Source organism: Terrabacter terrae, assembly GCF_039529575.1.
GTDB lineage: Bacteria > Actinomycetota > Actinomycetes > Actinomycetales > Dermatophilaceae > Terrabacter > Terrabacter terrae.
Window position 1 is genome coordinate 891304 of sequence record NZ_BAAANB010000001.1, and the last position, 50270, is coordinate 941573.

General features: G+C 70.8%; 37 protein-coding genes and 1 riboswitch (1 of these 38 running past the window's edge). Of the genes, 22 read left to right on the forward strand and 15 right to left on the reverse strand.

The genetic code is table 11. The features are described 5' to 3' along the window. Positions 1–1037: the 3' portion of a cell division protein PerM gene (locus tag ABD194_RS04065; RefSeq protein WP_343987917.1), read on the forward strand. It extends 154 nt beyond the left edge of the window; the window shows 1037 of its 1191 coding nt (coding positions 155–1191); the start codon falls outside the window, past its left edge; its stop codon occupies positions 1035–1037. 25 nt (positions 1038–1062) lie between these two features. Here ABD194_RS04065 and ABD194_RS04070 read toward each other — a convergent pair whose 3' ends face one another. Next, on the reverse strand, positions 1063–1455 hold the full coding sequence (locus ABD194_RS04070; RefSeq protein ID WP_343987921.1) for a hypothetical protein: 393 nt from the start codon (positions 1453–1455) through the stop codon (positions 1063–1065). Between the two features lie 75 nt (positions 1456–1530). Between ABD194_RS04070 and purN the strand changes: the two genes are divergently transcribed. Together purN and purH are read left to right on the forward strand one after the other, a co-directional pair. Beyond that, positions 1531–2181, forward strand: a complete 651-nt coding sequence (gene purN / locus ABD194_RS04075) for a phosphoribosylglycinamide formyltransferase (protein ID WP_343987924.1) — start codon at positions 1531–1533, stop codon at positions 2179–2181. An 8-nt stretch (positions 2182–2189) separates the two neighbouring features. Beyond that, a riboswitch (ZMP/ZTP riboswitch) is annotated at positions 2190–2266 on the forward strand. A gap of 88 nt (positions 2267–2354) precedes the next feature. Further along, positions 2355–3989 (forward strand): bifunctional phosphoribosylaminoimidazolecarboxamide formyltransferase/IMP cyclohydrolase, encoded by a 1635-nt coding sequence (gene purH / locus ABD194_RS04080; protein WP_343987927.1) that lies wholly within the window; start codon positions 2355–2357, stop codon positions 3987–3989. A 96-nt stretch (positions 3990–4085) separates the two neighbouring features. Here the strand turns inward: purH and bar are convergent, their stop codons facing one another. Both bar and ABD194_RS04090 read right to left on the reverse strand, forming a co-directional pair. Then, positions 4086–5222, reverse strand: coding sequence for a barbiturase (bar, locus tag ABD194_RS04085; RefSeq protein WP_343987930.1), 1137 nt, complete (start codon positions 5220–5222; stop codon positions 4086–4088). Positions 5223–5227: 5 nt separating this feature from the next. Continuing rightward, positions 5228–6175: a carbamate kinase gene (locus tag ABD194_RS04090; protein WP_343987934.1), complete on the reverse strand. Its 948-nt coding sequence runs from the start codon at positions 6173–6175 to the stop codon at positions 5228–5230. Between the two features lie 263 nt (positions 6176–6438). On the opposite strand from ABD194_RS04090, the gene ABD194_RS04095 reads away from it, so the two are divergent. Further along, positions 6439–6684 (forward strand): hypothetical protein, encoded by a 246-nt coding sequence (locus ABD194_RS04095; RefSeq protein WP_343987937.1) that lies wholly within the window; start codon positions 6439–6441, stop codon positions 6682–6684. 19 nt (positions 6685–6703) lie between these two features. Here the strand turns inward: ABD194_RS04095 and ABD194_RS04100 are convergent, their stop codons facing one another. Then, the gene (locus ABD194_RS04100; RefSeq protein WP_343987940.1) at positions 6704–8644 is read right to left on the reverse strand and encodes a hydantoinase B/oxoprolinase family protein; all 1941 of its coding nucleotides are present in this window, start codon (positions 8642–8644) and stop codon (positions 6704–6706) included. A 115-nt stretch (positions 8645–8759) separates the two neighbouring features. Beyond that, positions 8760–10898 (reverse strand): hydantoinase/oxoprolinase family protein, encoded by a 2139-nt coding sequence (locus ABD194_RS04105; protein ID WP_343987943.1) that lies wholly within the window; start codon positions 10896–10898, stop codon positions 8760–8762. 432 nt (positions 10899–11330) lie between these two features. Between ABD194_RS04105 and ABD194_RS04110 the strand changes: the two genes are divergently transcribed. Beyond that, positions 11331–12299 (forward strand): hypothetical protein, encoded by a 969-nt coding sequence (locus tag ABD194_RS04110; protein WP_343987946.1) that lies wholly within the window; start codon positions 11331–11333, stop codon positions 12297–12299. A 9-nt stretch (positions 12300–12308) separates the two neighbouring features. After that, entirely contained in the window at positions 12309–12842 is a 534-nt protein-coding gene (locus ABD194_RS04115; protein WP_343987950.1) for an RDD family protein, read from the forward strand. A 31-nt stretch (positions 12843–12873) separates the two neighbouring features. Here ABD194_RS04115 and ABD194_RS04120 read toward each other — a convergent pair whose 3' ends face one another. Beyond that, positions 12874–14499: a YhjD/YihY/BrkB family envelope integrity protein gene (locus tag ABD194_RS04120; RefSeq protein ID WP_343987953.1), complete on the reverse strand. Its 1626-nt coding sequence runs from the start codon at positions 14497–14499 to the stop codon at positions 12874–12876. A 240-nt stretch (positions 14500–14739) separates the two neighbouring features. On the opposite strand from ABD194_RS04120, the gene ABD194_RS04125 reads away from it, so the two are divergent. Continuing rightward, positions 14740–16185, forward strand: coding sequence for a hypothetical protein (locus tag ABD194_RS04125; protein ID WP_343987956.1), 1446 nt, complete (start codon positions 14740–14742; stop codon positions 16183–16185). 66 nt (positions 16186–16251) lie between these two features. Here ABD194_RS04125 and ABD194_RS04130 read toward each other — a convergent pair whose 3' ends face one another. From ABD194_RS04130 to ABD194_RS04150, 5 genes are all read right to left on the reverse strand, one after another. After that, entirely contained in the window at positions 16252–16908 is a 657-nt protein-coding gene (locus ABD194_RS04130) for an SRPBCC family protein (protein ID WP_343987959.1), read from the reverse strand. Next, the gene (cutA, locus tag ABD194_RS04135) at positions 16905–19334 is read right to left on the reverse strand and encodes an aerobic carbon-monoxide dehydrogenase large subunit (RefSeq protein ID WP_343987961.1); all 2430 of its coding nucleotides are present in this window, start codon (positions 19332–19334) and stop codon (positions 16905–16907) included. The genes ABD194_RS04130 and cutA overlap by 4 nt, the downstream gene beginning before the upstream one ends. Then, entirely contained in the window at positions 19331–20857 is a 1527-nt protein-coding gene (locus ABD194_RS04140) for an FAD binding domain-containing protein (RefSeq protein WP_343987964.1), read from the reverse strand. The genes cutA and ABD194_RS04140 overlap by 4 nt, the downstream gene beginning before the upstream one ends. 154 nt (positions 20858–21011) lie before the next feature. After that, the gene (locus ABD194_RS04145) at positions 21012–22505 is read right to left on the reverse strand and encodes a uracil-xanthine permease family protein (RefSeq protein WP_343987967.1); all 1494 of its coding nucleotides are present in this window, start codon (positions 22503–22505) and stop codon (positions 21012–21014) included. Positions 22506–22768: 263 nt separating this feature from the next. Beyond that, positions 22769–24499: a PucR family transcriptional regulator gene (locus ABD194_RS04150; protein ID WP_343987969.1), complete on the reverse strand. Its 1731-nt coding sequence runs from the start codon at positions 24497–24499 to the stop codon at positions 22769–22771. A gap of 78 nt (positions 24500–24577) precedes the next feature. Between ABD194_RS04150 and ABD194_RS04155 the strand changes: the two genes are divergently transcribed. The 9 genes from ABD194_RS04155 (at position 24578) to ABD194_RS04195 (ending at position 37854) form a co-directional block, all read left to right on the forward strand. Next, on the forward strand, positions 24578–25423 hold the full coding sequence (locus ABD194_RS04155; protein ID WP_343987972.1) for an oxamate carbamoyltransferase subunit AllH family protein: 846 nt from the start codon (positions 24578–24580) through the stop codon (positions 25421–25423). Continuing rightward, positions 25416–28430 carry a bifunctional FdrA/YlbE family protein gene (locus ABD194_RS04160; protein WP_343987975.1) on the forward strand — a complete coding sequence of 1005 codons (3015 nt, stop codon included), beginning with the start codon at positions 25416–25418 and terminating at the stop codon, positions 28428–28430. Before ABD194_RS04155 ends, ABD194_RS04160 begins: the two co-directional genes overlap by 8 nt. Positions 28431–28607: 177 nt before the next feature. Continuing rightward, positions 28608–30230 carry a N,N-dimethylformamidase beta subunit family domain-containing protein gene (locus tag ABD194_RS04165; protein WP_343987978.1) on the forward strand — a complete coding sequence of 541 codons (1623 nt, stop codon included), beginning with the start codon at positions 28608–28610 and terminating at the stop codon, positions 30228–30230. Between the two features lie 67 nt (positions 30231–30297). Beyond that, positions 30298–32193 carry an ABC transporter ATP-binding protein gene (locus ABD194_RS04170; RefSeq protein WP_343987981.1) on the forward strand — a complete coding sequence of 632 codons (1896 nt, stop codon included), beginning with the start codon at positions 30298–30300 and terminating at the stop codon, positions 32191–32193. Beyond that, a complete protein-coding gene (locus ABD194_RS04175) occupies positions 32193–34193 on the forward strand; it encodes an ABC transporter ATP-binding protein (protein WP_343987985.1) in 2001 nt (666 codons plus the stop codon). Before ABD194_RS04170 ends, ABD194_RS04175 begins: the two co-directional genes overlap by 1 nt. An 80-nt stretch (positions 34194–34273) precedes the next feature. After that, entirely contained in the window at positions 34274–35587 is a 1314-nt protein-coding gene (locus tag ABD194_RS04180; RefSeq protein WP_343987988.1) for an NAD(P)/FAD-dependent oxidoreductase, read from the forward strand. Between the two features lie 55 nt (positions 35588–35642). Further along, positions 35643–36407: a response regulator transcription factor gene (locus ABD194_RS04185; protein ID WP_343987991.1), complete on the forward strand. Its 765-nt coding sequence runs from the start codon at positions 35643–35645 to the stop codon at positions 36405–36407. A 238-nt stretch (positions 36408–36645) separates the two neighbouring features. Beyond that, positions 36646–37527, forward strand: a complete 882-nt coding sequence (locus tag ABD194_RS04190) for a bifunctional methylenetetrahydrofolate dehydrogenase/methenyltetrahydrofolate cyclohydrolase (protein ID WP_343987994.1) — start codon at positions 36646–36648, stop codon at positions 37525–37527. A gap of 9 nt (positions 37528–37536) precedes the next feature. Next, positions 37537–37854, forward strand: a complete 318-nt coding sequence (locus ABD194_RS04195) for a DUF3017 domain-containing protein (RefSeq protein WP_343987998.1) — start codon at positions 37537–37539, stop codon at positions 37852–37854. Positions 37855–37972: 118 nt separating this feature from the next. On the opposite strand, the gene ABD194_RS04200 is transcribed toward ABD194_RS04195, so the two are convergent. The 4 genes from ABD194_RS04200 to aqpZ form a co-directional block, all read right to left on the reverse strand. Further along, the gene (locus ABD194_RS04200; RefSeq protein WP_343988001.1) at positions 37973–38962 is read right to left on the reverse strand and encodes a malate dehydrogenase; all 990 of its coding nucleotides are present in this window, start codon (positions 38960–38962) and stop codon (positions 37973–37975) included. A 98-nt stretch (positions 38963–39060) separates the two neighbouring features. After that, the gene (locus ABD194_RS04205) at positions 39061–39897 is read right to left on the reverse strand and encodes a hypothetical protein (RefSeq protein WP_343988004.1); all 837 of its coding nucleotides are present in this window, start codon (positions 39895–39897) and stop codon (positions 39061–39063) included. Then, on the reverse strand, positions 39894–40544 hold the full coding sequence (locus ABD194_RS04210) for a SatD family protein (RefSeq protein WP_343988008.1): 651 nt from the start codon (positions 40542–40544) through the stop codon (positions 39894–39896). Before ABD194_RS04210 ends, ABD194_RS04205 begins: the two co-directional genes overlap by 4 nt. 68 nt (positions 40545–40612) lie before the next feature. Next, complete coding sequence (gene aqpZ, locus ABD194_RS04215) at positions 40613–41428, reverse strand: aquaporin Z (protein ID WP_343988012.1); 816 nt, start codon at positions 41426–41428, stop codon at positions 40613–40615. Between the two features lie 397 nt (positions 41429–41825). Here aqpZ and ABD194_RS04220 point away from each other — a divergent pair, with 397 nt between their 5' ends. The 6 genes from ABD194_RS04220 (at position 41826) to ABD194_RS21590 (ending at position 49884) form a co-directional block, all read left to right on the forward strand. Next, positions 41826–43574 (forward strand): polysaccharide biosynthesis protein, encoded by a 1749-nt coding sequence (locus tag ABD194_RS04220; protein ID WP_343988217.1) that lies wholly within the window; start codon positions 41826–41828, stop codon positions 43572–43574. Between the two features lie 215 nt (positions 43575–43789). Continuing rightward, positions 43790–44542, forward strand: coding sequence for an MraY family glycosyltransferase (locus tag ABD194_RS04225; RefSeq protein WP_343988015.1), 753 nt, complete (start codon positions 43790–43792; stop codon positions 44540–44542). Beyond that, on the forward strand, positions 44532–46607 hold the full coding sequence (locus ABD194_RS21585; RefSeq protein ID WP_425579937.1) for a glycosyltransferase: 2076 nt from the start codon (positions 44532–44534) through the stop codon (positions 46605–46607). Before ABD194_RS04225 ends, ABD194_RS21585 begins: the two co-directional genes overlap by 11 nt. 149 nt (positions 46608–46756) lie before the next feature. Then, positions 46757–47743: a glycosyltransferase gene (locus ABD194_RS04230; protein ID WP_343988220.1), complete on the forward strand. Its 987-nt coding sequence runs from the start codon at positions 46757–46759 to the stop codon at positions 47741–47743. A gap of 290 nt (positions 47744–48033) precedes the next feature. Continuing rightward, positions 48034–49020, forward strand: coding sequence for a polysaccharide biosynthesis protein (locus ABD194_RS04235; RefSeq protein WP_343988018.1), 987 nt, complete (start codon positions 48034–48036; stop codon positions 49018–49020). 63 nt (positions 49021–49083) lie between these two features. Further along, positions 49084–49884, forward strand: a complete 801-nt coding sequence (locus ABD194_RS21590; protein ID WP_425579946.1) for a glycosyltransferase — start codon at positions 49084–49086, stop codon at positions 49882–49884. The last annotated feature ends 386 nt before the right edge of the window (positions 49885–50270 follow it).

Consider the following 50270-nt stretch of genomic DNA (forward strand, 5'->3'; position numbering starts at 1 on the left):
CGCTGACGCCCCTGCTGCTGCTCGGCGTCTTCGTCTACATCACGCAGCGGTTCGCGCGCCGGCTGGCGGCGACCCAGCGGCTGCGCGTCGGCCCGGGCGACTGGAGCCGGGTCGCGCAGTGGGGCGTCGTGCCGGGCTTCCTCGTCGGCTACGCCCTCGTCTCGGCGCTCTTCGCCCTCTTCACGCTCGGCGGCCCCGCGACGCCCGGTGTCGCGGCCGTCCTAGGCTCGCTCCTCGTGCCGCTCGCCGCGCTCGGCTTCGTCCTGCTGCGTCCCGACGACGAGGAGGCGCCGGCGTTCGTGCGGACGTGGTTCCGGCGGGGACCCACCTGGCTGCCCTCCGTGTGGCGGACCGGGTGGCGCGCGGCCGGGCTGCTGCTCGCCGTGGGGCTCGTGGTCGTGGCCGTGCAGCTCGTCGTCTCGTGGTCGGCGGTCGCGGACATCCAGGGCCAGTACGGCGCCAACGTCGGGGCGCTGGTCGTGATCACGCTCGCGCAGCTCGCCCTCCTCGGCAACGCCGCCACGTGGGCCCTGTCGTTCCTGGCGGGCCCCGGCTTCCAGGTGGCCCTCGGCTCGACGATCGCGCCCGCTGGTGCACACCCGGGCCTGCTCCCGCTCGTCCCCGCGCTCGGTGCCCTGCCACAGGCCGCCGACTACCCGGGCGCCGTGTATGCCGTCCTCCTCGTGCCAGTCGCGCTCGGCGCCTGGGTCGGCCGGCGGGTCGACGCCGAGCTCGAGTTCTTCGGTGACCTGGGCGCCCGCGTCCGGGCGACCGCCGTCGCCGCGGTCATCGCGGTCGCGGTTGTCGTCGCCGTGACCGCCCTGGGCACCGGCGCGGTCGGGGTCGACCGGCTCTCCGCCGTCGGTCCCCACCTGTGGTCCTTCGCCGCTGCGCTGACCGCCGAGGTCGTGGGCGGCGCTCTCCTCTACCTGGGCGCCCGCGTCCTGCTCGAGCACCGGGGCCAGTCCGGCAGCGAGCAGTCACCCGGCAGCCAGGAGGGCCCGGACAACCCCACGGCCACGGCCGACGAGGACTGAGCCCACCGGCATACGGCCGGGTCGGTCAGCGGACGAGCAGGCCGAGCAGGCTCGAGTTCTTCAGCTGCTCGCAACCGGCGCGGGCCAGGCTCGTCTGGGCGCCGTCGAGGCACTGCTCGTAGCCGCTGACCGCGTCGTAGAAGGCGACCTGCATGGCCAGCGTCGACAACAGCACCCCGACGATGACCAGCGTGACGACCGGCCAGATCTTCTCCTTGCCGGCCCGCGGCGACAGGAAGCGCAGCAGCCGGACGGTGAGCACGACCGCCAGCAGCAGCGGGAGGAAGGCGACGAACCGCTTCGGCAGCGGGAGGTACATCGCGAGCAGCCCCAGCAGCACGAGCACCGACACGGGCAGGGTGCGCTTGGCCTTCTCGCGCCGGAACGCGATCTCCGGCTCACCTCGGGGCTGTGTCATGCGCTCCATCCTCACCCATGGGAGGCGCAGGACGGGCGGCGGGAGCCGCCGTTGCGGGCCGATACACTCCGGCGCGTGACGACCGACGCCCCCGCCAGCCCGTCCGTCCCCGACGCCGTGCCCGACGCCGTGCCGGTCGTCGTCCTCGTCTCGGGGTCCGGCACGCTGTTCCAGGCGCTCCTCGACGCGGTCGCCGACCCCGCCTACGGCGTACGCGTCGCGGCAGTCGGGGCCGACCGCCCGTGCGAGGGGCTCGATCGGGCCGAGCGAGCCGGCATACCGACCTTCGTCGTGGCCCCGCGGGAGTATGCCGACCGCGCAGCCTGGGACCTCGCGCTCGCCGAGCGGGTGGCGCAGGCCGGGCCCCGGTTCGTCGTGACGGCCGGCTTCATGCGGCTCCTCGGGGCTGCCACCCTCGGTCTGGTCCCGGTGGTCAACACGCACCCGGCCCTGCTGCCCAGCTTCCCCGGCGCCCACGGGGTGCGCGACGCCCTCGCCTACGGCGTCAAGGTGACCGGGACGACGTGCCACGTCGTCGACGCCGGCGTCGACACCGGGCCGATCATCGAGCAGCGCGTCGTCCCGGTCGAGGACGGCGACACCGAGGAGAGCCTGCACGAGCGGATCAAGGTCCAGGAGCGCCAGCTGCTCGTGGACGTCGTCCGCCGGCTGGCCCGGGAGGGCTTCGCCGTCGAGGGCCGACGAGTTCGGATCGGGCAGCGCTGACCGCTACGCTGGTCGCACACGACTGGCGCGGGTGGGTCACCACCGGGGAGTGACGTCGGGAGCATCGACCGCCTGGGTGCCTCGCGAGAACGGATGCCGTCGGGTCCCGCTGAGCAGCACGACCAGCAGGCCCGGGCGCCGCGACCGATGTCACCGAACCAGGAGTGCACGCCATGACTGCCGCCCCGTCCACCGCGCCGTCCACCGGGAGCGAGACCCGCCGCCCGATCCGGCGGGCCCTCGTCTCCGTCTACGACAAGACCGGCCTCGAGGAGCTCGCGCGCGCCCTCGACGCCGCCGGGGTCTCGATCGTCTCGACCGGGTCCACCGCGAAGACGATCGCCGCACTCGGCATCGACGTGACGCCGGTCGAGCAGCTCACGGGCTTCCCCGAGTGCCTCGAGGGCCGCGTCAAGACGTTGCACCCCAAGGTGCACGCGGGCATCCTCGCCGACACCCGCAAGGACGACCACGTCCAGCAGCTCGCCGACCTCGGCGTCGAGCCGTTCGAGCTCGTCGTCGTCAACCTCTACCCCTTCCGCGAGACCGTGGCCTCCGGTGCGACCCCTGACGAGTGCATCGAGCAGATCGACATCGGCGGCCCGTCGATGGTGCGTGCGGCCGCCAAGAACCACCCGAGCGTCGCCATCGTCACGAGCCCCACGGCATACGGCCAGGTCGTCGAGGCGCTGGGAGCGGGCGGCTTCACGCTCGAGCAGCGCAAGCGGCTGGCTGCGGAGGCCTTCGTGCACACGGCCTCCTACGACGTCGCGGTCGCGAGCTGGATGGGCAACGCCTACGCCGACACGAGCGACGGCACCGGCTTCCCGGCCTGGACGGGTGCGAGCTTCGACCGCGCGGCCGTGCTGCGCTACGGCGAGAACCCGCACCAGCAGGCGGCGCTCTACCGCCACTGGCGCCCCGGCGTGGCCTCGGCCGAGCAGCTGCACGGCAAGGAGATGTCCTACAACAACTACGTCGACACCGACGCCGCCGTCCGGGCGGCCCACGACCACGGTGACCAGCCGACCGTCGCGATCATCAAGCACGCCAACCCGTGCGGCATCGCCGTCGGCGGGACCATCGAAGAGGCGTACGAGCGGGCCCATGCGACCGACCCGGTGAGCGCGTACGGCGGCATCATCGCGGCCAACCGCACCGTGACCGCGGCGATGGCAGCGGCGGCCAAGCCGGTCTTCACCGAGGTGATCATCGCGCCCGACTACGAGCCCGAGGCCCTCGAGATCCTCACGGCCAAGAAGAACCTGCGCGTGCTGCGCCTGCCGGCCGGGATGGCCGAGGCGGCCGACCCGATCGAGACGCGTGCCGTCAGCGGCGGCCTGCTCGTGCAGACCGTCGACAGGGTCGACGCCGTCGTGCGGGGCGAGGACGGCGCGGTGACCGGTGGCGACGACGCCGCGAGCTGGCGTCTGGTCGCCGGCGACGCTGCGGACGACGCGACGCTGGCCGACCTGCAGTTCGCCTGGCGCGCGATCCGGGCCGTGAAGTCCAACGCGATCCTGCTGGCCAAGGACGGCGCCGCCGTCGGGGTCGGCATGGGGCAGGTCAACCGCGTCGACTCCTGCTACCTCGCCGTGCGGCGGGCTGGTGAGGACCGGGCTCGCGGCTCGGTCGCGGCGTCCGATGCGTTCTTCCCGTTCGCCGACGGGCTGCAGATCCTGCTCGACGCCGGCGTGCGCGCGGTCGTGGCTCCGGGCGGCTCGATCCGCGACGACGAGGTCATCGCGGCGGCCCAGGCCGCCGGCGTGACGATGTACTTCACGGGCACCCGCCACTTCTTCCACTGACGGCCTGAGGCTAGGTGCCCACTCGACGTGGCTTCACGTCGAGTGGGCACTTTCCCACGTCGAGTGGGCACTGCGCCCGTATGCGTGGTCGGCCCCTCAGCGGGTCCAGCGGTAGCCGGTGGGCTCGCCCTCACCCAGGTCGACGATCGCGGCCACGGGCCCGCCGCCGTCGGGGCCCTGGTGGGCGGCCGACACCGACACGAAGACGGCCGGGTCGCCGGTGACCGACGCCGTGACGCCGCCGACCGCGGACTTGATCTGCCGGTGCCAGTGCACGTCGGAGTCGTCGAGCATCGCGTTGCGCCGCCCGTGGACCTGCCCGTCCTGGCTGACCTCGCACTTGAGGAAGACGTTGACGAGGCGGCCCGCGATGTCCGACGGGTGGGGGCGCTCGGGCAGGTCGAGGCCGGCGTCCTTGATCGCCGCCCAGATGCCGTCGGCGTCGAGGGCGTCCTGCATGACCGAGTGGCCGATGCGGTAGCGGCCGCCCACGCCGCGGGCGTTGCCGACGACGACGACCTGCGCCTGGTCGAGCTCGACGCCGGAGCTGCACGAGGCCACTGCTGAGAAGAGCGACCGGTCGTGCATGATGTCGGCGTCGTCGGGCATCTCGATCTCGCCGAGGGCCACGGCGACGCCGAGGGCGGTCGTGCCGTTGGAGAGGTCCATCGACTCGTGGGTGTGCTCGGTCCAGACCTGGTGGCCGCGCTCCTTGGCGTCGCGGATGGTGTGGATCGTCAGCAGGGGAGTCTTGGTCTGCACGTAGTGGACGTCCGCCGGGTCGGTGATGCCGGCGCGCTCCATCGCCACCTTCACCGCGTCGGCGACCTTCTGCACCATGGCGACGTAGCCGATCTCCTCCGGCTTGATCGGCTCGCTCATCGCGAACCCGACCGTGAGCCGCGGCTCGTCGGAGGGCGCCGCCTTCTCGGCCGGGACGGTCGCGAAGATTGTCGCGTGCGGGCTGATGACGCCGTCCGTGCCGCCGGACCACACGATGGGGACCTGCTTGACCTGGTCGGCGGGGGCCCCCTTGTCGACCAGGACTTCTCGGAAGGCACGGTCGGCGATGATCCGCGTGTAGTCGTTGACGCCGCCGTTGCCCTCCGTCTTGCCGATGATGGCGATGACGCGGCTCGCCTCCATCACGCCGTCGTCGATGAGCGTGGCCAGCTCCGAGGCGTCGGCGACCGAGTGGATGGGGACCTTGCGCACCTCAATGGCTTCGGGCACGTGATTCACCTTTCTGTGCTGGGGTTCTCGATGATGGTCCCGACCTGTCCCTCGACGGCGGGTGCGAGCTGGTCGAGCGCGGTGATGATCGAGCGCTTGCCGCCCGAACGCACGAAGCGCATGGCGGCCTCGACCTTCGGGCCCATGGAGCCCGACGCGAAGTGTCCCTCGGCGGCATACGCCTCCATCTGCTCGAGCGTGACCCGGCCGATGTCGCGCGCCTCGGGAGTGCCCCAGCCCGCGACGGCGTGCGTGACGTCGGTGGCGATGGCGAGCACGTCGGCCTCGACGTCGCGGGCCAGGAGCGCCGCGGTCAGGTCCTTGTCGATGACGGCCTCGACGCCGCGGACGGTGCCGTCGGCGTCGCGCACGACGGGGATGCCGCCGCCACCGGCCGTGACGACGACGTAGCCGGCGTCGAGGAGCGTGTGCAGGGTGCGGGTCTCGAGGACCTCGACCGGCTCGGGGGAGGCGACGACCCGACGCCAGCCCTTCTCGCCGCGGTCCTCCCAGCGCTCGCCGTGGTCGATGAGCTTCTGGGCCTGCTCGCGGGGCAGGTAGCGTCCGATCGGCTTGGTCGGGTGGGTGAAGCCGGGGTCGTCGGCCGCCACGAGCGTACGCGTGACGATCGCGGCGACGGGCCGCTCGACGCCGCGTGCGGCGAGGGCCGCCTCGAGGGTGTCGAGCAGCGTGAAGCCGATCGTCCCCTGGGTCTGCGCGCCGCACCAGTCGAGCGGGACGGGCGGGACCACGTGGGCGGCGAGCTCGTTCTTGACGAGCAGGTTGCCGACCTGCGGCCCGTTGCCGTGCGTGATGACGACCTCGTGGCCGTGGGTGATGAGGTCGGCGAGGTGGCGGCTCGCCACGGCGATCGCCTCGATCTGCGCCTGGGGCGTCGCACTGCCGTCCGGGCCGGTCATGGCGTTGCCACCGAGCGCGACGAGCACCCTCACCGCGCGGCCCGCCTCGTCATGGCGCGAGCCTAGGCAGCGCCGCGGAGCGGGCGCGTTGTCACGTCCTGCCCAACGCGAGGCGGCGCATTGGCAGATGTATGCCGTCGGGCCGGGTCGGGTCGGGCCTGTGCGCGCCGCGCGGTGCCGGCCCCCGACGGGTAGGGGAGTACTGTCGGGAGGCGCTGGGCTGCACCAGCGGGTGTCCAGTCGAGGGCCCTCGAGCTGCCCTGTCGAGTGCCCGTCGAACCGAGAGGAGGCACGTCGTGGGAGTCGGAGTCCTGCTCGCCATCGTGGGAGCCATCCTGACCTTCGCCGTGCGCGCCAACACGTCGGTCATCAACCTGACCGTCGTGGGGATCATCTTCATGGTCGCCGGCGGCGCGCTCATCTGGCACGGCCGCAACGGCACCCGACGCAAGCGCGTCATCACCCGCGAGGAGCGCCCCAGCGGCGCCACGACGCCGACCAGCACCGTGCGCCAGACCATCGAGGAACGCGAGCTCGACTGAGCCGGCCACGGTCGAGGGCTCACACCCAGTCGACGTCGGCTGAGGGCTGCCCGCCCGCCAACCGTGCATAGCCGGGGCCGCGGTCGAAGAAGGGCTGCGCGTCGGGCCGTTCGCTGCGCAGCTGCTCGCGCAGGGCGTCCGAGGCCGCGACGTCGACGACCGGCTCGTCCCGGTCGCCGGTCGCCACGACGCCGTAGTCGCGGCGGGCACCCTCGAACGACACCTTGCCCCAGCGCAGGTCGCGCTCGACCTCGTCGTAGGGCCGGTCGAGGGGGTCGCCCCAGCCGCCGCCTCCGGTCGTGCGGATGCGGATCACCTGGCCGGCCCTGACCGGCTCGGCGTCGGCCAGGGCGTCGACCGTGCGCTCCTCCGGACCGCCGACGTCGACCGTCACCTCGAAGGGCCGGCCGGCCTTGCCGCCCTTGACGCCCCAGCAGGCGAGGATCGAGCGGTCGGCGATCGACATGAAGTGCGCATCCTCGAGCATCCGGATGTGCTTCTCGTAGCCGAGGCCGCCGCGGTGGCGACCGGCGCCACCGGAGTCGACGGCGAGCCCGAGGCGCTCGACGAGGAAGGGGAACCGGCTCTCGGTGAACTCGGTCGGGAGGTTGCGGCTGTCGGGCACGACGTGGATCGTGTCCTCGCCGTCGGCGTAGTAGCGCCCGCCCGAGCCGCCGCCGAGCACCTCGCGCATGAGGTAGTCGTTGCCGTCGCGGTCCTTGCCGTAGACCCCGGTGTAGCGGATCGTCTCCTGGTCGGCGGGCATCCGGCCGTCCACCGCCTTGGCGACGACGCCCGCGAGCACCCCGAGCAGGCGCAGGATGACGAAGGTGCGCGCGTTGGTCGGCGCGGGGTAGATCGGCGTGAGCAGGGTGCCCTTCTCGGGGAAGCGCATCTCGATGAGCGGGACGACACCCTCGTTGACGTCGAGCTCGGCCATCCGCTCGGGGGTGTCGGCCAGGTTGCGCAGGATCGGCGCGAGCCACTTCTTGAGGAAGTTGCCGCCGACGTAGTCTCCGCAGTGGTTGATCGGGCCCTTGGCCTGCGGGCCGGTCCCGGTGAAGTCGATGACGAGCCTGGGGCCGCCGTCCGGGTACTGCTCCGAGCGCCCGGGACCGCCGGTCGAGCTCTTGGTCAGGGTGATCCGCTGCGTGTGCAGCATGGGCTCGTCCACGCCGTCGTGCTCGGCGTAGTCCTCCCACACGTAGGTGCCGTCGGGGATCTTGCCGAGGATCTCGCGACGGTAGGTCTCGGTGGTCTGGTCGAGGATGGCGTCGAACGCCGCCTCGATCGTGTCGCGGCCGTAGCGCTCGAAGAGCTCGGCGAGCCGGCGCGCGCCCATCAGGCAGGCCGAGCACTCGGCGTCGAGGTCGGCGGCGAGGCTGTCGGGCATGCGGCTGTTGCGGGTCATGATCCGCAGGGCCGCCTGGTTGGGGACGCCTTTGTCCCACAGCCTGATCGGGGGCACCGAGAGTCCCTCCTCGAAGACGCTGCGGGCGTTGCTCGGCATGGAGCCCGGCACGGCGCCGCCGATGTCGTCGTGGTGCCCGAAGGCCTGCACGAATGCGACGACCTCACCGCCGGAGAAGACGGGCACGGTGACGCACAGGTCGGGCAGGTGGCCGATGCCGCCCTCCGACTCGTAGACGTCGTTGTGGAAGAAGACGTCGCCCTCGCCCATCTCGGCCAGCGGGAAGTCGCGCACGACTGGATGCACGAGCGCGCTGTAGGAGCGGCCGGTCAGCTTGCGCAGCTGGCGGTCGTGGATGCCGGCGCGGAAGTCGTGCGCGTCGCGGATCATGGGGGAGCGCGACGTGCGGGCGATCGCCGTCTCGACCTCCATCTCGACGCTGGCGAGGGTGCCCTGCACGATCTCGACGAGGATCGGGTCGACGCTCGTCCCCTCGGGGGTCAGCCGGTTGCCGTGCTCGTATGCCGTGGGCAGCCCCGCCGGGTTCACCGACGTCGCGTCATGGCCGGGTGCACCGCGCCCGTCCGCGGTCGTGGCCGAGGACCCGGTCGCAGCGTCGACCGGCGCGAGTCGTGTGGCTGCGGTCTGGCAGGAGAAGCACATCTCAGGCCTCCGGGGTGGTCGCGGCGGCACCCCTGCGGGTGACGACGAGGTTGCCGAGCGCGTCGACCCGCGCGGTGAAACCGGGGTGCAGGGGCACGGTCGAGCCGAACTCCTCGATGACCGCCGGTCCTTCGACGACGTCGCCGGCTCGGAGGTCGGGTCGCCACCACACGTCGGTGTCGACGTAGCCGTCGTCGGCGTCGAAGCACACGGGCCGGACCGACCGGTGCGCGCGCTCGCGCACGTCGGCCGCCCCCTCCGCGGTGGGGAGCTCCCGCAGCTCGGGCCGGGTGATCGGACCGACCCCGGTGACGCGGAGGTTCACCCACTCGACCTGCTGCGTCGGGTCACCGCGGAAGTCGTAGCCGTAGAGCGCGCGGTGCTCGTCGTGGAAGCGCGCGGCGACGCCGGCGGCGTACGCGTCGTCGACCTCGCCGTCCGGGGCGGCAACGCGCACCTCGTAGGCCTGGCCGAAGTAGCGCAGGTCCACCGTGCGCGCGTAACGGTGCGCGCTCCGCGGGAAGCCTTCTCCATCAAGGGCGCTCGCCGCCTTCGCCGTCAGGTCGTCGAAGGTCTTCTGGACCGCCGCGTGGTCCAGCCCGTCGTGCCGGGCGACCGCCGTCTGGACGTAGTCGTTCCTGACGTCGACCGTGAGCAGGCCGAACGCGGAGACGTTGCCGGGGTTCTGCGGCACGACCACCCCGGCGAGGCCGAGGATGTCGACGAGACGGCAGGCGAGCAGCGAGCCCGAGCCGCCGAAGGTCGCGAGCATGAAGTCGCGCACGTCGAGCCCGCGCTTCACGCTCACCTGCCGCAGCGCGTTCGCCTGGTTCCAGGCGGAGATCTCCAGGATCCCGGTGGCGCAGCGGTCGGCATCGAGCCCGAGGCGATGGGCAAGCCCCTCGATCCCCTTCCGAGCCGCTTCGACGTCGAGCGGGATCTCACCGCCGAGCAGGTGCGGCGGGATCCGGCCGAGGACCACGTGGGCGTCGGTGATCGTCGGGTCGGTGCCGCCCTTGGCGTAGCAGAGCGGGCCCGGGTCGGCCCCCGCCGACTGTGGGCCGACCTTGAGCGAGCCCTCCGGGGAGATCCACGCGATCGACCCGCCGCCGGCCCCGACGGTGACGACGTCGATCATCGGGATCTTGCTGGGATAGGCGCCGACGGTGCCCTCGGTCGTCAGCGTCGGCTCGCCGCCCAGGACGACCGACACGTCCGTCGAGGTGCCGCCGCCGTCGCAGGTGAGGACCTTGTCGAAGCCGGCGCGCCCGGCGATGAGGCCCGCGCCGAGGGCCCCCGCGGCCGGGCCCGAGAGGACCGTCGTGATCGGCTGGTGCACGACCTCGTCGGCCGAGAGCACGCCGCCGTTGGACTTCATGATGTGGAAGGGCAGCCTCTCGCTGCGCCCGACGAACTCGTCGAGCCGGTGGTGGATGTTCGCGACGTACCGGGACACGCTGGGCTTCACGGCGGCGTCCACCAGCGTCGTCATCGACCGCTCGTACTCGCGGTACTCGCGCAGCACCTCCGAGCTGATCGACACGACGGCGTCGGGGTGCTCGCGGCGCAGCACCTCCCGCATGGCGAGCTCGTGACGGTCGTCGGCGTAGGAGTGCAGCAGGCACACCCCGATGGTCGTGATGCCGCGTGTCCTGAACCAGCGGGCGGCGGCGACGGCGGAGGCCTCGTCGAAGGGCCGGATCTCGTTGCCCTCGAAGTCGAGCCGCCCACCGACCGTCCTGACGTGGTCGGCCGGGACGATCCGGGGCGGCTTGACCCAGAAGTAGGAGTTGCCGTAGCCGTCCGGGACGGCCTGCCGGGCGATCTCGAGGATGAACTCGTAGCCCTCCGTCGTGATGAAGCCCAGCGCCTCGACCTTGCCCTCGAGGAGCTTGTTCGTCGCGACGGTGGTGCCGTGCGAGACCGCGGAGATGTCGTCGCCGGCCGCGCCCATGAGGTCGAGGACCTTGCGGACCCCTGCCAGGAAGCCGTCGGCGGGGTTGCCCGGGGTGGACGGCGTCTTCGTCGTGACGAGCTCGCCGGAGTCCTCGTCGAGCGCGACGACGTCGGTGAAGGTCCCGCCGGTGTCGATGCCGATGCGGATGCGCCGCCGTGCCGCCGGGGCCGTGCCTGCTGTCATGACGAGGATTCAACCGGCGCGACCCCCGCAGACGCGTTGGCACATCGTGCCAACAGCCACCGGGGCTGGGACCAACCCTCGCCAGAGCGCGCCGACACCGGCCCAGCATGTCGAGAACGGCTCGTCGGCTCCGTTCCCGGAGTGCTCGTGCCATCCCGGCGCGACCCCGACGAAGGAGAGAACGGTGGCGGAGTACCTCGTCGGCGTGGACTTCCAGCCCGGCGACGCCCCGGCCCCGATGACCGAGTGGACTCCGGAAGAGGCCCCGGCCCACCTCGCCTGGTACCGGCTCGCACCTGAACGGGGCGCTGCCGGTCGGTGGTCCTTCGCGGGCGTACACGTCGTGCGACTCACTCGTGGAGGGTGACGCGCCGCGGCGGGCCGCGGTCGAGGATCGGCATGTCGTCACCGTCCGTCGTGAGGGGGTCCAGCGTGGTCATCGGCCTCCACGACGCGTCGGCCGCCGGGGGCGTGCCCGACGAGCGGTCGCACGGTCCGGCAGACGGCTGGACCGCCGCACGGCTCGCCGACGTCCTGTTCGGCCTCGCCGCCGTGGCGCTCGAGGAGTCGCGCCGCGTCACGGCGAGGGCGGGCTTCGTCACTCGCCCGCTGGCGGCCCTCGCCGCCGGTCCGGTCGCCCTCGGGGGGCGACTGGGCCGGTCGGCCCGGGTCGCCGACCTCGTTGACCGCGGGGAGCGTGAGCGACGCGGAGCCGCACAGGGGGCGTATGCCGTCGCGCAGCGTGTCGCCCCGCGCCTCGTCGACCGGGCGCTCGCCTTCGTGGACGTCACGGAGGTCGTGGCGCGGCACGTGGACCTCGACGCCCTCGCGGCGTTGCTGGACGTGGACGCCGTGGTGGCGCGGGCCGACCTGGACGCGGTGCTGGCGCGGGTGGACGTCGACGCGGTGGTGGCGCGCGTGGACATCCAGCGCATCCTCGAACGGGTCGACGTGGACGCCGTGGTGGCGCGGGCCGACCTGGAGGCGGTGCTGGCGCGGGTGGACGTCGACGAGGTCGTGGCACGCGTGGACATCCAGCGCATCCTCGACCGGGTCGACGTGAACGCCGTGGTGGCCAGGGCCGATCTCGACGCCGTGGTCGCCAGGCTCGACCTCATCGCCCTCGCGGAGGTCGTCGTCGAAGGCATCGACCTGCCCGGCATCATCCGCAGCTCGACCGGCTCCATGGCCTCCGAGGGGATCCGCGAGGTGCGCCGTCAGGGGATCGGGGCCGACGAACGCGTCGCGCACGCGGTCGACCGCCTGCTCCACCGTGCCGAGCGGGCTCCCGGGACGGCATACGAGGAGTCGGCTGGGGACGCGTACGGCGTCTCGACCGAGGAGCGGCCACCGGCCACCCACCCGTCGGGGTCGGGCCCCGGTGGCCCCGTTCCGCACTGAGGTCGAGCCTTGGCACCGCCGGCCCAGCCGCCCAGGGGGCCGATCGCGCGCATCGCGGTGCCTCGCGGGGCGCAGTCGGTCCAGGGACACCGCGCGGGCATCGTCACGCGCCTGCTGGCCGCGCTCGTCGATGCGGTGGTCGCCGTCCTCGTCGTCGCTGCCGGGTATGCCGCCGCGCTGGGTGCGGCGTTCGTGGTCGGGCCCCGCTCGTTCACCTTCCCCGACCCCGGCTTCGGCCTGCTCCTCGCGTCGTTCCTCGGCGTCCTGACCTGCTACCTGGCGCTGGCCTGGGCCACGACCGGGCGCAGCTACGGCGGGCGCCTGCTCGGGCTGCGGGTGGTCGACTCGCGTGGCCGGCGGCTGCACGTGCTGGTCGCCGTGGCCCGCGCCCTGCTCTGCGTCTTCGTGCCCGTGGTGATCTTCTGGGTGCTGGTCAGCAGGGAGAACCGCTCGGGCGCGGACGTGCTGCTCGGCTCGTCGGTCGTCTACGACTGGACGGCGGCCTCGGAGCGGGACGACGGCCCCGCTGCCCGGATCGGGTGACACAGCGCCTCGGTCCCGCCGGGGCGAAGGCTCACGCGCCGAAGTACTCGCGCAGAGCCGCATCCTGCTCCGGCGTCAGGTTCGTGTGGATCAGGGTCGGGCGGTGCGACGGGAACGCCGCGCGGACCTGCTCGACGTCCACGTCGGAGCTCACGACGAAGAGCGCCGACGTGCCCGGCGTGACCGCGTCGCGGGCCTGTTGGATGAACGAGTCGCCGATGCCGGCCTCGCGCAGCGTCCCGCCGAGCGCCCCAGCGGCGGCGCCGACGGCCAGCCCCAGCAGCGGCGCGAAGAAGATGACGCCGAGGAGCAGGCCCCAGAAGGCGCCGCCGAGCGCGGCCTTGCCGCTGGATGTGACGACCTGCGACGCCCGCGGCCGCCGGGCCCCCGCCGGCCAGATCACCACGGCCGCGTCGATCAGCTTGAGCGCGCCCTGGCGATCCAGCTCGCTCAGGGTGCGGATGGCCGCCTCGGCGCCCTCCTCGTCGTCGAAGCGCCAGAGGGTGAGGGCGGCCACCGTCTCGCTGCCCGCCGGTGCGCCGGCCGTCCCCTGACTCGTCGCCGAGGCCCGCTCGTCCCCTCCCGGACCAGCGCCGGACACGCCGCCGGCACCGCGTGCGCCACCGCCGGCTCGGCCACGGTGGCCTACCGCAGCCTCGAGCTCGCGCCAGTCGGCCCTCAGGCGTGCCGGCAGGCTCCGCACCGAGCCCGGCAGGGCGCGCGGCGAGAGCGACTCCCGGACCGCGTCCTCGCCCGCGGCGGCCGGCAGCCGAGCCACGTCCCGGTAGCGGAAGAGGATGCGGTTCAGGGTCGACGCGCCGACGAGGACCCGCGCCAGGAGGTAGCCCCAGAGGAGCAGCGTGGCAGCGCCGCCGAGGGCGCCGTAGAGCTGCGACGAGCTGCTGATGCGGTTGGCGAGGAAGAAGACGGTGACCAGGTGCAGCGCCTGCAGGCCGACCCCGATGAGCAGCGCACCGGGCAGCAGGTCCGAGGCGGCCGTGTGCACCGGGTGCGGCAGCGCGCGAAGGGCGAACCAGCCGAGCAGCGCGTAGAGGGCGATCACCAGGACGGTGGCGACGAGGCCGGCGACGAGGGCGACCGAGCGCAGCCAGTTGACGGCGAGGGTCGCCGCGGCGGCGGGAAGCAGCAGGCCGGCCACGACGGCCGCCGCTCGCGACTGCCGGCGCAGGCGTGACACGGGCAGGTGCCACGCCAGGCTGGTGCCGATCCACAGCGCCTTGGCCAGGTCGACGGACGTGGAGTACAGCCCGGCGAGGCCGATGAGGAGCAGGATCCACCGGCCCTCGTGAGCCTGGGTCGCCGCCTGCGCGATGGTCGTGGTCGCGAAGCCGCTGAGCCCGGTGCCGGCCAGCCCGCCGCGTACGTCGTCGGCGGTCGAGAAGCCAAGGAGGGCGACGACGACCAGCCCAGCCGGCAGCAGCCACAGGAACAGCCGGAAGGCGAGGGCGCCGGCGAGCAGCGCGCCTCCGGTGTCCCGGTCCTCACGGAAGGCGTCGGCGAGCAGCCGGAGCGTGACGTGCTCCTCCCGGGCCTCCAGCAGGCGTCGACCGGCCGCGGCGTGCAGGTCACGGCCCCGGCCGACGAGCTGGCTCGACCGGGAGGGCGCGCCCGTCTGACGCCCGGCATCCCGTGGCATGACCCCATGCTCGGTTCCCCCGCCGCCGGCCACGTCACGCGCCGGGAATGAGCCACCGGGGGAGGCAGCACAACCGCTCCTGCCCGTGCGCCGAGGTCGTGGCGCACGACGAGGTCCTCGCCCCGCGGGGGGGCGAGCCGGGCAGGGGCAGCCGCGAGTCGGCTCACCCCCTGAGCGTGATGACCGGCGGCAGGGCCGAGGCGATGGTGGACAGGTGCCGGAGCGCGAGGAGGCAGAGCGATGAGTACGGACGAGATGAGCACGGACGAGAAGAGGGCTGCCGAGCGGGACGGACCCGCCCCGGCACCCACCCAACCCGTCGATACCACCGCCGATCCGAGCGCCGAGACCAGTGTCGACACGAGCGTAGAGACCACCGCCGTGCCCGCAGCCACGGCGGCTGGACCCGCGGCTGCGTCGCCACCTGCCTCGACGCGGCAGGTGGCGGCGCTCCAGGCCGAGGTCGACCGGCTGCGCCGTCGCAACGCGGAGCTGGAGTCCCCGACGGCCGTGCGGGTGCGCCACGCCGCCCGGAGCACGCTCGTGGTCGTCCTCATGATCATCGGTGCGCTGTGCCTGACCCTTGCCGTGCCCGCCGTCTGGGCGCGCAACGAGGTCCTCAACACCGACCGCTACGTGGCCAACGTCCAGCCGCTGGCCAGCAACCCCGACGTGCAGGCCACCGTCGAGGCCGCCGTCAACCGGCAGATCGCGGCGAACTTCGACGTCAACGCCGCGGTCAGCCAGATCGTCCCGCCGCAGTTCGACCGGCTCAAGGCGCCGATCGCGAGTGCGGTCTCCGGACTGATCGGCACGGCGGTCCACAAGGCCGTCACGAGCGACGCCTTCGCGCAGCTCTGGACGTCGGCCAACCGGGCGGCGCACGCCTCGCTCGTCGGCATCCTCACCGGCGAGAACCAGGGCCAGGCGGTGACCGCCTCGGACAACACGCTCCGCCTCAACATCGGCCCGCTCATCGAGCAGGTCAAGACGCGGCTCGTCGCCGCCGGTCTCGGGGTCGCCGCCTCCATCCCGACGGTCAACACCTCGATCCAGATCGCGCAGCTCCAGGGCCTCGAGCGCACGCAGCAGCTGGTGCGGTGGCTCGACACCCTCGCGAGCTGGCTGCCGTGGATAGGGCTGCTGGCGTTCGCCGGCGCCGTCGCCCTGGCCCGGCGTCGCTGGCGGGCAGTGATGTGGGTGGGCCTGGCGACCGCGATCGGGCTGCTGGTGCTGCGCCTGGGCCTCGTCCTGGGGCGGGAGGTCTACCTCACCCGCATGCAGTCGACGAACATGTCGCAGCAGACGGCGTCCTACGTCTTCGACACGGTGACGCGCTACCTGGTCGACGGCATACGGCTCGTGTTCATCATCGCGCTCGTCGTCGCCGGGCTGGCGGCGCTGCTGAACCGGCGGCGCGGGCTCGCCGGCTTCGGACGCGGGGTGGCACGGGTCTCGAGCCGTGGCTGGGACTCCCTGCAGGACGGGCCGGTCGGGACCGCCGTGGGCGAGCACGCCCCCGTCGCGGCCGGCGTCGTCGTCGCCCTCGGCACGCTGGTCCTCGTCATCTGGAGCAACCCCACGGGCCTGGTCGTGCTCCTGACGGCGATCGTCGTCGCGGTGCTCCTCGCCGCGGTGTGGGGCATGGCGCAGGCTCGCACGCACGCGGGCCTCCCGGCGCACTGACCACACGCGTACGTAGGCCGCCCGGCCGGTACGAGGACGTGAACCCCCGTGCCGGCCGGTGCCCGCTCACCGCCGCCCGATGGCCCAGCCGACGACCACGCCGACCAGGGCGACGGCGCCTCCGGTCGCCACGCCGAGGGCGAACTCACGCCCGCGGAACGGCTCGGCCTGGGCTGCCCGACCGGCATACGTGGCGGGGGCGGACGGCGCTCCGATGGTTGACGGCGCCGCGGGTGCGCCGGGCCCGGTGGGCAGTGGCGCCACGGCCCGCAGCTCGGGCGGCACGCCGTGGATCTCGGCGTCGAGGGCCGCGAAGAACTGCCCGGCCATCCGCTTCGTCACGCCGGAGAGCATCCGCTGTCCCACCCCGCCGATCGGGCCACCGACCTGGGCGTCGGCGTCGTAGGTGACGCGGGTGCCGCCGTCCTCGCTCCCGTCCACACGCACGTCGACGTCCGCCTCGACCGTGCCCGGCGCGCCGGCGCCGGAAGCCTTGAGCCGCAGGCGGGTCGGTGCCTCGAGGTCCTCGAGGCGGATGGTGCCGTCGTAGGTGCCGCGCACGGCCGCGACGCCCATCGTGACCCGCATGCCGTATGCGTTGTCGCCCTTCTCGACGAGGGACTCGCACCCGGGGAGCGTGCGGGCGAGCACGGCCGGGTCGTGGATGGCCTGCCACACCTGCTCCGGCTGCGCAGCCAGGGACACGGCTCCGGTGATCTTCATGCGGTGGGCTCCTTCGACACGGGGGAGGGGCGGTGCAGGGACTCGAGCTCACCGGCAGCGTGGCGACGGCGCAGCTCCCAGAGCTCGAACGGCGAGATCGGCATCCGCCGGATCGGGAAGCCCTCGGCGTCCTCGATCGCGGACGCGATGACCGCCGACACGGGGATGCAGCCCGCCTCGCCCGCGCCCTTGATGCCGAGCGGGTTGAGCGGCGAGGGCGTCTCGAGGTGGTCCGTCTCGATCGTCGGCACCTCGGAGGCGTAGGGCAGGAGGAAGTCCATGAACGAGGCGTTGAGGAGCTGCCCCGACTCGTCGTAGGCCATCCGCTCGTAGAGCGCCCCGCCGACGCCTTGCGCGACGCCGCCGTGGACCTGGCCCTCCACGATCATCGGGTTGATCATCGTGCCGCAGTCGTGGATGACGCAGTAGCGCAGGATCCGGATCTCGGCCGTGACCGGGTCGGTCTCGACGATCGCTGCGTGCATGCCGTTGGCGAAGGTCGCCTGGGTCGGCGAGTAGAAGTCCTTGCCCTCGAGGCCCGGCTCGTCGTCGTCGGCGACCGGCGGCTTGTCCGGGTCGAACGTGCCGGCGAACTGCGTTGCCGCCTGGGTCGCCTCGTCGAAGGCGTAGCGCAGCGGGTTGGACAGGACCGACACCGTGCCGAGGCTCAGCGACGTGTTCGGGGCGCCCTTGACTCGCACGGTTCCGTCGACGATCTCGAGGTCGTCCGGGCTCACCTCGAGGGCGTCCGAGGCGATGCGCAGCGCCTTGGCGCGGACGTTGCGGGCGGCGAGGGCGATGGCGCTGCCGCTCATGACCGCCGCGCGCGACGCGAACGTGCCCACGGCATACGCCATCCTCCGGGTGTCGCCGGTGGTGACGTGGACGTCCTCGAGGGGGACCCCGAGCTCCTCGGCGACGATCTGCGCGAAGACGGTCTCGTGGCCCTGCCCCTGGGAGGTCAGGCCGGTCGAGACGTTGACCCGGCCGCTCGTCTCGACGTGGATGTGCCCGCCCTCGTAGGGGCCGACGCCCGTTCCCTCGACGTAGCAACCGATGCCGAGGCCCACCCTGCGTCCCTCAGCCTCGGCGCGGCGGCGGTGGTCGGCGAAGTCGTCCCAGCCGACGAGTGCCTTGAGCTTGGCGAGGCTGGCCGGGAAGTCGCCCGAGTCGTACTTGAGCGGGCGGCCGTCCTGGAAGAGCAGCCCGTGGTCCCACGGCATCTCGCTCGGGAGGATGAAGTTGCGCGAGCGCACCTCGGCGCGGTCGAGGCCCAGCTCGTCGGCGATGGCGTCCATCGTGCGCTCCATCGCGAAGCAGCCCTGGGGCCGGCCTGCGCCTCGATACGGCGTCACGAGAACGGTGTTCGTGTAGAGCGACCAGAACTCGCACCGGTAGGCGCCGGGCTTGTAGGGGCCGAGCAGCTGGGTGGAGGTGATGATCGGGACGATGATCCCGTAGGGGGTGTAGGCGCCGTTGTCGTGCCAGAACCGCACGTCCAGGGCGAGCAGGTGCCCGTCGTCGTCGAAGCCGACGGTGACCTGCTGGAGCTGCCCGCGCTCGTGGGCGGCGCTGGTGAAGTGCTCGCGGCGGTCCTCGGTCCACTTGACCGGCCGGCCCAGCAGCCGGGCCGCCCACGGGACGAGGACCTCCTCCGGCCACGGGTGCACGATCTTGACCCCGAAGCCGCCGCCGACGTCGGGGGCGATGCACTCGACCTTGGCGAGCGGCAGGTCGAGCTTGGCCGCGACGGCGGCGCGGACGCCGGTCGAGGTCTGCGTCGAGGAGTACATCCGCAGCTCGCCGCGCTCGGTGTCCCACCGGGCGTAGACCCCTCGGCCCTCCATGGGGGTGGAGGCACTGCGCTCGATGTCCAGGTCGAGGGTCAGGGTGTGCGGCGCCGCGGCCAGGGCGGACTCGACGTCGCCGACCTCCTGGAGCATGTGGGCCGCGACGTTGCCGGGCACGTCGTCGTGGACGAGCCGGTCGCCGTCGCGGGCAGCCTCGATGCCGACGACGACGGGCAGCTGCTCGTAGCTGACGCGGATGCGCTGGCAGGCGTCCTCGGCGACGTAGCGGTCGGTCGCCACGACCATGACGACGGGCTCGCCGACGTGGTTGACCTCGTCCTTGGCCAGGGCGTAGCCGGTGCGGCCGTGGGTCAGCGTCGGGTGCGGGATGAGCAGGGGGAGCGGCTCGCCGACGCGTCCGGGGAGGTCCTCGTGGGCGTAGATCCCGAGCACGCCCTCGATGTCGACCGCGTCGGAGGCGTCGATGTCGACGATGCGGGCGTGGGCGTGCGGGCTGCGGACGAAGGCTGCGGCGAGGGCGTCGTGCCCGAGGTCGTCGAGGTAGCGGCCGCCGCCGGTGACCAGGCGCGGGTCCTCCTTGCGCTTGATCGGCGCGCCGAACATCTGGGTGGTCATGTGCCCTCCCCGGCAGGGGTCTCGGTCGCCCGCTCGGTCCTGATCTCGGCGGCGCGGAGCACGCTCTTGACGATGTTCTGGTAGCCGGTGCAGCGGCACAGGTTGCCCGAGATCGCCTCTCGCGCCTGCTCGCTCGTCGGCTGCGGGTTGTCGTCGAGGTAGGCCGTGATGGTCGTGAGGAAGCCCGGCGTGCAGAAGCCGCACTGCAGCCCGTGGCACTCGGCGAAAGCCTGCTGCACGGGGTTCATCGACTCACCGGTCGGCGCAGGGCGCGCGTCGGGTGCGTCGCACAGGCCCTCGACGGTCGTGATCTCGTGGTCCTGCGCCGTCACCGCGAACATCAGGCAGGAGCGCATCGGCCGGCCGTCGACGAGGACGGTGCAGGCGCCGCAGACGCCGTGCTCGCAGCCGACGTGCGTGCCGGTCAGCTCGAGGTCGTGGCGCAGGAAGTCGGACAGCAGCCGTCGTGCCGGCACGGTCGCCGACCGCGGCACGCCGTTCACCACGACCGTCACCTCCCCGTCCTCCCTCTCGGTCGAGTGGGCACTTTGCTTCAGTGGTGCACCGTCACCCTGTGGACCAGTCGCACCGAAGCGGCCACTCGACGTGGGCAAGTGCCCACTCGACGAGTCGCCCCGGTCCTCGGCCGACTGGGCACTGTGCTGCACGGCGTGGGGGAGCGCCCGGCGGGTCAGCTCGGCCGCGAGCATCCGTCGGTAGTCCGCGCTCGCGTGGATGTCGTCCTCCGGGTCGACGTATGCGTGCACGGCCTCCGCGGCCGCCCTCAGTCCGCGCTCCCAGGCGTCCGAGCCGGGCTCCACCCCGGCGAGGACCGAGGTCAGGTCGAGGGCCCCGGGCACGGCGGTGACGGAGACGAACGAGGCCCGGGCGTCGGTCACGACACCGTCACTCACCGTGACGGCGACGCCGACCCCGGCGATCGCGTAGTCGCCGTGCCGCCGCGCCGACTCGGTGAACGCCGTTCCGGTCCCTGCGGGGAAGCGACCGAAGCGCACCGCCACGACCAGCTCCTCCGGCTCCAGGCACGTCTCCAACGGCCCGAGGAAGAAGTCGGCACAGGCGATCTCGCGCGAGCCGGCGGGTCCGACGACCTCGACGGTGCCGTCGGTCAGCGCCAGGACCGCCGGCATCTCACCGGCGGCGTCGGCGTGCGCGATCGAGCCCACCGTCGTGCCGCGGTTGCGGATCGCCGGATGGGCCACGTTGGTCACGGCCTGGCGCAGGAGCGGGAGGGCGGCATACGCCTCCTCGGAGCGCTGGAGGCCGGCGTGGCGCACGAGGGCCCCCACGCGTACGAACTCGCGGGTCACCTCGATGGCGTCGAGGCCGGCGACCCGGTTGAGGTCGACGAGGTGGCCCGGGGAGGCGAGGCGCATGTTGAGGAGCGGGATGAGGCTCTGCCCGCCCGCCAGGACCTTGCCGTCGTGGCCGGCCTCGGCGAGCACGGCGACGGCCTCCTCGACGGTGCGTGGTGCGTGGTGCACGAAGGGGGCGGGCTTCACCGTACTGATCCTGCCTTTCCGATCCGGTGTGCAACCAGTGAATGGTGTGCATCGCTTGGCGCCGGGCTCTTGGCAACTTCTGCCGGGAACGGCCGTGGGCCCCCGATCTGCGTCGGAGGCCCACGGGGCGCGGGTGCACGTGGCGGAGTGAGCCTCAGCCACGCCGGACGTCGGGGCCGCCGGGGCGGTCTTGATAGAGGTCGTCGACGCCGTCGGCGTCGCCGTAGTCGCCCTCTCTCTCGCCCAGCGAGATCATCGTTCCGCCGGCGGCGTCGGCCCGCCGGCGCAGGTCGTCCGGGGCGACCGCGCGGGCGAGGTGGTAGGCGCCCACGGCGACGATGGTGCCGAGCGCGATGCCGCCGAGCTCGAAGGTGTCCGAGAACTTCAGGGAGACTCCGCCGATGCCGATGACGATGCCGGCGGCCACGGGGACGAGGTTGATGGGGTTGCCGAAGTCGACCCCGTTCTCCTTCCAGATCTTCGCGCCGAGCAGGCCGATCATGCCGTAGAGCACGACGGTGATGCCGCCGAGGACGCCGCCCGGCACCGACGCCACGAGGGCGCCGAACTTCGGCGAGAGGCCGAAGATGATCGCGACGACGGCCGCGACGTAGTAGGCCGCGGTCGAGTAGACGCGGGTGGCCGCCATGACGCCGATGTTCTCGGCGTACGTCGTCGTCGGCGAGCCGCCGACCGAGGAGGCGATGACGGTGCCGATCCCGTCTGCCGCGATGGCGCGACCCATGTACGGGTCGAGGTCGGCCTTCGTCATCTCCGCGACGGCCTTGACGTGGCCGGTGTTCTCGGCGATGAGCGCGATGACGGCCGGGAGCACGAGCAGGATCGCGGCGATGGAGAAGGACGGGGCGTGGATACCCACGATCTCCTTGCCGTCGGCGCCCGTCGTCGACGTCGGCGGGAGGCCGAACCAGGCCTGCGAGGCGAGGTTGTCGAAGTTCGTGCGGAAGTGCGTGGTGACCTTGCCGGCGCCGGCGTCGAAGGAGGTGATCTGGCCGAAGACCTTGTCGAAGAGCCACGAGATGATGTAGCCGAAGATCAGCGCGAGGAAGACGGCGATGCGCGAGACGAAGCCCTTGAAGGCGACCGCGCAGACCACCACGAAGAGCATGACGAGCAGCGCGACCCACTGGTCCTGCGGCCAGTAGACGTTGGCCACGACCGGCGCGAGGTTGAAGCCGATGAGCATGACGACCGCGCCGGTCACGACCGGCGGCAGCACCTTGTGCAGCACGCCCGACCCGAGGAAGTGGATGATCACGCCGACGAGTGCGAGCACGGCGCCGGCGACGAGGATGGCGCCGGTGACCGTCGCCGACGTGCCGCCCTGTGCCCGGATGGCGATGACCGCGCCGACGAAGCTCGCCGACGTGCCGAGGTAGCTCGGCACCCTGCCGCCCACGATGAGCAGGAAGCAGATGGTCGCGATGCCGCTCATCATGATCGCGAGCTGGGCGTTGAGGCCCATGAGGAGGGGGAAGACGAACGTCGCACCGAACATGGCGACGACGTGCTGGGCGCCGAGGCCCACCGTCTTGCCCCAGGACAGGCGTTCGTCGGGTGCGACGACGTCGTCGGGGCCCAGCGTCTTGCCGTCCCCGTGCAGTTTCCAGCCCAAGCCCAAAGCCATTCCGACTCCTATGGTTGCCACACCTTGGTGATGTGGGTGACGCCCCAAGCCGGGGTTGGCCCGCAAACTACTCCCCGGCAGCCGGGCCGCGTTCGTCAAACGCTGATACACGCCGACGCCGGCCGTCCGGCACTTCCTGCCGTATGCCGTCACCTGCCTCTCGCCGGACCGCTGACTCCTCGACGTGGAAGTCCGCACCCCCTCGGCGGGTGCGATGTTCCACGAACGGCGCCACACGGCATACGTGCTCGGCGGCCCCGCGGTCAGATGCCGCGCATCTGGTGGATCTTGAGCGCGAGGGCGAGCGTGAGGCGCAGGTCGGGGTCGGTGGTGAAGGGGCCGAGCATCTTCTCGAGCTTGCCGATGCGGTAGCGCAGCGTGTTGTAGTGGAAGAAGAGCAGCCGCGCCGTCTCGGCGACGTTGAGGTTCGTGTCGAGCAGGATGCTGAGGGTCTGGCGCAGCCCGGCATACTCGGGTGACTCGTCGGTCGCCAGCTCGCGCAGCGACTCGTGGACGAAGCGGCGCAGGTCGGCGCCGTCGGGGATGAGGGCGAGCAGCCGGTAGATCCCCAGCCCGTCGACGTGGGTGAGGGCGCCGTCGCCGTGCATCTGCCGGCCGACCGTCACGGCCGAAAGCGCCTCCTCGTATGCCTGGGGCAGGGTCGCCACGGACGCGATCGTGCGCGACACCCCGGCCGAGAACGAGCGCCGTCCTCCGCCGCCGTCACCGCGCACGACCCGGACGTAGTCGCCGACGATCCTCATGACGTGGTCGGTGTCGGCGTCGACGGGGACACCGATGAGGGCGACCACCTCGCGGCTGAACCCCATGACGGGCGAGCGGGCGTCGCGAACGGCGACGGCGTGCGTCCACGCCCGGGCGAAACGCTGCTGCAGGAAGCGCACCTCGTCGGCGTCGCGCGTGGAGAGGTCGTCGTCCTCGTCGGTCTCGGCGACGACCACGACCATGGGTCGGGCGATGTCCCAGCCGAGCGAGGTGGCGTGGGCCACCGCGTCGACGGGGGTGCCGGCCCGGCCGGCCAGGGCGTCGCGGAGGAACTCGGCGCGGTACTTGCTCTCGACGGCCGAGACCGCCTGGTCCTTCGTGATCGCGAGGGCGGCCACCGTGGCGGCCCTCTCGAGCAGGCGCACGTCGTCGGCGGTGAGGTGGCGGTGGCTGCAGAAGGCGATGAGGACGCCGTGGTCGAGGTGGCCGGCGACGATGCGCACGGCCGCGCGGTCGGCGCCCGGCCCCTCCGGACGCGGCCCCATGGGCTCGGTCTCGGTCAGCAGCCGTCCGGTGCGGTCGAAGCAGCCGAGCCGCGTCGCGTGCTCGAGCTCGCTCTGGGAGCCGGCCTGCGCGATGACCCGGCCGTCCGTGGTCGTGACCATGACCGCGCCGTCGAGGAAACCGACGACCTGCCCGCAGAGGTCGTCGAGGGAGCCGCCGGCGAGGACGATCTGCACGAGTGCCCGGTCGGCGTCCTCGAGCCGGCGCAGCACCGCGGTCTGGTGCTCGAGGATCGCGCTCAGCACCTCGGTCGTGAAGGTCGCGATGTGGTCGAGCGGGATGTCGAGAACCGGCAGCCCGGTGCAGGCTGCGATTTCGACGAGCTCGCCCAGTGCAGGACCGGTGAGCCCCGAGACGACCAGCCCGGAGGCGCCGGACCGCTCCAGTGTGGTGACGACCTCGGCACCCCAGCCCGGGACGCCGCTCTGCTCGCCGAGCGCCGCGGCGTCGGCCAGGACGAGCCGGTGGGCGAGGCTGGCGCCGGCCACCGCGGCGCGCAGTGCGGACCGCAGCGGCGTCGTGCTGTCGACGCTCGTGTCCAGCCGTGGGAAGTCCGCGTGGACCTGCCCGTGGGCCGCGGCGGCCAGCCCGGCGATGAGCCGCAGGGAGATCCCGGACGCGTCGGGCTGCGTGGGTGCGACGTCCGGCGCCTCGACTGGCAACTCACTGTGCGAGGGAGCCAGATCGTTGGCAACTTTCACCATGAGCGCACCCTACCCACGGTCGGTAGCGTCGCGGCAGCGTCCGCGTCGGGCGGTGCGCGACCCGACCTGGAGCGGGAGGTGAGCGTGGGCGCGATCGCGGGCCTCGACCGGGTGCGGCTCCCTGCCGCCGTGTCTCCGCTCGTCGCCGCGGAGCTGGCCGGCCCGCCGCGGCACCGGCGCGTGCTCGCGGCGTTCCCGTCGTGCCTCTACGTCGAGCTCGGCGCGCACGAGCGGGTCCTCGGCGTGCTCACCTCCGACGCCGAGCCGCTGCCGATCGGGGTGCGCCTGGCCGTTCCGTCCTCGGACGTGCAGTGGGGTGTCGAGCCCGGCGGCCACGTGGTCGTGGGGGAGGGGCGCGTACGCCTGCCGCAGGCCGATGTCGTCGCCGTCCGGCCGCTGCCCCCGGGTCGCGTGCAGCCTGTTCGTTCGTGTATCTCCGCCGTTTCTCTGCCCGCCCCGGGCGCCCTGGGCGCTCTCGCGCGTGACCTGACCGCCGCGGCGCTCGCAGCCGAGTCGGTGGAAGCCGGCGTAAGGGGACTGGTCGGCGCCGGCCGCGGGCTCACGCCCAGTGGCGACGACGTCCTCTGCGGGGTCCTGCTGACGCTGTCGGCCGTCGAGTCGCCGGAGGCACGCCGCGCCCTGGCCGCCGTGCGGACCGTCGTCCGAAGCGCGCTGCTGCGCACGACGAGCCTGTCGGCCGCCCTCCTCGTGGCAGCCGGCGACGGGTATGCCGTCCCGGACGTCGCGCGCCTCGTCACCCTCCTCGCCGGGGCCGGGTGTGCCGCGCCCGAACGGGGGCTGGTCGAGCGTGTCCTCGCCATCGGGCACACCTCCGGCCGTGACCTGCTCGCCGGCGTGAGCGGTGCCCTGCGTGCCCTCCGCCACCACGCATCGACCACCCAGGAAGGGGTCCGCCGTGCCTGACCACGTCGAGCTGAGGACCGGTGCCTACCACGACTCCGTGACGCTCATGCAGGTCTCGCGCGCCGTCGCCGCGACGCCCGGCGTGGAGGCCGCGCAGGTGGCCATGGCGACCGAGCTGAACCTCGACGTCCTGCGCGGCATGGGCTTCGCGGTGCCGCCGTCGGCGCCCAACGACCTCGTCGTCGCCATCCGCGGCGACGAGCCGGCCATCGCCGCCGGGCAGGCCGCGCTCGAGGCCGCTCTGGCCCAGAGTCATTCTGCTGCAACGGGTTCCGGCGGCCTCGGTGCTGCTCCACCGCCGCGTACGCTCGGCCGCGCCATCCGGCTCTCCAACTCCGACCTCGCCCTGGTCTCCGTGCCGGGCGAGCACGCGGTGACGGAGGCGCTCGACGCCGTGCGCGCCGGCATCTCCGTCATGGTCTTCTCCGACAACGTCCCGCTCGAGGACGAGGTCCGCCTCAAGGACGTGGCGGCGGCCGCCGGCGTCCTCGTCATGGGTCCCGACTGCGGCACCGCGGTCATCGGGGGAGTGGGGCTCGGCTTCGCCAACGTCGTGCGTCCCGGACCGGTCGGTCTCGTCGCCGCCTCCGGGACCGGCGCCCAGCAGGTGATGTGCCTGCTCGACGCGGCGGAGCTCGGCATCAGCCACTGCCTCGGCGTCGGTGGGCGCGACCTGTCGGCAGCGGTGGGCGGCCGTTCGACGAAGCAGGCGCTCGCCGCCCTCGCCGCCGACCCCGCGACCGAGACCATCGTGGTCGTCTCCAAGCCGCCCGCTCCTGAGGTCCTCGCCGACCTGGAGGCGTATGCCGCCACGCTCGGCAAGCCGGTCCACTGGGCGACGCTCGGGCCGGGTCGGCCGGACCTGACCGCAGCGGTCGAGTCCGTCCTCGCGGCGACGTCGGGTGGCGCAGCGAGCGCGGCGACGGACGGCACGCCGGAGCACGTGTGGCCCGACTGGACCGGCGCCTCGAGCGACGAGCTCGGCCAGGGCTCCCTCCGCGGGCTTTTCTGCGGCGGCACCCTCGCCGACGAGGCGATGCTCATCGCGGCCGAGGTCCTCGGAGACGTGCGGTCCAACATCCCGCTGCGTCCCGACCTGGCCCTCGGCCCGGATCTGCGCGACCCCGGTCACGTCGTCATCGACTTCGGCGACGACACCCTGACACGTGGCCGGGCGCACCCGATGATCGACCCCTCGCTGCGTCTCGAGCGGATCGCCGTCGAGGCCGCCGACCCGACCTGCGGCGTCCTGCTCCTCGACCTCGTCCTCGGCCACGGCGCCCACCCCGACCCGGCGCCCGAGCTGGCCGACGCCATCCGCGCGGCGCGCGAGACGGCAGCCGCCGACCGCCGCGACCTCCCGGTCGTCGTGTCCCTGACCGGCACGGCCGGCGACCCACAGGGCCTGGAGCGGTGCGCCGAGATCCTCACCGACGCGGGTGCCACCGTGCTGCAGTCAAACGCCAACGCCACCCGGCACGCCATCCACCTGCTGGGGCGCCAGACCGGGCCAGTGGAGCCGGCGCCGACCCGCACGGAGCCCAGCCACACGGCATACGCCAGCGGGGCAGGTGAGTCCGCGATCCTCGAGAACGAGCCACTCCACGGACTGCTCTCGTCCGAGGTGTCCGTCGCGGCGGCGGGGGCGTCGCTCCTCGCCGACTCGCTTCGGGCACAAGCGGTGTCGGTGACGGAGGTGGCGTGGCAGCCCCCGATGCCGCATACCTCTGCCGACCTCACGCGCGTGCTCGCCGACCCTCGTCGTGACGCCGCCAACGCGGAGGCCCTGCGTCGGATGACCGCTGCGGGCGCCGACCTCGTCGACGTCCGTCCGGCGAGCGAGGCGCTGGGCCTCGAGCGCGGCACGTTCCTGCACGCCGGTCCGCCGATCACCTTCGACCGGGCCTCGGGCCCGCTCCGCGGCGCGCTCATCGGCGCCGTGCTCCTCGAGGGCCTGGCCGACACGGCGGACGAGGCAGAAGCCAGACTCGAGAAGGGCGACGGCATCACGCTCGAGCCGTGCCACCACCGCGACGCCGTCGGCCCGATGGCCGGAGTCATCAGCCCCTCGATGTGGGTCTACGAGCTGCGCGACGAGGTGCACGACCACACGTCGCGGTGCTCGCTCAACGAGGGGCTCGGCAAGGTGCTGCGCTACGGCGCCTACGGCCCCGAGGTCATCGACCGGCTGCGGTGGATGAACGGCGTCCTGGGCCCGATCCTCCAGCAGGCCGTCCGCGCCCGCGCAGACCAGCAGGGCCCGATCGACATCAAGGCGATCATCGCGCAGATGCTCCAGATGGGCGACGAGGGCCACAACCGCAACCGCGCGGGCTCCCTCATGCTGCTGCGCGAGCTGCTCCCGACGATGATCACCGCCGACGCGTCGTCCACCGACATCGCCGAGGCGGTGCGCTTCTCCGGCGCCAACGAGCACTTCTTCCTCAACCTCGGTATGCCGGCCTGCAAGCTGAGCACGCTTGCCGCGCATGGCACCCCGGGCTCCACGGTCGTGACCACCATGGCGCGCAACGGGACCGACTTCGGCATCCGCGTCTCGGGCACGGGCGACCAGTGGTTCACCGGGCCGGCGAACACGCCGGAAGGGCTCTTCCTCGGGTCCTACGGCCCGGACGACGCGAACCCCGACATCGGCGACTCGGCCATCACCGAGACGGCCGGCATCGGCGGCTTCGCCATGGCCGCTGCCCCGGCCATCGTCCGCTTCGTCGGCGGCGACGTGCCGTTCGCGCTGCGGGCCACGCAGACGATGTACGAGATCACGGTCGGCGAGCACACGGCCTACCAGGTGCCGATCCTCGAGTTCCGCGGGACGCCGACCGGCATCGACGTCGCCGCGGTGGCGCGGACCGGCATCCTGCCCCAGATCAACACCGGCATGGCCGGCCGGGTCGCCGGCACCGGCCAGGTGGGCGCCGGCCTCGTCACCCCGCCCGCCGAGTGCTTCACCGGGGCTTTGTCCGCGCTGGCGCAGGCGGTCGGCTGACTGGCCTCGACGGCCGGTCCTTCGTCACTGTTGCGTCGGGTGCAACAGTGACGGAGCCGGCACGCCGACGACCGGCACAGTCACCGACGACCACGCCGACCGCGACGTCCCGGAGACCCAGCCTGCCGCCACCCCGTGGTCGGAGTCCGCTCAGGAACTGGACCTAGCCTCCCCACCGTGACGCAGTCGAACGAGAGCCCTCGCCCGTCCAGGCGCGCGGTTCTCGCAGGGGCGAGCGCGCTGGTGCTGGGCGCCTGCACGGGCGGCACCTCCACCTCAGGGGCCGATGCGTCTGCAGGCACGGCGTCACCCGGTGGCGCGTTGCCCTCCACCGGCGGGGCCCCCGCCAGACCCACGGCCTCGGCGAGCGGCCCCGGATGGGTGCGGGCGGAGAACGCCCGGCCGGGCACCACCGCCTGGCGGATCGACACGGCGCACCAGGCCTCGGAGACCGAGCTCGCCGGCTACACCAGCACGGCCAGCGTCCTGCCCGGGGAGTCGTTCGGCCTGCACCTCAGCTCCGCCCTGGGTGCCGTCACCGTCCGCGCCTACCGCCTCGGCCACTACGCCGGCACCGGCGCCCGCGAGATCTGGTCCTCGCGCGCCGTGCCGGCGACGCGGCAGCCGGCCCCCGCCGAAGACGCCCTCCACACCGTCCGCTGCGCCTGGCCCGAGACGCTGCGCATCGACACGTCCGGGTGGCCCGAGGGCAGCTACCTGCTCCGGCTCGAGGCCGGCGGCCGAGCCCGCTACGTGCCGATCGTCGTGCGCTCGCGCACCACGGCCGGACGCCTCGTGATCGTCTCGGCCGTGACCTGCCACCAGGCGTACAACCAGTGGGGCGGCTACTCGCTCTACAAGGGACCGGACCGGAGCTTCGCGACGCGCGCCAGTGCCGTCTCCTTCGACCGCCCCTACGACAAGAACGGTGCCCCGCTCGTCCTGACCCACGAGCAGGGCCCGATCTTCGTCGCCGAGGGCCTCCACCGCCCAGACCTCGACCTCGCCTACGTCACCTCGTGGGACCTGCACCGCGATCCGGGACTGCTCGCCGGGGCCAGGGGGCTCGTCTCGCCCGGCCACGACGAGTACTGGACCGTGCCGATGCGCCGGCACGTCGAGGCGGCCCGCGACGCCGGCACCAACCTCGCCTTCCTCGGCGCCAACGCCCTCTACTGGCGGGCGCGCCTCTCACCCGACGGCCGGCTGCTCACCTGCTACAAGGACGCGAGCCTCGACCCCCAGCACTCCAGCCCCGAGACGACCGTGCAGTGGCGGCAGTCGCCCCACCCCGACCCGGAGAACTCGCTCACCGGCATGCTCTACGAGGCGTTCCCCGCCGAGGCCGACCTCGTCGTCCACGACCCCGGCTTCTTCCTCCTCGCCGGCACCGGCGCCAAGAAGGGGGAGCGGTATGCCGGCCTGGTCGCCACCGAGATCGACCGGGCCTACCCGGTGGCGGGCACCCCGGCGAACCTCCAGGTCGTCGCCCACTCACCCGTGCCGCAGTTCCAGAAGCCCGACACCCACTCGGACATGACGTACTACACGGCCCCGAGCGGCGCCGGGGTCTTCGCCGTCGGCACCATGGCGTGGGCTGCGGGACTGCGCGGTGCGCATGCTCGTCCCCGCATCGACGAGCGCGCGGCCACCTTCGCGCGGACGGTCACCGCCAACCTCCTCCACGCGATGGCCGAGGGGCCGATGGGCCGGGCTCACCCGGCCCGCGCCAACCTGGAGGGCATCGGTGCGCCCTCCCGCACCGCCACCGGCACCGGAGGCCCCGTGGCCCGCGCGTGAGCCGTGGGCGAAGCGCCGGGAAAATGAGTGGGTCGCTGCCCGTTCGCCCACCTAGGGTGGACGGGCCATGCGAGACTTCCCGCCCCCTGTCCGGGCTTTCACCGACCGCGGCGCCGAAGCGCCCGACACCCGCTCGCCGCGGGCCTTCCTGCTGTGGATGGTGCGGCAGAACGGCAGCCTGTTCTGGGCCGGCCTTCTCGTCGCGCTGATCTGGATGGTGCCGCAGACCGTGGGGCCCTGGATGGTGGGGCGCGCGATCGACACGGGCATCGTCACGGGCGACACCGCCACGACGACGGGCTGGCTGCTCGCCATCGCGGTCGTCACGGTCTTCGGCGCGGTCAGCGGCATCCTTTTCCACACCGTCATCGTGCGCGAGTGGCTCATCGCCCTCTACGGCACGACGATGCTCGTCACCCGCAAGGCCCTGCAGCTCGGGCACGTCCTGACCCGGCGCACCCCGACGGGTGAGGTCCTCTCGGTCTCGGGCAGCGACGGCGACCAGTTCGGCGCGCTCATGGAGATCACGACGCGCGCCATCTCGCAGCTCGCCGCCTACCTCGTCGTGGCGGCTATCGTGCTCAGCACGTCGGTGCGCATGGGCGTGCTCGTGCTCGTGTCCGCGCCGCTGCTCGTCGTGCTCGGCGCGCCGCTGCTGCGGCCGATGCAGCGCTGGCAGGGGGTCGAGCGCTCCCGCAACTCCGAGCTGACCTCGATGGCGACCGACATCGTCGGCGGCCTGCGCATCCTGCGCGGCATCGGCGGCGAGGACACCTTCGGCGGCAACTACGCCGCGCAGTCGCAGAAGGTGCGCCAGTCCGGCGTCGCCGCCGGCCGCTGGCTCGCCGCCGTCGAGTCGGTCGGCGTGCTGCTCTCGGGCAGCTTCGTCGTCGCCCTGATGTGGCTCGGCACGCGCGAGGTCGCCCAGGGCCGCCTCACCGTCGGCCAGCTCGTCAGCTTCCTCGGCTACGGCCTCTTCCTCATCCAGCCGATGCGCACCTTCGTCGAGTTCGCCCAGAAGTGGACGCGCTCGGTCGTCTCGGCGCGCAAGGCGATCGCCGTGCTCGAGCAGCGTCCGCCGTGGGTGCATCCCGAGGACCCGGCCGCCCTCGACCCCACCGCCGAGATCGTCGACGAGCAGTCCGGTGCCGCGATCCGCCCGGGCGTCCTCACCATGGTCGTCTCGGCCGTGCCCGACGACTCGGCGGCGCTCGCCGACCGCCTCGGCCGTTACCTGCCGGGCGGCGACGGCACGCTCGTCAGCGACGAGATCCCCGAGGGCCTCAAGGGCCGGGCCGCCAAGCGGGAGCGGGCCGCCCGTGCCCGCGCCCGGGAGGAGCAGGCCCGCCTCGACGACGAGCGCGCCCGCCGGCCCTGGGGCGTCACCGTCGGCGGCGTCGACCTCTCGAGGGTGGAGCTCGACGAGGTACGCCGTCGCATCCTCGTGAGCGACAACGCACCCCAGGTGTTCGCCGGGACGCTCCGCTCGGCGGTCGACCCGCTCGGGCGGCTGAGCCGTGCCGAGGCGGAGCGGGCGCTCTACACCGCTGCCGCCGACGACGTCTTCGACGCGCTGCCCGGCGGCTGGCAGGGCGAGCTCGAGGAGCGCGGCCGCGGCCTCTCCGGCGGCCAGCGCCAGCGGCTCGTGCTCATGCGCGCGCTCGCCGCCGACCCCGACGTGCTCGTCCTCGTCGAGCCGACCTCGGCCGTCGACGCCCACACCGAGGCCCGCATCGCCGGCCGGCTGGGCGAGCACCGCCGGGGCCGCACGACGGTCGTCATGACCGCGTCACCGCTGCTGCTGCACCACGCCGACGAGATCATCCTGCTCGAGGGTGGCGTCGCGACCGCCCACGGTCGGCACGCCGACCTGCTGGCCGAGTCGCCGGCCTACCGCTCGGTCGTCGTCCGCGGCGCCGACGCGGACGCCTCCGTCCTCTCCCACCTCACCGAGGAGTCCTGATGAGCCCCGCCGACAGCAGCGTCGCGATGACGTATGCCGTCACGACGTCGACCTCTCCGCTGCCTCCCGAGCTGGCGGCCGAGTCCGAGCGCACCTGGGACGCCGTCAGCCACGTGCCGCCGGTGCCCGAGGAGCTGCGCCCGCCGCAGTCGGCCTCACCCGCCCAGCGCCTCCGCGCGCTGCGCCGCCGCCACCTGCTGCGCGAGCGGCGCGCGCAGGAGTTCGTCGCTGACACGATGAACGCCCGCAAGGGCCTGCCGATCGCCGACAACCGCAGCGTCGTCCGCTTCATCGGCGGGCTGCTGTCGCAGTCGCGGCTGCTCGTCATCGCCGTGGTGGCCGCCAACGCCCTCGCCGCGACGGCGGGCCTGCTCGTGCCCCGGCTGCTCGGCGAGCTCGTCGACTCCACCGTCGCCGACGTGCAGGCGGGCCGGGTCGACGCCGCGCTGGCGGGAGCCAACGCCGCGGCGCTCGTCGTCGCCGGGCTCGTCCTCCTGCAGAGCGCCTTCACCCTCGCCGCGAAGACCACCTCGGCCGTGCTCGGCCAGAGCGTCCTCGCCACCGCCCGCGAGTACGTCGTGCGAGCGATCCTGCGCCTCCCGCTCTCCCGCGTCGAGAGCGCCGGCTCCGGCGACCTCGTCACCCGCGTGACCCGCGACGTCGGCACGATGAGTGAGAGCGTGCGCTGGGCGCTGCCCGAGGCGATCGTCGCGAGCATCACCGTCGCGCTGACGCTCGTGGCGATGATCAGCAACTCCGTCGTCCTGTCGGCACCCTCGATCGTGCTCATGGCGCTGGCCCTCGTGCAGGTGCGCCGCTACCTCAAGCGCGCCTCGAAGGGCTATCTGACCGAGGGCGGCACGTACTCGCGGATCAACACCACCCTCACCGAGACCGTCGAGGGCGCCCGCACCGTCGAGGCGCTCGGGCTCGCCCGTCACCGCCTGCAGCGCGGCGACGACGACATCGCGGTCTCGGGCCAGGCCGAGCGCTACACGATGACGCTGCGCAACCTGCTCTTCGCCGTCATGGACATCGCCTTCGCCACCCCGCGCGTGCTCGTCCTGCTGCTCGGGTCCATCGGGTATGCCGAGGGCTGGGCCACGCTCGGACAGATCACGACCGCGATCCTCTACACCGAGGCGCTCTGGGGCCCGTTCGACATGCTGGTCTCGACGGTCGACCGCGTGCAGGTCGGCATCGCCTCCACCACCCGTCTGCTCGGGATCGCCACGGTCCCGCCCGACCGGCAGGCCGGGGACGACGTGCCGGTCGGGTCCGAGCTCGTCGGCAGCGACCTGCGCTACGCCTACCGCGCCGACCACGACGTGCTGCACGGCATCGACCTCGACCTGACCACGGGGGAGCGGCTCGCGATCGTCGGGCCGAGCGGCTCGGGCAAGTCGACGCTCGGCCGGCTCCTGTCGGGCATCCACGGCCCGCGCACCGGGTCGGTCACCGTCGGCGGCGTCGAGCTGACGTCGCTGCCGCTCGACACCCTGCGCACCGAGGTCGCCCTCGTCACCCAGGAGCACCACGTCTTCATCGGCTCGGTGCGCGACAACGTCGTCCTGGCGCGCGAGGGCTCCAGCGACGAGCAGGTCCGCGCGGCGCTGCGGGCCGTCGACGCGCTGGACTGGGTCGAGCGGCTCCCCGAGGGGCTCGACACGAAGCTCGGGTCGGGCCACCACGCGCTGACGCCGGGTCGTGCCCAGCAGATCGCGCTCGCGCGGCTGATCCTCGCCGACCCGCACACGATCGTGCTCGACGAGGCGACCTCGCTCATCGACCCGCGCACCGCGCGGCACCTCGAGGGCTCGATGAACGCGCTGCTGACCGGCCGCACCGTCGTGGCCATCGCGCACCGCCTGCACACGGCGCACGACGCCGACCGCATCGCCGTGGTCATCGACGGGCGCGTCGCCGAGCTGGGCAGCCACGACGAGCTCGTCGAGCTGGACGGGGAGTATGCCGCCCTCTGGCGTGCCTGGACCTCCTGACCTTCGCGGGTGAGAAGGCCCGACCGGAGACGTTGCACGATCCGGTCGACGGAGGCGGGCGCGCGTGTGAAGGTGTGCTCATGAGCAGCGACAGCACCGACAGCAGCGAGAGCACCGGCACCGAGGGCACCGACGCGCAGGCAGCCGGGGAGCGGACGGCATACGTCATCGTCGGGGGAGGGCTGGCGGCCGCGAAGGCGGTCGAGGGCATCCGCGAGAGCGACCCGACCGGCTCGATCCTCCTTGTCGCACAGGAGGACCGGCTGCCCTACGAGCGGCCGCCGCTGTCCAAGGGCGTGCTCAAGGGTGAGGACGAGATGGACACGGCGTTCACGCACGACCGCGACTGGTACGCCGAGCAGCACGTCGAGCTGCGGCTGGGCACCGCTGCGACCGTGCTCGACACCGCGAAGCACGAGCTGACCCTCGACGGCGGCGACGTCGTCGGCTACGAGAAGCTCCTGCTCGCAACCGGATCCGCGCCACGCGCGCTCGACGTCCCCGGCGCGGACCTCGACGGCGTGCTCTACCTCCGCGAGATGCAGGAGTCCGAGGCGCTCAAGGCGCGGCTGACCGACGGCGCCCGCGTCGTGCTCATCGGCGCCGGCTGGATCGGGCTCGAGGTCGCGGCCGCCGCGCGCCACCACGGCAGCTCGGCCACGATCATCGAGCCGCAGGCGGCGCCGCTGCTCGGTGTGATGGGCGAGCAGGTGGGCGGCTACTTCGCCGAGCTGCACCGCGGCCACGGCGTCGAGCTGCGGCTCGGCGAGGGCGTCGAGCGCATCGAGGGAGACGGCAGGGTCACCGGCGTCGTCACGAAGTCCGGCGACACGGTGCCGGCCGACGTCGTCGTGGTCGGGGTCGGCATCACGCCGAACACGGGCCTGGCCGAGGGCGCCGGCATCGAGACCGACAACGGCATCGTCACCGACCCGGGCCTGCGCACCTCGGCCGAGGGCGTCTGGGCCGCAGGTGATGTCGCGAACTGGCGCAGCACGACGCTCGACACGAACGTGCGGGTCGAGCACTGGGCCAACGCCCAGGACGGCGGGCTCGCGGCCGGCCGCTCGATGGCCGGCCAGGACGTCACCTACGACCCCATCCCGTTCTTCTTCTCCGACCAGTACGACATCGGCCTCGAATACGCGGGCTACGTCCCGCGCGGCACCGACGCGCAGGTCGTCCTGCGCGGGGAGCCGTCGAGCAACGAGTTCATGGCCTTCTGGGTCGTCCCCGAGGGAGAGGGCGTACGCGTGCTGGCCGGGATGCACGTCAACGTCTGGGACACGATCGACGACGTCCAACGCCTCGTGCGCGAGCACACCGTCGTCGACCCGGCCCGGCTCGGTGACCCGGGCGTCCCGCTCGGCGAGGTGGCGGCGTCGACCGCTTGATGCCCGACTCGGCCGTTTTGCTCCTTCGCCGCCGCTGGCTGTCTACCCTGAAGCGGTGGACGAGCAGGATCGGTGGATCCGCATCGCGGCAGAGATCCTCAACGCACCGCTGCCCACGGTCGCCCACGAGCTGCTCGCCGACGGGTTGATGCGTCAGACCCACGCCAACCTGGCGACGCGGATTGGCCTCGCCCCTGCGGACCCGGATGCCCTCACCATCTCCGTCGAGGCCCGGAAGGTCGTGCCGCCACGCGAGCGCTGGCCGGTGGCGGCCCAGGTCCGGGCGCATCCGCTCTCGCAGTACTACGCCACGACGACGGACCGCTCGCCCGTGCGGCTGACCGACCTCGTCGCCGCCGGTTGGGGTCTCGACGACGACGCGCACGACGCGATGGAGGCGCTCGGCATCACGGAGCACCAGCTGACGCTGCCCTGTCAGCCGCACCGGCGCGACTTCGACGGCTGGGTGGTGCTCAACGAGGACGGCTTCAGCGAGCAGGACCTCGCCGCCCTGACCGCACTGCAGCCTTTGCTCGTGGGCCTCGACCGCCACGTCGCGCACTTCGCCGAGTGGGCGGCGGTGCGCGATGCCCCGGCGCCTGACGCGGTGGCGCTGACGCCGCGCGAGCACGTCGTCCTGCGGCTGATGGCGGCCGGTTCCACGGCCGAGGCCATCGCGGCCCGGTTGGCCATCTCGCCGCGCACCGTGCACAAGCACCAGGAGCACCTCTACCGCAAGCTCCGCGCCTCCGACCGGCTCTCGGCCGTGCTCGCGGCGCAGCGGCTGGGGCTGCTGCCTGTGGGCTCGCCCAACCGCTAGGGCACCGGAGCGCGGGATGAGGGCGCGCGGCCCCACCGACCGCGCGCCCTTCTTCCCCTGCCCGAACCCTGAACAGCCCCCTGACCCCCCTCATGGCCCGGACCTTGGCCCCCACGAGCAGTCACAGTCTGCTGGCCCCGCGGGCGCCGGGGAATACGCAGACCTGCGTATGCCGTCCGTCCCGGCCGCGCGGCGAGGGCGGCGAGGGCGCGCAGCGGCGCGTGGCAGGATGGGCGCCGTGACGGCACAGATCCTCGACGGCAAGGCCACCCTCAAGGCGATCAAGGTCGAGCTGACCGAGCGGGTCGCCCGGCTGCGGGAGCAGGGCGTCGTGCCCGGCCTCGGCACCGTGCTGGTCGGCGACGACCCGGGCAGCCACTGGTACGTCAACGCCAAGCACAAGGACTGCGCCGAGATCGGCATCACGAGCATCCGCCGCGACCTGCCTGCCACGGCCACGCAGGCCGAGGTCGAGGCGGTCATCGACGAGCTCAACGCCGACCCGGACTGCACCGGCTTCCTCGTGCAGCAGCCGACCGGCCTCGACGAGATGGCGCTGCTGTCGCGGGTCGACCCGACGAAGGACGTCGACGGCCTGCACCCGATGAACCTCGGCTGGCTGGCGCTGGGCAAGCCGGCGCCGCTGCCGTGCACGCCGATGGGCTGCATCGAGCTGCTGCGCCGCCACGGCGTGCAGATCGCCGGCGCCAAGGTCGTCGTCATCGGCCGCGGCCTGACCGTGGGCCGGCCGCTCGGCCTGATCCTGACCCGCAAGAGCGAGAACGCGACCGTCACGCTGTGCCACACCGGCACGAAGGACCTCGCGGCAGAGGTGCGCCAGGCCGACATCGTCATCGCGGCGGCCGGGGTCCCGGGCATCATCACGAAGGAGATGGTCAAGCCCGGCGCGGCCGTCCTCGACGTCGGCGTCAGCCGGGTCGACGGCAAGATCGCCGGCGACGTCGCGCTCGACGTGGCCGAGGTCGCCGGCTGGGTCAGCCCCAACCCCGGCGGCGTGGGCCCGATGACGCGAGCCCTGCTGCTGACCAACATCGTGGAGGCGGCCGAGGCCGCGCTCGCGTCCGAGGCGGCCGGTGCTCCCGGCACGTCCGGCGCCTGAGCTGCTCCGATGCAGTGGCGGGGTAGCGGCTTCGTCGTCCTCAGCTGGTGGTACCTCGTCGCCGGTCTCGCGGCCGCCGGGGTGCTCGTCATGGGCTTCGCCGACGTGCGGTGGGGCGGCCGGATCGTGGCCGCCGCCTTTTTGGTCGGCGCGGTCATCCGGCTCGTGGCGCGGCCCTCGCGCAAGGCCGGTGGGCTCAACGTGCGCTCCCGGACGCTCGACGTGGTGATCCTGCTCGCGCTCGGGGTCGGGGTGCTCGTTGCGTCGGCCACCGTGAACCTGCACGCCGACGTCGACCGCGCACCCATCACCCGCACGTCCCGCTGAGGCACGCGGCCTACGCCCGCGGCCACACGGCATACGGCCCGCCCCACGGCATACGAAAGGGCGCCGCCCACCCGGAGGTGGACGGCGCCCGTTCGACGTGCGTGGTGCTCTGAGGCGCTCAGATGAGGCCGAGACCCTTGACGGCGTCGCGCTCCTCGGCGAGCTCGGCGACCGACTTGTCGATCTTGCCGCGCGAGAAGTCGTCGATGTCGAGGCCCTGGACGATGCTCCACTGGCCGTCCTTGACGGTGACGGGGAAGGAGGAGATGAGGCCCTCCTCGACGCCGTAGGAGCCGTCGGAGCGCACGGCCATGGAGACCCAGTCGCCCTCGGCGGTGCCCTCCACCCAGGTGCGCGCGTGGTCGATCGTCGCGGAGGCGGCCGACGCGGCCGAGCTCGCGCCTCGGGCCTCGATGATGGCGGCGCCGCGCTTGGCGACGGTGGGGATGAAGGTGTTCTCGAGCCAGTCCTGGTCGCCGACGGCCTCGGCGGCGTTGCGGCCACCGACCTCGGCGTGGAAGAGGTCGGGGTACTGCGTGGCGGAGTGGTTGCCCCAGATCGTCATCTTCTTGATCTCGGTGACCGGCACGCCGAGCTTGGCGGCGAGCTGGCTGATCGCGCGGTTGTGGTCCAGGCGCGTCAGGGCGGAGAAGCGCTCGGCCGGGATGTCGCGGGCGTTGCTCATCGCGATGAGCGCGTTGGTGTTGGCCGGGTTGCCGGTGACGGTCACCTTGATGTCGTCGGCCGCGACCTCGTTGAGAGCCTTGCCCTGTGGGGCGAAGATGCCGCCGTTGGCCTCGAGCAGGTCGCCGCGCTCCATGCCCGGGCCGCGGGGGCGGGCGCCGACGAGGAGGGCGAGATTGACGCCGTCGAAGACCTTGTTGGCGTCGTCGCCGATCTGCACGCCGGCGAGCGTCGGGAAGGCGCAGTCGTCGAGCTCCATGACGACACCCTCGAGCGCCTTGAGCGCGGGGGTGATCTCGAGCAGCCGCAGCTCGACCGGGGTGTCCGGTCCGAGGAGGGCACCGCTCGCGATGCGGAACAGGAGGCTGTAGCCGATCTGGCCGGCGGCGCCGGTGACGGCGACCTTGACGGGGGTTGTGCTCACAGGAAAGCCCTTCACATCGATGGGTCGCGGAATGCTCCCGACGCTACCAGTGCGGTTGTGCTGGACTGGACGGGCTACCGGGGTGCATCACGGGCGGCTCAGATGGTCAGGGCGAGCGAGCCGAGCGCGATGAGCCAGCTGACGAAGCTGCCGACGAGGAAGTACTCGGTGACGTCGTCGATGCCGGCGGGGCCGCCGTTGTAGGTGCCGGCCGTTGCGGGGTCGGCGTTGCGGGCGGCGGCCTGGATCTCGGGGAAGCGGAGCAGGCCCTTGGCGGCGATGACGAGGCTGGCGGCGCCGAACTCGCCGGCGAGCCCGAGCCCCAGGATGACGAGGCGCTCCATGGGGCCGAGAAGGCGGCCGCCCTTGAGCCGGTCGGCGGGCTGGGCGCTGCTCGGTGGTGGGGACTGGCCGGCGGCTGCGGCTGCGGCGGCTGCCGCGGCGTTGGCGTTGGTCACGTCAGAGGGGCGCAGCGCGCCGATGGTGAGCAGGACGAGGCGCACGATGACGTTGGCAGTGGCGAGGTTGAAGAAGGCGAGGCCGGTGAGCAGCAGCACGCGGGCAGCGTCGAGAGGCGTGCGGCCGGGGAGGTCGGCCCAACGCAGCCAGGTGGCGAGCGGCCCGTCGGGGTGCGAGGCGGCACCGGAGAAGCCGAGGAGTCCGACGACGAGCACGGCGAAGACGGTGAGGGGTGCGAGGGCGCGCCGGCCGGTCATCTGGGTCTTGCGGGAGAGCTCGGCCCACGCCGCGCCCACGGCTGCGGCGAGGAGGAGCGCGAGCCAGTCGGCCCAGGAGCGCATCCCGGCCAGCAGGCCGAGCACGATGATCACGAGGGGCGTGACGACGTGGCCGACGAAGCGGATCGGCGGCCTGCCGGTCGACCGGACAAGGTCGCCGATGCCGATGCCGATCAGGGCGATGGCGAGCCAGGTCACGGGAGCTCCCCGAGCGTGGCCATCGCCTCGAGGGCGACGCCGATGCCGTCGCGCCGCACGCGCTGCGAGACCGCGGACGGGCTGATGCCGACCCGTTCGGCGACGTCGTGCTGGGCCAGGCCGTGCATCAGTCCTCCGAGGATCTCGCGTGAGGTGGTCGACATGGAGCCAACCATGAAGTCCAGACAGTCCAGGGCAGCCTGCACGGCGGCGACGAGGGCGGGCGGCTCGTCGGGGGAGGCGTATGCCGTCCGCGACGTGCGCGTCTGGGCGCGCTGTGCCTTGTCCTCGGCGGTGGTGATGGCCTCGCGCGCGGCCCAGTAGGCGGGCCCGTCGTGGATACCGCGGACGGGGTCGAGCGTGGAGACGTCGCCGCGGCCGAGGCCGAAGCGGACGTCGGCGAGGGGGTGCAGCTCGTCGCGGACGACGAAGCTGGCTCGCAGTGCCGCGCCCAGCGTGGGGTAGACGCCCTGGAACTCGTCTCCTACCGTGATGACGGCGGGGTCTTGAGCCGGCACTTCGGCGTTGGCCCGGCTGACGGCCGCTTGGAAGCGGTCGTGCAGGGCTTGCCGGTTGCTGTGGGTGCGGGACTCGACGATGTCACCGATCAGCGCCACGGGTGAAGCCTTAACCTTCAGATCCACCATGTGAAGAGGATAGCTTCAGATCGGTGAAGTGCAGGCTTTCGCTTCAGTCAGGCTTGGCCTGCGTTCGGTCAGTCGTCGAGGATCGGGCGGCCCTCGGCGTCGACCGCGGCGTTGGTGACGGTGTCGGTCGTGCCGCTGATGTCCAGGTGCTCGCGCCGCTCGCCGGTGATCCACGCATACGTCGCGCCGGCGACGAGGCCACCGATGATCGGCGCGACCCAGAAGGCCCAGAGCTGACCGGGCGCGCCGTTGCCGTTGAAGAAGGCGACGGCCGTCGACCTCGCGGGGTTGATGGAGGCGTTGCTGATCGGGATCGCGACCAGGTGCGCAAGCAGCAGGCCGAAGCCGATCGCCAGCGGCGCGAACCCCTTGGGTGCCTGCTCCCTGGTGGCGCCGAGGATGATGTAGACGAAGAACGCGGTCAGGAGCGCCTCGACGATGAGGACGCCGACGAGGCCGAAGCCACCGGGGGAGTGTGCGCCGTAGCCGTTGGCCGCGAGGTTGCCGGTGGTCGGCAGGCCCTTCGACCTCACCAGGCCGGCGAGGGCGGCGCCGGCGAGCAGGCCGCCGACGAGCTGGGCTCCGATGTAGAGGGGGACCTCGCGCCACTCGAAGCGCTTGGCGATGGCGATTCCGATGGTCACCGCCGGGTTGAAGTGGGCCCCGGAGACGTGGCCCACGGCGTACGCCATGGTCGTGACCGCCAGCCCGAACGCGATGGCGACGCCCAGGTGGCCGATCCCGAGGTTGACGGGCGATGAATCGGACAGCTCCTTGACGAGGAACTTGGCGTCGAAGATGGCGGAGCCGCACCCGATGAAGACGAGCCAGAAGGTCCCGAGCACCTCGACCGCGAGCCGTGAGCTCAACTTGGGCGTGTACATCGGGCTCCTCCAGCAGGGTGTTGGCGCCGTGCGACCCGGGCGACTCCCGGTGTCCGCAGCCTAGTCAGCCGCCCGGCAGCACGTCTGCCAGATCGGCGACCCAAGCCCAGAGCCAAGACATCGCTGTTGTCGGTCAAGGGATGTCCACGATTCCGACGGTGTCTGGACCATCCCACATACCCGGCTATGCTGTGTTTCGCGCAGTTTGACCGAGTGATTCGTTCGCAGGGTCCGAATCCACACGGGGGACAGGTTGTCATCGTCGCCGTCCTCGCACCGGCACCGCGCACTCGGGGTAGTCAGGGACACGGGGGATGACAGGGTGACAGCACAGGCACGCAAGGCTCGTTGGACGCGACTCGGGTGGGCGGCAGTCGATGCCGTCATCTGGGTGGCGATGCTCTTCGGCGCGGTATGGATCCGGCTCGACTTCACGGTCGACGAGTCGTTCCTGCGAGGCACGGCCTACTTTGGCGTGGCTGCCATGGTCGCGCAGTTGCTGGTGGGCTACATCGTCGGTCCTTACTCGATCAGTCACCAGCTCGCCTCCTTCGAGGAGATCGTCGAGCTGACCACGACCACCGCGGTGGTCGGCGCTGGCCTCTTCCTCTGGGGCCTCATCGCGACGCCGGCGATCCTCCCGCGCGGGGTGCCGCTGACGGCAGCGGCGCTCGCGCTGGCCAGCATGTTCGCGTTGCGCTTCGTGGTGCGCACCGTCCGTTCCCACCGCGCGATGCAGGCCGCCGCAGAGCGTCGGGCGATCATTCTCGGGGCTGGCGAGGCCGGCCGTCGCCTGCTCCGCAGCATGAAGTACGACGGCGCAGGGTCGTTCGTGCCGGTGGCCCTTCTCGACGACGATCCGTCGAAGCAGCGCCTCCGGCTTGAGGGGCTGCGTGTGCGTGGCACGCGTTCCGCCATCGGCAAGGTGGCCGAGCGGTTCGAAGCGGACACGCTGGTCGTGGCCATGCCCAACGCGGAAGCGGCGACGCTACGCGACATCGCCTCCCGCGCGGCCGACGCCGGCCTCGAGGTCGTCACGCTTCCGCCGCTGAAGGAGATCATCGGTGGGCGTCCCACGCCGAATGACCTGCGTGACCTCGACGTGGCGGATCTGCTCGGGCGCCGTCCTGTCGACCTCGACACCACGGCTATTGCCGAGCAGATCTCCGGCCGGCGGATTCTCGTGACCGGCGCTGGCGGCTCCATTGGCTCGGAGCTGTGCCGTCAGATCGCGCGATTCGGTCCGTCGCGTCTCTTCATGCTCGACCGGGACGAGTCAGGTCTACAAGCGACCGAGATGAGTCTCAAGGGCAATGGTCTCCTGGAATCCGACGACCTTATTCTCGCTGACATCCGTGACCCGAAGGCCTTGGCGGAGGCGTTCACGCGGGCTCGTCCCGAGGTCGTCTTCCACGCGGCCGCCTTGAAGCACCTGCCGCTGCTCGAGGCGCACCCGCTCGAGGCGTGGAAGAGTAACGTCATTGGAACGCTCAACGTGCTGACCGCTGCCGAGGCGGTCGGCGTCTCCACCTTCGTGAACATCTCGACCGACAAGGCCGCGAACCCCACCTGCGTACTGGGCTACAGCAAGCGGCTGGCGGAGCGTCTCACTGCAGACTTCGCGCGTCGGGCCCAGGGGCGCTACGTGTCCGTGCGCTTCGGCAACGTCCTCGGATCCCGGGGTTCCGTGGTCCACGCGTTCACGGCGCAGATCGAGATGGGTGGGCCGATCACGGTTACGCACCCAGAGGTACGCCGCTACTTCATGCTCATCCCGGAAGCCTGCCAGCTCGTTCTCGAAGCTGCATCCATCGGCACGGACGGCGAAGTCATGGTGCTCGAAATGGGCGAGCAGGTGAAGATCCTTGAGGTCGCAGAGACGCTCATCCGCATGAGTGGTCGGCGCGACATCGACATCGTCTACACCGGCCTCCGACCCGGCGAGAAGTTGGGCGAGGAGCTCTTCTCGAAGGACGAGGGGCGAAGGAGTACTGAACACCCACTCGTAGACAGCGTCGACGTGCCGGCCCTCAACACCGGCTCGGTTGCCGCGATGCGATTCGGCTCCCAGGATCACGCAGGCGCGTACATGCGAGAGCGTGCCGCCGACGAAGTGCGCTTAGATGCGGGAATGGCTGCGTCTTGATGATCCTTTGGCTTCCCATGGCGGCTAGTGCGGCACTTACCGCCATAGCAGCGCCCGTGGTCAGGGGAAATCTCCTGCGCGTCGGACGACTCGACGTCCCTAACCACCGGTCGTCGCACACTGTCCCAACTCCCCGCGGAGGCGGGATCGCCTGCGCCATCGGAACTTGTGCTGGTGGTGTCAGCGCGTTGTTGCTCGGGCTCCCGGTTCCCCACTTGGCCCTCCTTGTCTGCCTGCTTCTAGCGGTCGTCGGCCTGTGGGACGACGTGTCGACGCTCCCTCCGTTACCTCGTCTCGCCGCGCAGATCGCGCTTGGCGGTGTTGCCGGCTGGTCGACCGGCGTGCCGGCAATGGCGATAGCTGGGCTATTACTCTTTCCTGTTGTGGTCAATGCGGCGAACTTTATGGATGGCATCAACGGCATCTCGGGACTGGTATTCGTCGTATGGGGACTCACGGCTGGGTACATGGGTCACGTCTACGGTGCGAGCCACCTCAGCTTGTTGGGCTTGGTTAGCGCCGGTGCGGCCCTAGGCTTCTTGCCCTACAATGCCATGCGTGCGCGGCTGTTTTTAGGCGACGTTGGAAGTTATCTTTTTGGGGGCTTAGGCGCTTCGGGTCTGCTCATCGGTGCCGTGGCAGGAGTGCCTCTGACACCACTCGTGGCTCCTCTCGCACTTTATCTCGTGGATGTTTTTGCAACTATGCTGAAAAGGCTCATGGCTGGCAAGTCTTTGACAACGGCCCACCGCGATCACGTGTATCAACGACTCGCGAACGTAGCGAGAATAAGCCACGTTCAGGTTTCCATCGGGGTCGCAGTGACATCCCTCATGTTGGCCGCCCTCTCGCTACTCCTGCCGTTCGCCCTTTGGCTACTTGCGGCCACATTGGTTTCCGCTGCCTATCTAGCGTCGCCAGGCTTCGTGGACTCTCGCGCCCCTCGGGAGGCTGTGGATGCGACGTGAAGCCATTCGCGTCGCGGTCGTCGGTTCATCAGGTTTCATAGGATCGGCTGTCTGTGCAGCCCTCCAGGCGCGGGGAGCAGACATTCTCCCAATTCAAGCCCCCCGAGTCCGTATGTCCGACTCTGCTCCGTCGCAAGTCCCGGACGAGTACCGCCAGCATGTTGACGACCTGGCGAAGGCGTTGCGAGGTGCGCGAGTGGTGGTGAACGCAGCCGGAATTTCGACTGCGACGACTGGTGACAGGGCCGCCGTCTTCGGGGCTAACGGCCTGCTGCCGGGACTGGTCGGCGCAGCGGCCAAGCAAGCGGGCGTCGAAAGATTCATCCATGTCAGCAGCGCGGCGGTTCAAGGTGACGCGGCCACCCTTGACGTGGGCCCGGCGAGCTCAACCTTCTCGGCGTACTCAGAGTCGAAAGCCTTGGGCGAGGCATTGGCGCGGTCCTTTGGGCCACTCAGCACCACGGTGTTCCGCCCGGGGGGCGTGCATGGTCCGACCCGCAAGGTGACTCAAACGTATGCCAAATTTGCCCGGTCCGCAGCATCCTCAGTAGCAGGGTCGGGCACCGCTAACACACCCCAGGCCCTAGTTTTTAACGTTGGCGACGCCATCGCGTTTCTTGCTACTTGCAAGGCGCCTGCGCCTGCCGTTGTGACGCACCCATCCGAAGAGCTAACGGTCCGAGAGCTGGCGGAGTATCTGGGAGGCCACACTCCCCTTGAGATACCTCCAGCGATAGCTTCCCGGGCCGTCAGAGTGGCAAAGGTGGCTGGTCGCGGGAGCTCACGCCTAGCAGCCATGGCCCGACGGCTTGAAATACTTTGGTTCGGACAAAGGCAAGCCCCGAGTTGGTTGACGGAGGCCGGTTGGGTGGCTCCGCTCGGGAAGGATGCTTGGGTGGAACTGGGTCGCACTGCCCGCAGGTCCCCCGTGGCGGCCCGCAAGCATGTCGCCGTGGTTGCTTCTGTCCCAGAGCAGATCCGTGCGCAGTACGGAGTTCACCTAGATATATGGGAAGCGGCCGACTGCCAAGTGACATTAGTAGTGGGCAACACTGGAGGGGATGTCCATATCGACGGTTGCGATGTCCGTCGTATCCCCCTAGTCCGAAATATGGCGTTGCTACCCCTCCTGCGCGCCACCTTGGGGACTTTCCGAGTGCTCGTCAATTCTCGACCCGACCTTATCGTCTACGGCTCCCCGGTCGCATCCTTGGTTGGGGCACTGGCGTCCTGCCTGCTCGTCCGTGAACGATGGTACGTCGTCCATGGTGTTAGGGAGGAAACCCTAAGTGGCGCGCGCAAGCGCGTGGCAGGCATTGCGTCAGTGATCACGAGAGTCCTTTCTTCGAGGACCATGTATGTAAGTCGTTCTAGTTACGATGCCCAGCAGAGCTGGCTTGTTGGCCAACTTGCGCACCAGGAAGTCGCTGAATGCGGATTCGTTGGAATAGACATAGAGAGTCTGATGGAGACCGCCACAGGCACAAGTAGGGCGGAGCATCGGCGTTTGCTGCGGCTAAATGATGACGCAATCTTGATCGGTTTTGTCGGACGCTTAGCACGGGACAAGGGCATTGAGGAGCTGGTAGCGGCCGTCGAGCTACTTCGATCCGACGGCACTCCCATCGAATTGCTTTTGGTCGGGGACTATGATGCAGACGATGTCCTGCCTCAGAGCGTGACTGAGCGCATTTCCACCTCCCCGTACATTCACCATTTAGGTCATGTCGCGAATCCGGGGCCGTGGTACTCGGCTATGGACGCCCTCTGCCTTCCTTCGTACAGGGAGGGTCTGCCGACGGTGGTGCTAGAGGCGGGTGCTCTCGGCGTGCCGGTGATTGCGACACGTGTCACTGGAACGGTCGATGCTGTTCGTGATGATGAGGGGTGGCTCTGCCAACCGAGATCGACAGACGACCTCCGACGCGCAATTCAGCGGTGCCTGAATGAGCCTTCCGTGTCGCACGATCGCGCAGAGCGCCATAAGCTTCGGATGCGAGCAAATTACAACTCGCGTGAAGTGCGACGCTGGTGGTCCTCACAGTATGCCGAGGTGCTGAAGTGATTGCTTCCACGGAGTTGCCGGGGAGGTGCGACGGGCGGCCACTTAGGCTCTTGTTCGTCACGCCAACGCTCAGTGGAAACTCTCTAGGTCGTACGTACTGTCTGTGGCTCCTCGCCAGACATCTGGGTTGGAGCGCCGCTGTGGTAGGGATGCAAGGGAGTAATTTGTGGTCTCCGCTTGCAGGCACCGAGTTCGCGAACGACTGCTTCGGAGTATCCTCGAGGCGCGAACTAGCGGCACACCTGCTGGAGCATTATGCGGCCTACGACGTCGTCATTGCGATAAAGCCTCTCCCCGACTCATTTGGAGTCGTACTTGAGAGTCTAGCCGGTAAGGCGCCTATCATTCTAGACATAGACGACCCGGACATAGAAGCGCACGCGCGCGGGCCCTTCATCGGGTATCAGTTCCTGGCGAGCCTTAGGCATCCGGTGTATAGACGTAGGCTGCGGCGGCTCGTCAAGCGTCTGGATGAATTCCCGCACACGGTCTCTAATCCCGTTCTTCAAAGTAGGTATGGAGGAGACATAATCCCACATGTGCGTCCCAAAAGTGTGACTCTTAAGGCGGAGCGCTCTACTGGCAACGGGGAGACTCTGCCCCGAATTGCATTCATCGGGACGCCGCATCGCCACAAGGGAGTAGGTTTACTCAGGGATGCGGTGGCCGACATCAATGGCGAGGGTGTGGGTTTTCGACTCGTAATCACAGCAAACGCTCCAGAGGACCGAAAACCTTGGGAGGAGTGGGTCGGACAAACCTCTCTGGAGGAGGGCCTGCAACTCCTCGCCGATGCCGACATCGTGCTGCTTCCCAGCCTCGACGGGCCGCGCGCATCAGGCCAGTTGCCGGTCAAGTTGATCGATTCCATGATGGCTGGCCGGGCTATAGGGGTGTCGAACGTTGAGCCGATGCCTTGGGCCGTCGGGTCGGGGGGAATAGTGTTCGAGCCCGGGAGTCGCGACGTTATTAAAGACACGCTCAAGCAGTTAGAGGATGCCAACCTGCGGCAAGAACTGGGCCGTCGTGCCCAAGATCGCGCCTATCAACTCTTTACAGTTGAAGCTGTTTCAGGTCTCTTCGACCGTTCGGTGAGGCGTGCACTGCTGGCGCAGGAGCAGGAGACGGCTCGATAGTGGCCTTGACAACTTCTAGGCATACCAGACGTCACCTCTATCGCTTCGCCGGCTTCATGGTGCTTCCTGCTGTCGGCATCATCAGTCCGCTACTGGTGATTCCATCCGTCACGCACTCGTACGGAAGTGCAGGATGGACAACAATCGCCTTGGGACAGTCGGTGGGTGGGGCCGTAGCTGTTCTGGCAGAACTCGGTTGGAGCCTTTCGGGGCCGCAACTGGTAGCTGCACAGAAACAAGAGCAACGACATGCCACGTTTTGGTTGAGCTTCGCTACGAAGGCTGCGGTCATGCCGCTACTGGGCGCAATCGCTGCGGTGGGCGTGGTGCTGCTTCCTGGGACGTCATTCCCAGGCGTGCTCATGGCTCTAGCTTCCGTTGCTTCATCGTTCACGTTCACTTGGTATTTCGTTGGTACCGGCCGCCCACTCGCTATCCTCTTATCGGACACTCTCCCAAAGGTCTTGGCCGCCCTCATTGCCGCGGCGTTGTTATACCAAGGGCTTCCCTTGAGCGTCTACCCGCTCCTGATGATGTCCGCCTCAGTGCTAGGTGTACCCGTCGCCGCCATCCTGGCGCGGGCTCCGCTCGTCGCTCTGACGAGACTGACATGGCGACCGGTGGTCGAGGCTCTCCGCCATCAATCAGTGGCTCTTCGTGGAAGAGCTACAAGCGCTCTGTATATTGCACTTCCTGTCGCTCTTGTCGGCATGGTGTCCACTGAATCTGTAGCCGTCTTTTCGGCTATCGAGCGACTGCAACGGTTGCTGTTGGCCGTCCTGCAAAGCGTCCCAACCGCCATGCAGAATTGGGTTGGCAGCGCCATTCAGGGCACGGAGCGGTATAAAGCGATTCGCAAGGCGCTCAGCGCCAATGGCGCGCTGAGCTGGATCTCACTGCTCGGCTTCTTCTTGATGGGCCCATTGGCGATTGGAATCCTGTTCAGTGGCAAAATTTCAGTGAGTGGTGCGATGTGTTTGATGGCGGGAGTCGTTATTGCGCTGACCACGTCATCACGCGCCACAGGTGGACTCGGGCTGGTCGCCTATGGGGATCTACGGGCTATAGCAAACAGTGCCACGGTAGGAGCGGCCCTCGGTATTCCTACAATCCTCGTGGGCGCCAGTCTTTATGGGGTGGTCGGCGCGTTGGGCGGAGAGATAATCGCGGAGGCCTGCGTGTTAGGGGTCCAGGTGAGACGTCTGCACACCCATATGGCGAAAGAGCGCGACCTGTACTGCATTAGTGACCTTGGTCCGCGCAGCTGGCTGCGTTGAACCAGGCTACGACCACCCACAGAACGAATTGGAATTCCCCAGTTGAACACTCCCTATGTCTCGGTGATCATACCTACTCGATCTTTCGACGATTATTTGAGGCAAGCGGTGAACTCTTGTCTTGCTGAGCTTGCTCTGCTACCTGACGACGCCCTCGGTGAGGTCATTGTCGTAGTCGACGGTCCGGCCATGAACGCTTTCCCAGCTTGGGTGCGCGACAAGCGAGTGCGGGTGCTGGTACTGGGCGTTCACCGCGGGACGCCCGTAGCGCTGAACGTAGGGCTAAACTCGTCTGAGGCGACATACATTGCGAGACTTGATTCTGACGATGTCGCTGAACCGGCGCGCCTCTCGAAAGCCGTTGAGTATCTGGAAGCGCACGAAAATGTTGTTGCGGTTGGTACGCAGGGCTACTTAATAGATCCGGATGGTGCGGAGATTGGCTGCCTCGACATGCCGGTGGGGCGGGCCAACGTTAAGAGGTCGCTGCTGCGAAGAAACTCTTTGATCCACTCGTCCGTCGTCTTCCGGCGGGAGGCCATGCTGCGGGTCGACGGCTATGATGAGGACTGCCTTAGAATGCAGGATTATGACTTGTTTTTGCGCCTCGCGCTAGTCGGTGACTTGGACAACTTGTCTGGGCGCCTAATCAATTATCGCGTGCACGGCGGAATGTCGAGTAAGGCGACGTCGCCTTACCGTGTCTATACGAGGCGAGTTTTAGCTTCGCGCTATTCTCTGTACCGGGCAAGTGGGCACGGTCGGTTCTCTGGGTTTGCGCACAACACTTTATGGTGGGTAGCACAGGTGCTCCGGCATCATGGTCTGAGGAGGCCGCGGTATCTTGGCCGAGCAAGCAACTGAGACTTTTAGCATGCGGGTACGCCTTGCGCTAGGCGCGCACGTCTTCCCGAACGGTACTATCAAAACTGGCGACTGGCAGTGAGTGAGGGCGGCCCATCTGTTGGACGCTTACTATCATTGAGCCTCGGGGGACGGCCTGTGCATAGTGGACGGTGTGGCGTAATCGACGTAACTAGTTAGGCAGTCTCTTGGTTTTGCTAATTCCGGTTCTGGGCCTGTATGTGGTCATGCTCGCCGCTCTTCGCGGCACGCGGGTTTGGAATAATGCGTGGAACTGTTGGCTGTTGAGCGCGGCATTCGCTTGTGTGGCGGTTTGGGAGACGGCAACCTCGACTAACCCTGTGCTTGACAGGGTTATCTATGTTCGGCAGTTCACGGCTTCGCCG

Bases quoted from the DNA above. Each gene is read 5' to 3' on its own strand.
- ABD194_RS04070 (WP_343987921.1), bottom strand. From the start codon at position 1,455: ATGACACAGCCCCGAGGTGAGCCGGAGATCGCGTTCCGGCGCGAGAAG.
- purH (WP_343987927.1), top strand. From the start codon at position 2,355: ATGACTGCCGCCCCGTCCACCGCGCCGTCCACCGGGAGCGAGACCCGC.
- ABD194_RS04105 (WP_343987943.1), bottom strand. From the start codon at position 10,898: ATGACAGCAGGCACGGCCCCGGCGGCACGGCGGCGCATCCGCATCGGC.
- ABD194_RS04120 (WP_343987953.1), bottom strand. From the start codon at position 14,499: ATGCCACGGGATGCCGGGCGTCAGACGGGCGCGCCCTCCCGGTCGAGC.
- ABD194_RS04125 (WP_343987956.1), top strand. From the start codon at position 14,740: ATGAGTACGGACGAGATGAGCACGGACGAGAAGAGGGCTGCCGAGCGG.
- ABD194_RS04130 (WP_343987959.1), bottom strand. From the start codon at position 16,908: ATGAAGATCACCGGAGCCGTGTCCCTGGCTGCGCAGCCGGAGCAGGTG.
- cutA (WP_343987961.1), bottom strand. From the start codon at position 19,334: ATGACCACCCAGATGTTCGGCGCGCCGATCAAGCGCAAGGAGGACCCG.
- ABD194_RS04145 (WP_343987967.1), bottom strand. From the start codon at position 22,505: ATGGCTTTGGGCTTGGGCTGGAAACTGCACGGGGACGGCAAGACGCTG.
- ABD194_RS04150 (WP_343987969.1), bottom strand. From the start codon at position 24,499: ATGGTGAAAGTTGCCAACGATCTGGCTCCCTCGCACAGTGAGTTGCCA.
- ABD194_RS04170 (WP_343987981.1), top strand. From the start codon at position 30,298: ATGCGAGACTTCCCGCCCCCTGTCCGGGCTTTCACCGACCGCGGCGCC.
- ABD194_RS04175 (WP_343987985.1), top strand. From the start codon at position 32,193: ATGAGCCCCGCCGACAGCAGCGTCGCGATGACGTATGCCGTCACGACG.
- ABD194_RS04180 (WP_343987988.1), top strand. From the start codon at position 34,274: ATGAGCAGCGACAGCACCGACAGCAGCGAGAGCACCGGCACCGAGGGC.
- ABD194_RS04195 (WP_343987998.1), top strand. From the start codon at position 37,537: ATGCAGTGGCGGGGTAGCGGCTTCGTCGTCCTCAGCTGGTGGTACCTC.
- ABD194_RS04210 (WP_343988008.1), bottom strand. From the start codon at position 40,544: ATGGTGGATCTGAAGGTTAAGGCTTCACCCGTGGCGCTGATCGGTGAC.
- aqpZ (WP_343988012.1), bottom strand. From the start codon at position 41,428: ATGTACACGCCCAAGTTGAGCTCACGGCTCGCGGTCGAGGTGCTCGGG.
- ABD194_RS04220 (WP_343988217.1), top strand. From the start codon at position 41,826: ATGCTCTTCGGCGCGGTATGGATCCGGCTCGACTTCACGGTCGACGAG.
- ABD194_RS21585 (WP_425579937.1), top strand. From the start codon at position 44,532: ATGCGACGTGAAGCCATTCGCGTCGCGGTCGTCGGTTCATCAGGTTTC.
- ABD194_RS04230 (WP_343988220.1), top strand. From the start codon at position 46,757: ATGCAAGGGAGTAATTTGTGGTCTCCGCTTGCAGGCACCGAGTTCGCG.
- ABD194_RS04235 (WP_343988018.1), top strand. From the start codon at position 48,034: ATGCCGCTACTGGGCGCAATCGCTGCGGTGGGCGTGGTGCTGCTTCCT.